Here is a 57671-nt window from a genome sequence, read left to right on the forward strand (position 1 = left end):
CTGCTCGGCTTACGCCGAGGCGAACCCGGACGGGGCCGGTTCTGTCGAGGGCATGGGCCAGGATCCGGTGGCCACTGCCGCCTCGAACAACCCGATGCTCACGACCCTGACCAAGGCTGTCTCGGGCAAGCTCAACCCCGATGTCGACCTCGTCGACACCCTCAACGGCGACGAGTTCACGGTCATCGCCCCGGTCGACGACGCCTTCGCCGATGTGCCCAAGGACGACCTCGACGCCCTGGCCAAGGACTCGGACCAGCTGACGAAGGTGCTGACCTACCACGTGATCCCCGGACAGCTCTCCCCCGATGAGATCGCCGGTGAACACGAGACCGTCGAAGGTTCGAAGGTGAAGATCTCCGGTGAGGGCGAGGACATGAAGTTCGACGATGCCGGACTGGTCTGCGGCGGAGTCAAGACCGCCAACGCCACGGTCTACATGGTCGACGCCGTGATGATGCCCAAGAAGTGACCGGAGAGTCCACAGCGAGAGAACACCACGATGCAGTGGCCGGGAACCGATCAGCAGCAACAGGATCGGCTCCCGGCCGCTTTCGGTTCCTCGCCGGTTCGTGCGGCTTCAGGCGAACGTCGACTGACCGTCTCTGCTGTACACGCTCCCACCACTGCGCCCACCCCGCTCGACTCGCTCACCTGGGAAAGGTGTGATCGGTTTCTGCATGCATGGCATGATTGGGCAATGAGTTCTGATCACCAGCCGGCGGATTCCGCCGATCCCGGCGGTGCCCTGCTGATCCGCATCGCCGAGGGTGACCGGTCCGCATTCGAAGAACTGTTCACCACTCACTCCCGCATCCTCATGGCCGTCATCCTGCGAATCGTCAAGAGCCGAACACTGGCCGAGGAAGTCCTCCAGGACTGCTTCACCGAGGTGTGGACCCGGTGTTCGGGCTTCGACCCGGGGCGCGGCAGCGGACGGGCATGGCTGATCACCCTGTGCCGCAGGCGAGCCATCGACTGTGTGCGCAGCGTCCAGGCTCAACAGGACAGAGACTATGCGGACGGGCTCCGCACCACCGCCGAAGCAGGCGACCAGGTGGAGCAGACCGTCATCGCCCGTGCAGAGTCGGACCGGACCGTCTCGGCTCTGCGGATCCTCCCGGATGAGCAGGCCGAACCGATCGTCATGGCCTTCTACCAAGGCATGACCCACACCCAGATCTCTGAGAATCTCCAGGTGCCCCTGGGTACCATCAAGTCACGGATCAGGGACGGAATGAAGAAGCTGCGAGAAGAGTTGGAGGCAAGCCGATGAGCGCAGATCGTGACTATCTGGCTGCCGGGCTGGCCCTCGGCGGGCTCAGCGACTCAGAACTCACCGAGGCTCAGGCGCTGGCCGATGCCGACGCCGACTTCCGCGCCGAAGTCGCCGCCTATGCCGACGTGATGGCCGACGCGGCCGAATCCGATGAACCGGTCGAGGTCAGCTCGGCGACTCAAGAGGCAATTCTGTCGATCCCCGAGAACTACCCCCAGGAGTCGGCACCGGAGACCTCACCCGCTGTCGAGCCTGAGACTTCGTCGGTCGCTGCGGAGGCCTCCGCCGATGAGCCGGCCGCTCCGGCATCGCTCGCCGACCATCGGGAGGCACGCCGGTCCGATGCCCGCGCAGAGGGCGCCGGCGAGTCACAGCCTCGCCGCAGTTCCTGGCTGCCCTGGGCGGCAGCTGCGGCGGCGATCGTCGTCGCCGCAGTACTCGGCGCCACCGTCTGGCAGCAGAATCAGCGACAGAATTCCTTGGAAGAGGACTTGGCGGCGACTCAGCAGCAGCTCGATGACTCCGCTCGTCTCATGGAGGCCAGTGACCTGAAGACGAGCACCGCAGACATGCCGGAGGGCGGAAGCGTGACTGTGCTCTCCTCCGAGAGCGAGCAGCTCATCCGCCTCAGTCCGAAAGACATCGGGCGGCCACCGGCCGGAAAGTCGATGCAGATGTGGGTCATTGGTGCTGACGGTCCGGAAAGCGCCGGTCTGATGTCGGACGATCCGGTGACCATCGCCGGCGAGACGTTCGCCTCGGGCAGCGTCTTCGGCATCACCGTCGAGCCCGAGGGAGGCTCGAAGCAGCCGACCACGGATCCGGTTGTCGCCATCGACCTCTGAAGCTGCAGGGAGTAGGCTTCCTGGCATCGGCGGCGAAGGAGCTGTTATGTCCGATTTCGAGTGGGATCCGGAGACCTATCTGGCGCTGATGGCCGAGGAGATCCCCGACTACCCGCGTCTGCAGACGGAAGTGGCGGCTGCGGCAGCGTCAGGAGCGCCGACGTCGATCCTCGATCTGGGCATCGGCAGCGGGCTGACCGCACAGCGCGTTCTCGAAGCCCTGCCAGAGGCGAAACTGCTGGGCGTCGACGCGAGTTCCGAGATGCTCGCCGCCGCCGAGGCGACCCTCGACCCCGAACGCACCCGACTGCAGTCGGGTCGCCTGGAAGAACCGCTGCCGGACGGGCCCTTCGATCTGGTCATGTCCATGCTCGCCATCCACCACCTCGACGGCCCCGGCAAGGCCGACCTCTTCGCCCGCATCGCATCGGTGCTCGAGACAGGCGGGAGGTTCGTCCTCGGTGATCTCGTCGTACCCGCCGACCCAGCGGACGTCGTCACGCCGATCGACTGGATCGACGACACCCCCAGTTCGCTCGATGAGCAGCTGACCTGGCTCGCCGAGGCAGGACTGACCACCCATGTGCACTGGCAGCACCGGGATCTGGCCGTCGTCGTCGCTCAGAAGGACTGATCAGTCTTCGCCAGAGCCGGAGCCTGATTCGTCTGATTCAGCGATCGCCCTCAGGCACATCGGCGAATCCCGCGATGAGGACGTCGAGTGCGAATTCGAATCGAGCGGTTGAGGGTCGACGTGAAGCCGCACTGACCGCCTCCGCGAGACGCGGGAAGTCCGCCTCGGAGATTCCCTCGAGATGAGCCGCTTGGCGCAGCTCGCCGCTCATGCCTCCGCCCCGTTCGCCACCCTCGGCTCGCACCGCGCCTCTGCGGGCGGCCTTTCCAACCTCGGCATTGAGCGCGGCATGCATGAGAACGAACTCATGGATGGTGTAGATCATGTCGAGCCCGCGGCGAGCTGAGAACCCGGCGGCGCAGAGGAAGTCGACGAGTGCCTCCAACAGAGCAAGGTTTCCGGTGGTCACCGCCGGGCGGGTCATGACGAGATCGACGAGGTTCGGATGCTCGGACAGAGTGTTCAGCTGCGACCGGGCGTACCCCCGCAGAACGTCGTCCCACGGTGATCCGGCGATTTCGACTGGCGGCACGGAAGTCGATATCTGCTCGACGACGGCGTCAAGCAGCGCACCCTTGTTCGGGAAATGGTGGTAGAGCGCCATCGCCTCGACCTTGAGTTCGGCGCCGATCCTGCGCATCGACACAGAGGCCAGACCTTCTTCGTCGGCGATGGCAATCGCGGTCCTCACGATCGATTCCGGCTTCAGACCAGCATGCTGGCCCCGCGTACGCGCCGCGCCGGACTCGCTCCGCCTGCCGCTCGAAGTCGCACCTGCTGCGCGATCACTTCGCTTCACCATGGCCGCCTCCCTCACGAACTCTCGGGTTTTCCTCCATTGACCTGCTCTACAGCGTAAAACTAGCATGAGAACCACGATTTACGCTGTATAACACAAGAGAAAGGGCACCATCATGAATAGGCAGTATTCTCGTTCGACCTACGTCGCCCTCTGGGTCGGACTCGGACTCACCGTACTGGCCATCGTCAGCGCACAGCTGGGCAGGCCGCTCATCGGCGAACACATCCGCAGCGGCTACCCATCGATGCCCCAGGATGAGATCACGTCAGGCGTGAACTTCTACGCCGCGTCCTTGACGATCGTCGGTGTGCTCGGCGTCCTCGGCTGGGTCGCAACGATCTGGCGAGCACATCGGGGCAGCCGAAGGATTCGGTGGGCAGCCGTGGTGCTCGCTCTCACCGGCACCTCGGTCGCGGCATTCGCCCTTCTCGTCCGGGACACTTCGGGAGACACCGGACTGCCGCCGCTCATCGGCACGATCGGGCTCCTCCCCTGTGCGGCAGGGCTTATCGCGGTCGTCCTCATGTTCACCCGAGCAGCCACCTCGGCGAACAACGATCCACGACCCCTGCACCGCTCACCACGCGCACGAACAGCATGAAAGGAAGAACCGTGACACACCCCATCAGCTCCCAGACTCACACCCGACACGACTTGGCCGAGGCGGTACTCGAGGCCCACCGGGCAGGCCTGCCCGGCATCATCGCCGAGGTGGTCGACCACGGAGAGATCGTGTGTGAATGCGCAGGGTTCGCCGAGGTCGCAGCGAAGACGCCGATGACGCCCGAGCTCCACCACCGGGTCGGCAGCATCGCAAAGACCTTCACGACGGTGACATTGCTGCGGCTCGTCGAGAAGGGGATCATCGACCTGGACGCCCCGATCGGCGGCTACCTCCCCGAGCTCGTGCCCGGAACTCGCGGGGAGGCGATCACCGTGCGGATGCTCGCGAATCACACGAGCGGACTCAACGAATACCTACCCGTCATCTATGACTCGCTGCGGGCGTTTCCGAACCTGGCGCAGACGAGTCCACGCAGCCTCATCGAGCAGCAGTTCACCCGCTTCGACCGACGAGAGCTCATCAACATCGGCGTCGGAGCTCCTCCCGCAGGCGAACCCGGCGGCCTGCCCGGCAGATACTCGAACACGAACTATCTGCTCCTTGCCGAACTCATCGAGTCCGTCACCGGCACTTCTGCCGAAGAGCACATCCGCTCCGAGGTCATCGAGCCTGCCGATCTCCCCGACACCTACTTTCCGGTCGGGTCCGTGCTGGCGGCTGCGCATACTCATCTGTACGAGTCGTGGTTCGGCATGGCCGGTCCGCCGGTCGACCTCACCGACTGCGACATGTCGTGGGTGGGTCCCGCCGCCTCATTGGTGTCGACGACGGCCGATCTCAATCGGTTCTTCGGTCTCCTCATCGACGGTCAGCTGCTTCGACCGGAATCGCTCGAACAGATGCAGAGCACAGTTCCGGTGATCTCGTTCGAGGGCACGACGATCGAATACGGGCTCGGCCTGCACCGACGCGAATCCGACGACGGAACCGTCTGGTGGGGACATGACGGTTCGGTGTGGGGCGGAGGAGCGCTCACATTCACCCGGGCGGACACAGGCAAGCAGGTGACGGTGTTCACCAATCGTCAGCGCTGGAACACTCTCGATGAATCCGGGCGCCCGCAGCCGCATCCGATCGACGCGGCGTTGGCTCGTGTCGTCACAGGGAGCATGGGCTGATCCGGTTACCGGCAGCCGCCCGGTCCCGCACGCTCAATCCCTCCACCGACTGCCGGAGCCGCGGCATCTGATTTCCCCACTGCGGCGGATACCGGCCGGGCACGTCACTGTCTAAGCTGGAAGGATGACGGAGGACAGGACGAGAGAACCACGGACCTCGGCACGCCTGTCGGCCGCGGCTCGCAAGCCGAACCGGTCCGACCTCTGGCTCGTTGCCGCCCTCACCGTCGGCTCGCTCATCTTCGCCGTCCTCTATGAGGGCAGCGGGTTCTGGGAGTTCAAAGCACCGCTGTGGGTTGTCTGCGTGCTCTCAATCGCAGTCACCGTTCCCCTGCTGTGGCGTCGTCGTTTCCCGAATTTCGTCGCATGGTTAATCACCACGCTCTACGTCACCGCGCAGATCCTGCAGATGATGGAACCCGGTGTCTCTCAGATCGTTCTCTTCACATCGGTCTACGCGATCGGCGCGTTTCGCTACAGTCAACGCGCAGCTTTCATCTCACGCTGTCTGCTGTGTCTGGCAATTCTCATCTATGTCATCGTCTCGGCGGCCCTGCAGTTCCAGGATCTCGGCGACCTGACTTTCGTCCAGTTCGCCGCGGCTACCGGGGTGACTTTCCTGATCAACACGGTCTTCTTCGGCGGCGCGTGGCTCTTCGGCAACCGCGCGTGGAAGCAGCGTCGACTGCTCGAGGAACTCCGCGCGGCCAACGAAGAAGTCCGCGAGCAGGAACAGCAGCTGACTCGGCAAGCCCTCGACCTCGAACGCGTGCGCATCGCGCGGGAACTCCACGATGGAGTCGCCCACCATATCGCCGGAGTCGGCATCCACGCCGCCGCTGCGCGTCGCAGCCTCGAGAAGAACCCCGACAAGGCCAAGGAATCGCTCCAGGTCATCGAATCCTCGACCCGCGAAACCGTCGACGAGCTCCGCGCCCTCGTCTACACGCTGCGCGACACGGACCCGTCGACCGACGGCACCGCCGCCACAGACGACACCGCCGCGTCCGGCGACCATGCGGCGGAAGAACCGGCCGACGCTGCGACGGCAGCTTCGACGAAAGGCAACCCCAGCCTCGGCGACCTTCCGGAGCTCATCGAATCGGCCCGACGATTCGACCAAACTGTCGAGTACGCGACGATCGGGGAACCTCGCCCGCTCACTCCGATCACCGAGATGTCGATCTATCGCGTGATTCAGGAATCCCTGACCAACTGTTCCCGCTATGCGGGCGCCGGCGCCGAGGTGGATGTGCGGCTGCGCTATGGCAGCACCGATCTCGAGGTGGAGGTCAGCGATGCCCGCTCTGCCGGAAGGCCGACATCAGCAGGGCACAGCAGCGTCCGGGCAGACTCTGGGACGCGTTCCATGAACGAAGGTCTGGGCCTCGGAATCGTCGGCATGAGGGAACGCATGAATGCTCTCGGCGGCAGCCTTGAGGCAGGGCCGAAATCCCGCGGCGGCTGGATCGTGCGGGCTCGGATCCCCTACCCTCGCAGCACCCCAGATCACTCGTCCCCCGGCACTCCAGCGAAGGCATCCACATGATCCGAGTCCTCCTCGTCGACGACCAGTCGATGGTTCGCACCGGTTTCCGCACGATCCTCGAAAGCGAGGACGGCATCACGGTCGTCGGTGAGGCCGAGAACGGGCAGATCGCCATCGATAAGGCGCTCGAATTGTCCCCGGATGTCATCTGCATGGATGTGCAGATGCCGGTCATGGACGGGCTCGAAGCGACAGAGGAGATCGTCAGCCGCGGCGCTGCCGGAGCCGTCCTCATGCTTACGACCTTCGACCGCGACGACTTCCTGTTCCGCGCACTCGACGCCGGTGCCAGCGGGTTTCTGCTCAAGACCGCCGAGGCAGAGCAGCTCATCGACGCGGTGACCGCCCTGGCCGCCGGAGACGGTCTGCTCTCCCCCGAGGTCACGCGCCGAGTCATCGAACGGTCCGTGTCGAGCCCGGAACCGGCGGCACCCAGTGCCCCGGAACTCGAGCACCTCACCGACCGTGAGCTCGAGGTGCTGCGGCTGGTAGCTACGGGGGCCAGCAATTCCGAGATCGCCGGAAATCTCTTCGTCGGTGAGGCGACCGTGAAGACCCACGTGTCGAACCTGCTGTCGAAGCTCGGCATCCGCGATCGCATCCATGCCGTGATCTGGGCGTATGAGAACGGGGTCGCGAAGGTCGGGGGCTAGACACAACGTTTCTGCGAATCAGCCGTCGAGTGGCCCAAAGCCAAAAACCTGAGAGGTGAGCCTCTGATACCGGTGTCACGCCGGCTCCGACGACCGAGACACGGACCGATGACTCGCAAGAAGCAGTCAGTCGCCGACGCTGCGATCGATCATCTCGCGCACGATGTCCGCATGTCCCGCGTGCCGGCCAGTCTCCAGGATCAGGTGCAGGTACACCCACCGCAACGTCAGCTCACTGCCCTGCGGTGAGTAGTCGAGACTGTGCCGGGCAGCGATCTCTCGGGAGCGGTCGCACTCCGTTTGGTAGGCACCGATGACATCGTCCAGCTTCTCGTCCGGCTCCAGCCGCAAGTCGGCCTCCGGGTCTGCTTCGGTCCACGGCGGTGTGGGCAGCTCCGCGGCGGGGATCTGCCCGATCTGCTCTGCGAACGCTCCCAGTTCCACCCAGCGCAGATGTTTGACCAGACCGCCGAGGTTGGTGCCGGTCGGCACCGGGCTGCGCCGAGCTTCTACCTCCGACACGCCGCGAACTTTGCGCACGACGGCGTCGCGCAGATAGTCCAGGAACGTCTCAAGCTGCTCGCGCTCGCTGGCGGCGACTACGCTGCCGAGGATCTCACTCGGTCTCGTCATGGGCTGAATCATACTCGCGTGCCGACCCACGCAACAGGGGATATTCGGACTCTTCGCAGGCGCCAACCGGCTCCGATTGCACCTTCGATTGCGAGGAGCCGCGATCCCCCCTCACGCAGGGCACCGAATTCACCCTTAAGACTGATCCGCTCAAGCCGGTCTCCGCATAGCGTTGAAGCATGATCACCTTGGAGAACATCAACCGCAGCTTCGGCGACAAACAGGTGCTGCACGATCTCAGCTTCGACATCGGCGACGGCCGGATGACCGGCTTCGTCGGCTCGAACGGCTCCGGCAAGACCACAACCATGCGGATCCTCCTCGGCGTCCTTGCCGCCGATTCCGGGCGCATCCTCGTCGACGGCACCCCCATCACCGCCGGCCACCGCAGCGCGATCGGCTACATGCCCGAGGAACGCGGCCTCTACCCCAAGATGCCGATCATCGACCAGCTCGTCTACCTCGCCCGCTTCCACGGTCTCACCCGCCAAGCGGCGAAGAAGCGCGGACTCGACCTCCTCGAACAGCTCGAGCTCAAGGGCGAACCCACCGACACCCTCGAATCGGTCAGCCTCGGCAATCAGCAGAAGGTCCAGATCGCCGCGGCTCTCATTCACGACCCGCAGGCGCTCGTCCTCGACGAACCGTTCTCCGGTCTCGACCCCGCAGCCGTCGAACGCACCCTCGGCGTCCTCACCGACTTTGCCTCCTCCGGCGCCCCGGTCCTCTTCTCCAGCCATCAGCTCGACCTCGTCGAGCGCCTCGTCGACGACCTCGTCATCATCAATGACGGCCGCCTCGTCGCAGCCGGCACCACTACGGAACTGCGCCGCCAGCGCAGCCTGCCCGAGTGGACGCTGCAGACCGATGCGGACCTCGGCTGGGTGCGCGGTCTGCCCGATATCTCCGTCGTCGAACTCGACGGCAATTGGGCCCGGTTCACAGCCCCGAATGCCGACACCGCCGAGGCGGTCCTACGCAAAGCGCTCACCGTCTCAACGGTGTCATCCTTCGCTCCACACGAAGTCGCCCTCAACCGTCTCTTCCAGGAGGTCACGCAATCATGAGCACCACCGACACGACCACCGCAGCCGACAACACCCGCCAGGCCCGAGTCGGCTTGAACCGAGCCGGATTCACCACCGCGATCGGGCTCGTCATCGAACGCGAGATCATGGTGCGAATCAAGTCGAAGGCGTTCATGGTCTCGACGATATTGAGCATCGTCCTCTTCGGCGTCCTCGTCGGAGTCTCCGGAGCGCTGCCCTCGCTGTTCTCCTCCACGGACAAGGTGGCGGTCACCTCGGCGGGGGCGAAAGCCGTCGAGGGGATCGACGATATCGAGACCGTCGAAGTCGCTGACGTCGACGAGGCAAAAGCTCTGATCACCTCCGAGGAGGTCGAATCCGCCGTCGTCGAATCCCAGGATTCGCCGACCGGGGTCGCGGTGCTGTCCCTTCGTTCGGCACCGGAATCACTCATCGGGGCACTCAGCCTCACCCCCGAGGTCGAACTCCTCGATCCCGACGCACCGGACCCAGCACTCACCTACTTCATCGGGCTCGGCCTCGGCCTTGTCTTCTTCATGGCCGCGATGACGTTCGGGAACACGATCGCCTCGTCCGTGGTGGAGGAGAAGCAGTCGCGGATCGTGGAGATCCTGCTCGCGTCCACCTCGGCGCGGGTGCTCATGTTCGGCAAGGTCATCGCCTGTACGATCCTCGCTTTCGCACAGATCGGACTCACCGCAGTCGCGGTCCTCGCGGGCGCCGCCATCAGCGGAAACGACCTGGTGCTGGGCAAGGTCGCCGAACCGATCGCCTGGTTCGTCCCGCTCTTCATCGTCGGCTTCGTCATGGTCGCCGCCCTCTACGCGGCCGCAGCATCGATGGTCTCGCGCACCGAGGACCTGCCGTCGACGAGCACGCCGATCATGATGCTCATATTCCTCCCCTACATGGGCGTCATCATCTTCTCGTCGAACGAAACGGTCATGGCGGTGCTGTCCTACATTCCGTTCTCCGCGGCGGTGGCAGTGCCGATGCGAGTCTTCCTCGGCACCATCGAATGGTGGGAGCCGCTGGTGTCCCTGTTCATCCTCATCGTCACCACGCTGCTCGCGCTGCTGCTGGCCACGAGGATCTTCGAACGCTCGATCCTGAAGTCGGGACCGAAGCTGACGTGGGGGCAGGCGCTGCGGCGGTGACAGCCTGACTGGCTGAGCACTGCAGCCTCCTGTGACCTACAGCCAGCCGTTCTCTGCGGCGATCCGCGCGGCATCGGCACGGTTGCGGGCGTTCGTCTTCCCGATCGCCGAGGACAGACGATTCCGCACGGTGCCGGCAGACAGATACAACTGAGCTGCCACCTCGTCGACGCTCGCCCCGTCGGCGGCCGCGCGCAGAACATCGGTCTCCCGCACGGTCAGCGGTGACGCCCCGTGCATCGTCGACTCAACGACGAGTTCGGGGTCGATGACCGACATCCCGGCCATGACCCGGCGGATCCCCTCGGCGAGGTGGTCGACCGGAGCGTCCTTGACCATGAACCCGCTGACCCCGGCGTCCAGGGCGCGTTTGACCCAACCGGGCCGCCCGTAGGTCGTGACGATGATGACCTTGACCTCGGGAAACTTGTCCTTGAGCGTGGCAGCGACTGAAAGCCCATCGGGTTCGGGCATGTCCACATCGAGCAGCGCCACATCCGGTCGAGTCGCGGTGATCGCCGGCACGACCTCGGAGCCGCGGGCACACTGGGCGACGACCTCGAAGTCGGATTCCATGCCGAGCAGGGCGGCGAGCGCCTCACGGACCATGGTCTGATCGTCAGCGATGAGCAGCGTCGTCACCGGCCCCACCCCTCTCTGCGCCTAGTCCATCGCCCGCGTCGAGTTCGCCGCCACCTGCGTCCCCGCGGGGACGCGCGAGGTCCGCATCCGCTCCTTCGACGATGAGTTCGAAACTTTCGTCGGTCTGCTGCGTTCGCAGACTCCCACCGAGTGCGCGTGCCCGACTCCGCAGTCCCTGCAGTCCCGATCCGGCACCCACCTCGCCGAGGTTGAGCTCCGTGACCGGGTGCGCAGGGTCATCGCGGCGACCGTTGTCGTTGCTGATGGTCAATCGATTCCTCTCGAGAACGATGGTGGCCCGTCCGGCTCGGGCATGCCGGAGGATGTTCGTACTGCCTTCACGCAGACTCCAGGCGAAGAGTTCTCGCAGCCGTGGGTCGACGACATCGACCGAGGTAGGAGCCTCGACCGTGATGTCGGCGGCGCGCAGCGCACGAGTCGCCTCGACGAGCTCCTCGGCCAGGGAGATCGTCCGTGTCCCCTGCACTGTGGTCCGGACATCGGCCAGCGCACCACGGGCGAGTTCTTCGATCTCGGCGATATGCCGAGCCGCATCAGGCGAGCCGGCCGCTTCGAGCTTCGCCGCCAGCTGCGCCTTGAGCGCGATGACGGTGAGCGAATGTCCGAGCACATCATGAACGACTTGGGACACGCGCAAGCGTTCGGCCTCCCGCTCGAGTCGCCGGTTCTCCTCTTCTGCCGCCCGTGCCGCGCGGGCTCGGTCGCCGGCCATGAGCGCCATGACCATGGCGAACCCGGAGATCGAGATCCCGAAGGTGGACGACCAATCGTGAGTCCACCCGGGGACGAGACGTTGGGCCGCCTCGGCGACGATGAGCGTCGATGCCGCAATGATGAGGCCAGGTATCACCCGCCGAATCGAGACGACGGAGAGGACGGAGATATAGGCGAGGAATGCCAGCGCCTGCTCACCGACGATGGGAACGGCCACCGCAGTGATGACGATCATTGCGATGATCGAAGCATTGACGATGATGAGCGCCCGGCGGGTACGGCGGGCGTGGGGATCGCGCATCGTGCGGGCGAAGGTGCCGAGACCGACCCCGCCGGCGATCATTCCGCCGTAGAAGATGACGGCGAATGCGGCGGTGAGGCTCACGCCCCAGATCCGCTGTGCTCCGCCGAGCTGGAACGATGCGCTCAGGGGGTAGACGAGGAAGACGAGCCAGAAGAACGGAAAGAACCAACTCATGAAGTTGAGCGAACGCAGCCCGACGGGCGAGGACTCTGCCCTCGCCTCACCGATGCTGTCGTGCGTGGTCACTGTGGTCCTTCCTCCGTCACTGTGCCCTGGCCGTCATGCTGGTCGTCGTGTTCGCGTCGTTCACGTATGCGGTGTCGTGGCCCGTTCGCGACCATTGGCCTCACACTCGTGCGGTGTCTCGGCGCAGGGCCCAGGCCGAACCTGCCACGAAGATCCCCAGCCACACGATCACGCTGACGATCGCCCAATGATCGTAACCCCCGCCAAGCGGTGCGCGGGCGATTTCGCCGACTCCGTACGCCGGGGTGAAGCGGGCGATCGTCTGCAGGGTGTCGGGCCAGATCTCGAGTGGAACGAAGAGTCCGCCGATGAGCGAGAGGATGCCGAGGACCATGCTGGCGACCTGGATCGCGTTCTCGGCCGGCAGCAGGTATCCGAGCATGACGCCGAAAGCGGCGAAGACACCGGAGGTGAGGATGACGAGGAGACCGGAGGCGATGAGTGTGCCCAGTGGTGCGTGGACACCGGTGACGGCGGCAAGGACGAAGACGACGATGACGGACACCGCGCCGAGAGCCATGGATACGATCACTTTGATGAGGATGTAGGCCGCCGGGTGCAACGGCGTCAGTGCGAGCTGCCGGCTCCACCCGAGCGCGCGTTCGATGGCGACCTGCGCACCACCCGTGGTCGTAGCGATCATCGCCCCATACGTGGCCAAGGAGACCGAGATGTAGAGTGCTGCGTCTGTGCTTCCGAGCATCTCGCCCTTGTTCGTCAGGCCGAAGATGAGGTAGAAGACCGCGGGCATGATCATCGTGAAGATCAATGTGCGCCGGTTGCGCAGCTTCCGCAGCAGTTCGAGGCGCAGCAGGGTGGCTGAGAATCCGCCGAGGCGGGACACCCGTCGGTTCTCCAGCGAGGTGAGGAACGTCGCCGAGGCGGCGGTGCGGGTTTCGGTGTCAGTGAGCGAGTCAGTGTGGGCTGCGGATTCGGGGTGGGCAGCGGTGTCGGGGCGAACGGACATTTCAGGCTCCTTTCGAGGTAAGGCTGATGAAGGCGTCTTCAAGGGAATGGGAGGTGATCTCGAGGTCGGTGCACGCGTTCTCGAAGAGCATCTTCGCGGCTGCATCCGAGTCTGTGGTGCGCATCTTCAGACGTTTGGCAGCGACATCGATGGATTCGACACCGGCCAGTCCGCCGAGGCGATCGAGCAGGTCATCGACGCCCGATTCGGTGGTGTCGTCGGTCATCGGCAGGGTTGCGCTCACGGTCTTCGCTGCTGTCATGCCGCGGATCTCGTGGGCGGGTCCGTCGGCGACGACCCGGCCGTCTGCGACGAGGACGACGCGGTCGGCGAATTCATCGGCCTCTTCGAGGTAGTGGGTGGCGAAGAGGATTGTCTTGCCGGTCAGTGCGTCGGCGCGCATCTGGTGCCAGAAGTCGCGGCGGCCGGTGACGTCCATTCCGGTGGTCGGTTCGTCGAGGACGATGAGGGCGGGGTCCGGCAGCAGGGCCATGGCGAAGCGCAGGCGCTGCTTCTGCCCGCCGGAGCATTTCTTCACCACCGAATCGGCGATGTCGGTGATCCCGGCGCGTTCGAGGACGAGGTCCGTGTCGAGGGAGGAGGCGAAGATCGCCGAGGTGTAGTCGACGGTTTCGCGGACGGTGAGGTCATCGAGCAGTCCACCGGTCTGCATCACCGAACTGACGAGCCCGAGGGCGACCGCTCGCCGAGGCGGCATCCCGAAGATCTCGACAGAGCCGTCATCTGGTCGGCTGAGTCCGAGGAGCATGTCGATGGTCGTTGTCTTACCAGCCCCGTTGGGTCCGAGGAAGGCGACGACTTCGCCGGGGCGAATGTCGAGGTTGAGGCCGTCGACGGCTGTCAGTTCGCCGAAGCTCTTGGTCAGGCGGTTCAGGCTGACAGCTGCAGGGGTCGCGGCGGATGTCCGGGTCGGAGGGGCTGTGTGAGTCGCTGTCTGTGAAGTCATGTCCACAGACTAGAAATCGGAGCCGGTGTGTACAGATGCCATTTGTCACAGAGGCGGGGGTGCCATTTGTCATCGGTTCGCAGAACTAGTGCGGAGACGCAGAGACCGAACTGCGAGTTAACTCAGGCTTCACGTTCCCTCCACTCGCCTTGTGTGAATGCTGAGTAGGCTGGAGGCCGTCTGCTCGCACACGACGCTCACGCACTCGGCCGAGCCCTGCCTCCGGCACCGCTCGAATCGTAACGACGCCTCCTCTTAGGTGAGCGCCTGTGCACCTCAACGAAAGGACTGCACATGGCCAGGACAACCCTGCGTCTCGCCGCGGCAACCGGCGCTCTCAGCCTCGCACTCTTCGGATACGCGGCCCCCGCCTCGGCGGCAGGAATCGACGAACCCGGCGGCGCCCGCCAACTCGACGGCGACAACACCGACGCCATCCGCGACGCGGTCGAGGACTCCGGCGCGAAGAACGTCATCCTCCTCATCGGCGACGGCATGGGCGATTCGGAGATCACCGCCGCCCGCAACTATGCGAAGGGCGCCCATGGTCGCTTCGACGGTCTCGACGAACTGCCGCTGACCGGGCAGTACACGACCTACGCGGTGGACAGGGACTCCGGCAAGCCGGACTATGTCACTGACTCCGCGGCCAGCGCCACCGGCTGGTCCTCGGGCACAAAGACCTACAACGGTGCGCTCGGCGTCGACCGGACAGGCAAACCGCACAAGACTCTCATCGAGATGGCCCGCGCCAAGGGCATGAAGACCGGCGACGTCTCGACCGCGGAGATCCAGGACGCGACTCCGGCCGCGCAGCTCGCCCACATCAGCCAGCGCGGCTGCTACGGCCCCGAGGAGACGGCCAAGGACTGCGCGGACGAGACCCTGGAGAACGGCGGCCTCGGCTCGATCAGCGAGCAGATCCTCAATGCTCGCGCCGATGTCACCCTCGGCGGCGGTTCGGCATCCTTCGAACAGAAGGCAACCGCCGGCGATTGGAAGGACAAGACGCTGCGTGAGCAGGCGGAGGAACGCGGCTACCAGCTCGTCGACGACTCCGATTCACTCGACTCCATCACCGAGGCGAACCAAGATGCACCGGTGCTCGGTCTCTTCACAGAGGGCAATTTCCCCGTTCGCTGGGAGGGACCGAAGGCCACGCACGGAGGTGGCACCGAACCGGCCGTGAAGTGCAAGAACAACCCGGAGCGCACCTCGGACGTGCCGAAGCTCGACCAGCTGACGAACAAGGCTGTCGATCTGCTCGACAATGACAAGGGCTTCTTCCTCCAGGTCGAGGGGGCGAGCATCGACAAGCAGGATCACGCTGCCAACCCGTGCGGTCAGATCGGTGAGACCGTCGACCTCGACGAGGCGGTCAAGGCCGCCCTCGACTTTGCGAAGGAAGACGGCGAAACTCTCGTCATCACCACCGCCGACCACGCTCACACCAGCCAGATCGTCAGCGCCGGTTCGGACACTCCGGGTCTCACCCGAACCCTGACCACTGCCGACGGCAGTGAGATGACGATGAACTACGCGACCGCTGACGAAGAGGAGTCGCAGGGCCACACCGGAACGCAGCTGCGCATCGCCGCCTACGGTCCGGGCGCCGCCAATGTCGTCGGGCTGACCGACCAGACCGACATGCACTATACGATCGCCGACGGTCTGGGACTCGACCCCGACGCCGAAGTGCCCGGCGGCCCGGGCGACGACGCGAACGGCAATGACGACTCGGCCGGTTCCGACGACTCGGCCGGTTCCGACGATGCCGCGGGATCGTCCGATGCCGGTGGCACTGACGGTGCGGCAGGTACCGAAGACTCGAACGCATCCGAGGACGCCAACGGCTCCTCCGATTCCGCTGGCGGCGGCGCCGGTGCCAATGGCGGCTCCGAAGGCGGCGAAGGCAATGCCTCGACCGGCGGAGGAGACCAAGGTCCCGGTCTGGCCGGCGGTGGAGGCGGAACCCTGCCGCGCACCGGAGTCGAGATCGGTGCCGCGATCTTCTTCGGCGTGGCCGCGATCATCGGCGGATCGGCCCTGATCCGCATGGCCAAGCGCCGCGGAATCCTCCCCGCCTGACACCAGCCCGACCACGAACGGTGCCGGATTCTTCCCAGCGAAGCGTCCGGCATCGTTCGTCGTCTCCACAGGTCGACCTGGCAGAGTAGGCCCATGGAACCCATCGAACTTCCGCTGACCACCGACCGACTGCGGTTGCGCACCTATGTCGAATCCGACGTCGACGAGCAGCTGCGGATATTCTCCCGCGAGGACGTCTCCCGGTTCCTCCTCGAAGATCCCTGGACCGCCGAGGTGGCCCGGACCAAGGTCTCAGAACGCATGCAGCGCACGGGGCTCGAGACCGAATCCCGTGCCCTGGCCCTAGTCATCGAGACGGCCGACGGTCTCGATTCTCTTGACGGTTCGCACGTCATCGGCGACATCGCTATCTGGCTCGACAACGACAGTGAGCAGAAGGCCGAGATCGGCTGGATCCTCGATCCGGCCGCCAGTGGCCACGGGTTCGCCACCGAGGCGGCCATCGCGGTCCTCAACGTCGCCTTCGACCACTACGGCCTCCACCGGGTGTTCGCGCAGATGGATTCCCGGAACACCGCCTCGGCGAATCTGGCTCGCAGGATAGGGATGCGGGAGGAAGCGCACCTGCGCAAGGACTGGTGGTCGAAAGGCGAATGGACCGACACCCTCATCTTCGGGATGCTCTCCAGCGATCGGCAGACAGCCTGACTGCTCCGTTCCAGACGCCGGTCCGGCCCGATTTTCTGAGATCTCGGACTCTTTGTGCCAGCTTCCGTATTCGCCCGCCGCCCCGGTGTGAGAATCTGAGGTGGCTGTGGAGCCGGGTCCGTCGAACGCATCGGGGCCGAGGCGGCCACGGTCAGTCGAGAGAAGAGGACAGCAGACACCGATGGCTCCAGCCGACAAGGACCGCAACGAGGCGCTCCCCAGCGACGCAAACGCTGACGGACATGAAGAGAACGCCGGCCTGAAAAGAGGCCTGACCGCCCGACACATTCGCTTCATGGCCCTCGGTTCCGCCATCGGCACCGGCCTCTTCATGGGATCTTCGGAGTCGATCCAAGCCGCAGGACCGGCAGTGCTGCTCGCTTATATCATCGGCGGTGCCGCCGTCTTCATGGTCATGCGCGCCCTTGGCGAACTCGTCGTCCGCCACCCCGTCTCCGGCTCCTTCGGCCAGTATGCCTCCCGCTACATCCACCCCTTCGCAGGCTTCCTCGTCGGCTGGACCTTCGCCTTCGAGATGGTTCTCGTCGCCGTCTTCGACGCCACCGCAATCGGCGTGTACATGGGCTTCTGGTTCCCGGGCGTCCCCCGCTGGATCTGGGTGCTCGCCGTCGTCTTCTTCATCGCCGCGATCAACATGATCGGCGTCAAGGTCTTCGGTGAACTCGAATTCTGGTTCGCACTCATCAAGATCGTTGCGATCATCGCCCTCATCGCCGCCGGAGTAGCCATCATCATCTTCGGCTTCGGCATCGCCGACCACGACCAGATGGGCCCGCAGGCTCTGTTCGACCACGGCGGCTTCTTCCCCAACGGATTCTGGGGTCTGCTCTCATCGTTCACCATCGTGATGTTCGCCTTCGGCGGCATCGAGATCATCGGCGTCACAGCCGGAGAGGCGCAGAATCCGAAGCAGGTGCTGCCGGCCGCCATCAACTCGGTGCCGGTGCGCATCCTCCTCTTCTACGTCCTCACCCTCGGCGTGATCATGTGCATCCTGCCGTGGAACCAGATCACCTCCGAGATCAGCCCCTTCGTCGCGATCTTCGACTCCGTCGGCTTCAGTGCAGCGGCCGCCATCCTCCAGGTCGTCCTCATCACGGCGGCCCTGTCGGCCATCAACGCCGACATCTTCGGCGCCGGCAGGATGCTCCACGGCCTCGCCGAACAGGGGCAGGCTCCGCGGTCCTTCGCCCGCACCTCACCGGGCGGCGTGCCCGTGATGACCGTGGTCACGATGATCGTCGCGCTACTCGCAGGCGTCGTCCTCAACTACCTCTACCCTGATCAGGCCCTGTTCCTCCTCGGAGCGCTGGCCACCTTCGCCACGGTGCTCGTGTGGCTGATCATCCTCGCTTCCCATATCCGGATGAAGAAGGCGATCGCCGAGGAGGCTCGCCTTCCCAGCGAATTCCCCATGCCGCTGTGGCCGGTGGGATCGTGGATCACCGTCGCGTTCATCGTCTTCGTCGTCGTCATGGTCGGCATAGTCCCCGACTCACGACCGGCTCTGTGGGTCGGTCTGCTGTGGGTCGTCGCGCTGTGGCTGTGCTATTTCGCCTTCGTCCGCGGTCGGGGCCGTCGGCCTTACGCGCTCACCGATCGCACCGAACCCATGAGGTCCGGAAAGAACTGACGACCCTGCTCGCAACTGTCCGCAACGTCGTCACTTCTCACGGCGTCCGGCGGCGCAGGGTGAGCGACCCGACGATGATGGCTCCGACGATCCAACAGGCGATGAAGAACACCCGCTGCCAGATATAGGAGTCATCCTCGTTGCCGGTCGACACGGCAACCAGCGCATCGATCGCGTGCGAGAGCGGCAGCCAGTCGCCGATCACCTCGAGCACATCCGGCAGCTGATCACGCGGGAGGAAGATCCCGCCGAGCAGGATCTGCGGGAACACGAACACCGGCATGAACTGCACGACCTGGAATTCCGTGCGCGCGAAGGCGCTGGCCAAGAGGCCCAACGCCGTGCCGAGCAGGGCGTCGGCAATCGCGACGACGAAGAGCAGTCCGACGGATCCCTCGATCTCCAGACCGCACACCAGAGTCGCATAGCCGACGGCCACAGCCGTCTGAATGACGGCGAGCAGCCCGAATGCCAGGGTGTATCCAAGGATGAAGTCGCCGCGACCCAACGGCATCGACAGCAGCCGCTCGAGCGTTCCGCTGCGGCGTTCGCGCAGGGTCGCGATGCTCGTGACGAGGAACATGACGATGAACGGGAAGAGCGCGAGCATCGCCGGCCCGATGTCGGCGAACACCTCGGTCTCGTCGAAGATCCAGGCGACAAGTCCGATGAGCAGGCTGGGCACGATGAGCAGCAGGGCGATCGTGCGCGGGTCATTGCGGATCTGTGTGAGCACACGCCCCGTCGTGGCCAGGGTGCGCATCGGGTTCATCGCCGGGCCCCCTTCGTCACTGTGCGGCCCCGCCGAGCGTGGCTTGGCCGACCGACGTCGTTCACGTCCCGGGAGAGCAGATGGGTCCCCGACCGGCGTCGGTTCCCGACAGGTCCTTCACCGGCCGTGTCCTTCTCGATGATGTCGAGGAACGCCTCCTCCGCCGAGGCGGCCCCTGTGCCGGCGAGCAGATCGTGCGGTGTCGTGTCCGCGATGATCGCGCCCTCCCGCATGAGCAGCAGCCGGTCACAGCGCGTGGCCTCATCCATGACGTGGCTCGAGACGAGCAGCGTGGTCCCCTCCTCGGCGAGCCCACGGAAGAGATCCCACAGATCATTGCGCAGCACTGGGTCGAGTCCCACCGTCGGCTCATCGAGGACGAGCAGGTCCGGGGAACCGAGCATCGCCGCGGCCAGGGACACCCGATTGGCCTGACCGCCCGAGAGCGTCCGGGCCAGCTGATCGGCCTGCCCGATGAGGTCCGTGCGTTCGAGCACCCGGTCGACATCGGCCTTCGGAGCTCCCTGCACCCGTGCGAAGTAGCGCAGATTCGCCCGTACACTGAGGTCCTCGTAGATGCTCGCCGACTGGGTCATATAGCCGACCCGATGCCGCAGATCCGCCGATCCGGCAGGCCGGCCGAGCACCTGCACACGTCCGCCGGCGACGATCTGCACTCCGACGACGGCCCGCATCAGCGTCGTCTTCCCGCTGCCGCTGGGACCCAGCAGACCGACGATCGCGCCCCTGGGCACATCCAGATCCAGTGAGTCGATGACGGTGGCACGTCCCCGCCGAATTGTCAGCCCTCGTGCTTCCACCGACTTATTCATCATGTGCTGAATATGACATCCGAGAGTGCTCCGGTCAAGGGTTCTCACGGAGAGATTTCATGACCGCCGCCCTGCCGCCGACGAGCGGTACGTGCACGACCGCCATTCGGGCTCACATCGAGTCGCCGACTCCATCGAGATGCCCCTGCACCGCCGGCGCCAGGCGCGCGGTGAGGTCGTCGACCGGCATCGATGCCAGCGGTTCGAGTTCGAGGACATGGCGAAACATGAGCGCACCCGCCATCTGCGTGAGGACGAGCGTGGCCCGCAGATCTGCTTCGGCGCGGTCGACGCCTCCGTCCGCGATCCTTCCCGCCACTGCTCCTTTGAGCTCGCGCAGGAGAAATTGTCTGATCAGTCGGCCGGCTGCCGAATCGCTCACTGCAGAACGCAGAACGGTCACCCCGATCGACTTCACGCTTGTCTGCTCCCAGGCGCTGAGCACCGTGTGCACGAGAGACTCGCCGAGGCAGTCGACCGAGACGTCCAAGGCCGAGCGGATGATGCGGTCCGGCCGCACGGGAAGCTTGACGACTTCCGCGAAAAGGCCGGCCTTGGACTCGAAATAGTGGTGGACGAGTGCGGAGTCGACCTGGGCGCGACGGGCGATTCCACGGATCGACGCCTTGTCGTAGCCCTTCTCGGCGAACTCGGCCGAGGCGGCATCGGTGATCGCTGTCCGCGCCTCACTGCCGTTTTCCTTACGGGGGCGCCCCCTTCGACGAGGCCCCGGCTTCACATCCGCCATACTCCCCAGAGTATCGTGAGGCCCAGTTGCAAAAGGTCTGCACAACGGTCCTCCGAACCGAGCAAAGGTCTGGGAAACGGGCCTCTGTTTGGTCAGAACCACCTCGGCGGGGGTCCTAGCGTGGATGTAGCAGCAGTCGTATGAAAGGTTTTTCGGTTCACATGTTCAGGCAGTCGTCGAAGTTGGCCAATGTCCTCTATGACATTCGGGGACCCGTCCTCGAAGAGGCCCAGGCGATGGAAGCCGCCGGGCACACGATCCTCAAGCTCAACATCGGCAACCCTGCCCCCTTCGGATTCGAAGCCCCCGAGGCGATCGTCCAGGACATCGCCGCGAACCTGCCGGTGACACAGGGCTACTCCGACTCGCGGGGAATCCTCTCCGCCCGCCGTGCCGTCGTCCAGTACTACGAGACCCGCGGCATCCACAATCTCGGCACCGACGAGGTCTTCCTCGGCAACGGAGTCAGCGAACTCATTACGCTCAGTCTGCAGGCCCTGTGCAACCCCGGTGACGAGATCCTCGTGCCTGGGCCCGACTATCCGCTGTGGACCGCCTCGGTGGCGCTGTCCGGCGGCACCCCCGTCCACTACCGCTGCGCGGAAGAGGACGCCTGGCAGCCGGACCTGGACGACCTCGAATCCCGGATCACCGAACGCACCCGCGGAATCGTCGTCATCAACCCGAACAACCCGACGGGCGCGGTGTACTCGAAGGAGACGCTGCAGAAGATCGCCGACATCGCCCGCCGTCACGGCCTCATCGTCTTCTCCGACGAGATCTACGAGAAGATCACCTACAACGGCGTCGAACTCGTCAACATGGCCACTCTCACCGGCGACGACGTTCTGTGCCTGACCTTCTCCGGACTGTCGAAGGCCTACCGGGTCGCCGGCTACCGTTCCGGCTGGCTGGCGATCACCGGACCGCTGGACGAGGCGCACAGCTACCTCGAGGGCATCAAGCTGCTCGCGAATATGCGCATGTGCTCGAACGTTCCGGCCCAGCACGCCATCCAAGCGGCCCTGGGCGGAAAGCAGTCGATCGACGACCTCGTTCTGCCGACCGGCCGCCTCGGCGCGCAGATGCAGGTCGCCTACGAGGGGCTCAACTCGATCGACGGCGTCTCGGCCCACCGGGCCGACGGTGCGCTGTACATGTTCGCAAAGCTCGATGTCGAGAAGTTCGGCATCACCGATGACGAGCAGTTCGCCCTCGACCTGCTGCGCGAACAGAAGATCCTCGTCTCCCACGGCACGGCTTTCAACTGGCCCAAGCCCGACCACTTCCGACTCGTCACCCTGCCGTCCGTCGAGGTGCTCACCGAGGCGATCGAACGCCTCGACACGTTCCTCTCCGGCTACCGGCAGGTCGCTCCGACGACGTGCGAGCTGCCCGTGGTGCGCGAGACCGAGCACGCGGGAGCACCTGCGGCCGGCTGACGGCCACGACCGCTCAGGCGAAGCACCCATCCGATGCCGGGTGCGGCGGAGGCACCGAGCCCCTGCGACACTGGTCTCATGACAGAGATCGATGATGAGTCGGGGACCGTGTCCGCCACCGCCGTGGCCGAGATCGTCAGAGCTCTCTCCCGCGGGATAGATCTCGACCGGGCGGCCCTATCCCGTGGTTTCGGGGACCACCACGACCTCATCGAATCCTTCTCCGATCTGTCGGCGACCATGACCCGGTGGAAGCAGAAAGATCGCGAGCGTTCGGCTCTTTTGGAGAGCGCTTCAGAGCTCATCCGTGTGCGAGACACCGAGAAGCTGCTGCAGAAGCTCGTCGACCGTGCCCGAACACTCATCGGATGCGATATCGCCTACCTCTCCCAGTACTATCCGGAGACCGACGACCTGCGTGTTCAGGCAAGTCGCGGAGCGATCTCGGCGAATCTCAAAGAACTGCGTGTGCCTCCCGGCGTCGGACTGGCAGGACAGGTCGTGCGCGATCGCGCCGCACAGTGGACGTCGAACTACGATCTGACCCGACTGCCGCACGAAAGGCGCGTCGACTCCGCGGTGAAGGCCGAGCGCATGGAATCACTCCTCGGAGTGCCGATGGTCGTCGACGGCGAAGTCCTCGGCGCCCTCTTCGCGGCCAACCGCTACCCACATGACTTCACCACCGACGAGATCACCCTGCTGTCGGCTCTCGCGGACCACGCTTCCGTGGTGCTGAAGACGGCGCAGCTGATGGGAGACCTCGCAGAGGCGGCCCAAGCCTCCGCGGAAGCCGAGGAGACGGCAGCCGCGCAGGCCAGCACCCTCCAACGGCTCGTCGAGGTCGAGGAGCAGCTGACGCAGCTCGTCTTGCAGGGACAAGGAGTCCCCGCAGTTCTCGACGCTATCTCCGAATTACTCGAGGCCGACGTGATCGTCGTCGACAGCGGGCGTCTGGGCTCTCCGAGATTCCCCGCCGATGAGGCGTTCTTCGACGGCATCACGGTGGACGATGCTGACGTCCGAACGGCACTGAGTCACAGCCGGGCGACTGGCCGAAGCGCACAGGTCGCTGGTGCACAGCACATGTACGTCGCCTCGGTGGCGTCTCACCGCCGACAGCACAGCGCACTGTTCGCGCGTTTCAACGACGAACCGGCGGACGGCGACGCGAACATCGTCGCCCAGGCGGCGCAGACGCTAGCGCTCATCCGAATGAACGAACAAGCCCGGGCTGATGCCGAGAACCGAGTCCGTGGAGAACTCGCAGTCGACATCATTGCCGGCACTCGTGATCTCAGTGAGCTCGAGGCCCGTTCCCGAACCGGCAGCTTCAGCCTCTCCGGACCCTGGAGACTCATGACGATTCAGGGCGACATCGAAAACGATGACCGCATCGCCGCTCGCCTGGTCCGCGTCGAGCCGCGCATTCTCATGACGCAGCGATCCCCCGGGATCACGGTGCTCCTCCCCAGTGCCGTGATCCGCGACAGGCCCACCCTGGACACCCTGTTCGAAGAGTCGGGCGCCCTCGACAGTTCGCTGGTGATCATCTCCGACACCGATTACGACAGGAATCAGCTGCGCACTGCCGAGGACGAAATGTGGTCGTGCATCCGCATCCTCAATTCCCTCGGCATCAGCGAAGGAATCTTTCCCACGGAAGATTTCGCGCCTTACACCGCAATGTTCGGCACCGCGCCGGAGCAGACGGAGAGATTCATGCAACGGATGCTCGAGCCGCTGCGCCGATGGGACCGAATCCATTCAGCCGAGCTGATCTCGACGCTGCGGGAATATTTCGAGTCCGGGATGAACATCCGCAGAACCGCGACTCAGATGTCAGTGCATGTCAACACCGTCAAGCAACGGCTTGAGAGAGCCGATCTCGTGCTCGGTCAGGAGTGGAGGTCACCGGAGCGGGCGTTCCGCCTCCAGGTCGCGCTCCGCCTGGACAAGCTGAAGTCATCTTTCTAAGCTTCCATGTCTGGAACAGCCATAGCTGAGCGATATTCACATCCGAAAAAGACATGGCAGATTCCCGCGTGCATTGTTTGACTGATCTCTGCGGAGGAACTCCGACCGACAGGCGATGTCGGCCAATGACGACCTGACTGGAGATACACGATGGCAGTGAACAGCCGAATTGCCGACTTCCGAAATATGTCGGTCGATGATCGCAGGAAGGCCGTCGCAGCCTCGATTGGGCTCGACGCCGAACTGTTCAGCCAGCTCGATGCGGACGCTTTCGGTCCCGAAGACGCCGCCAACCTCAGCGAGAACATCTTCGGCGTGTTCTCGCTTCCGCTCGGCGCAGCCACCAACTTCACGATCAACGGCACCGACGTGCTCGTACCCATGGCAACCGAAGAGGCCTCGGTCATCGCCGCCGCCAGCAACGCGGCTCGAATGGCACGTCCGCACGGCGGTTTCTTCACAAGCTCGACCGAGCCCGTCATGCAGGCACAGATCCAACTCATCAACGTGGCGGACCCGCAGGCCGCGCGCACACGTGTTCTCGAACGCCAAGCAGAGATCATCGACCTGGCCAATGCGCAGGATCCCAAGCTCGTCGAGGTCGGCGGCGGGGTCAAGGGCATCGAGGTCCGCCTCGTCGAGGCACGGACGATGACGTATGTTCTCGTCCACCTCCTCGTCGATGTTCGAGACGCAATGGGGGCGAATGCGGTCAACACGATGGCTGAGGCGGTCTCCGGAACCGTGGCAGCCATCGCCGGAGGTGACGCGCTCCTGCGCATCCTCACCAACAAGGCGGACCGTCGACTGTCTCGGGCACGGGCAGTCTTCGACAGGGGTCTGCTCGGCGGAGACGAGGTCATCGACAACATCCTCCACGCATACGAACTCGCCGCAGCCGATCCCTATCGAGCGGCCACTCACAACAAGGGCATCATGAACGGCATCTCCGCGGTCGTCCTCGCCACCGGGAACGACACCCGCGCGGTCGAGGCCGGAGCGCACTCCCATGCGCTCGTCGACGGCCGCTACTCTTCCCTCTCGACGTTTGAGAGGAATGCCGACGGCGACCTAGTCGGCACCCTCGAGGTGCCCATGCCGGTCGGCCTTGTCGGGGGTGCCACCAAGGTCCATCCCGCCGCGCGCACAGCACTGCAGATCGCCGAAGTGGCGAGCGCACAGGATCTCGCCGAGATGATCGTCGCCGCCGGCTTGGCGCAGAACCTCGCGGCACTGCGAGTTCTCGCCACCGAGGGCGTGCAGCGCGGACACATGTCACTTCATGCGAAGAACCTCGCGGCCTCTGCCGGAGCGAACGCCGAGGAGACAGCGATCATCGTGGACCGCCTGATCAAGGAGAGGGCCTTCCGGTTCGACAGGGTCCAGTCAATCCTCGACGAACTCCGCTCCGGTGTGTCGCGATGACGGCACAGCTTCCACAGCAGTTCGCGTCGTCGAACCTGCCGACCGAAGTCAGTATCTGCGAAGTCAGCGCTCGAGATGGTCTGCAGTCGCAAGCACGTACACTGCCTGTCTCAACACGGCTCGAACTGATTCGGCGGCTCTCCGGAGCCGGCCTGAAGACCATCGAAGCCGGAAGCTTCGTCTCTCCGCGAGCCGTTCCCCAGATGGCCGACACCCGATCGGTGCTCGCCGGGCTCGACCTGGACTCCGAAGTCGCGTTCCCCGTCCTCATCCCAAACCAGCGCGGTCTCGATGATGCCGTTGCGGCGGGAACGAAGGATGCCTCGGTCTTCATCAGCGTCACCGAATCGTTCGCGCAGGCCAACCTCGGCGGTTCCCTTCAGCACACCACCGATCGCAGCCTCGAGGTGGCACGCGCAGCGACTGTGGCGGGCCTGCGAGTGCGCGGCTATCTGTCGATGGTCTTCGGGGACCCCTGGGAAGGCGCGGTCGATCCTGATCGCGTCGCTACGGCTGCGCGTCGCCTCGTCGATGCCGGCTGCCTGACGATCTCGCTCGGCGATACCATCGGCACCGCGACTCCCGGTCATGTGACCGCTGTTCTTGATAGCCTGGTCGGCGCCGGGATTCCGATCGATCGGATCGCCCTGCACACCCACAACACCTATGGCCAGGCGCTTGCGAATGTCTATTCCGCGCTTCAAGCAGGTGTCAGTCAGTTCGACGCATCGGCAGGAGGGATCGGTGGCTGCCCCTTCGCCCGCACAGCTTCCGGAAACCTGGCCACTGAGGATCTTCTCTGGATGCTTCAGGGGCTGGGCATCTCCACCGGCGTCGACAACGAGGCCGTGGCTTCGATCAGCCAGTGGCTGGGCGAGCAGCTCGGCATTCCGCTTCCATCCGCAACATCCTCGGCCATCCTCGGCCGGTAGTTCCATCGTTCACGTTCCCGACAGCCGTCGGCCGACAGAAGGCAGGCAATGATGCCGCAATTGCTCGAGGTGTGGAATGACACCGTCGACCCCAGACATCTCATCGGCGGTATCGCCATAGCCGTCGGGACAGCAGTCCCGGCCTACCTCATCGCCGATCATCTCTTCGCTGCCGGAGACGATGAAGCGCTGGGTCACTCCTATGCGCTCCTCGTCGGCATCGTCGGCTGCATCGTCGGCGCCGTGATCTCCGGATTTCTGTTCAAACCCAAGAGAGTGATCACCACCTCGGCGGCCGACACCCGCAACCGGCAGGAGATCATCGACGAGGTCGTCGAGGAATACGGGGATCTCGGCGACCCCCGCGACCTCGGTCCGGCGGTTCAGGCAGAAGTCCGAGCCCTCGGTCTCTTCGACGCCCTCGTCGACAACCATGAGGCGCGCATCCGCGAGAAGGGTGGGCACCAGTGACCGCGGAACTCATCGAACCAGTACTGTGGGCCGTCGGGATGGCGCTTCTCTCCGGGGTGCTCTTCACCGGAATCGGACTGATCTCGGGCACGGACGAGACGGCGATCGTGGCACCGCTGGCGCTGCTTGTCATCCTCATCGGGGTGCCTCCTGCCGGGGTGCTCGCGTTCTTCCTCGCCGCGATCATTGCCAAACACATCTCCCACGCCGTGCCGACAACTCTCCTCGGAATTCCCGGTGACACCACGGCAGTGCCGATGCTGCGTGAGGCGCAGCTGCTGAGGTCTCTCGGAATCCCGCATATCGCACTTCAGAAGGCGATCTCCGGAGGAGTCGTCTCAGTTGCCATTGCCATTCCGCTGTCGATCGTGTTCGCCCTCGTACTCACCCCTTTCGCCGAGGCGATCGGCGCTGCCGCTCCCTGGATCTTCATCGCCGCGGCCGTCCTCGTCGCCTATACCTCGAAGGGCAAGCTCGCTGCAGTTGCGGGGCTCGTCCCGTTCGTCCTGCTCATCGTCGGCTTGCAGGCCTTCATCATGGAGCAGAAGGAAGCGACCTTCACCACTTCGTTCTTCCTCGGCATCGCCACCGGGCCGCTCATCTTCGACCTGTTCGCTGCGCTCTCCCCCGCCGGACGCCGCTCGATGCAGCAGTCGGGCAAACGGGAATTCAATCTTGCTCCCGACGTCCGGCCCGCAGGGGGATCGAGGATGCCGAACCCCTTCAGGGTGCTGACCGGAAAGCAACTGGCATACACCAGCGGTTCAGCGGCGATCACCAGCGCGACCTTCGTCTTCTCCCCCGTGGCCATGGCTGTGCTCATGGGCGAGATCGTCGGAAGCCGGGTCAAGAACGGGTACGAACGACTCACCACCGTCATCACTGTCCGCAACGGAACCACAGAGTCGACCTATATCGCCGAGACTCTCATCCCGCTCATCGCGATCGGCCTGCCCCTGTCACCGATGGCAGCCGGTCCCGCAGGACCGCTGTTCAACGCTCCTCCTGTTTATACACTCGATACCGAGGCAGGGACGACGAACAACCTCCACGACCTGCTCACGACCGGACAGTTCGCGCTCTTCTCCGTGATCGCGGCGGTCATCGCGGTCGCCATCGCCTACCCATTCGTGATGACGAACGCTCACCGAGCGGCGACCTGGGTGATGCGATCGGTCTCCCACGAGGCAATCATCGCTGGGTTCGCCGCTCTCATCTGCGTCATCTGCCTCTACGAAGGCGGTCTGCTGGCGCTCGGAGTGACGATCACCGTCGGCCTCGTCGGGGGACTCTTCAACCGGTTCATCGGCATGCACGCCGGCGTCCAGTTCATGGGCTACTACGTCGCGGTGCTCACCGTGCCCGCGATCCTCGCGCTGTGAGGCACGTTCTGACCGCCGCTCTGAAACCGCAGCATCACCGCCACTGCCGGGTGACGGTACGGACGTCGGCGACCACCTCGGCGATGGCGGAATTGTGCGCATCGACGATCGGATCGTGACGGGCGCGCCCCTGCGGTCGCGAGGACCGGGAGACGAGCAGAACGTCACGGCGGCAGTCGCTGAGCGGCATCGGGATGACGGTGATGTCCGGGTCGGTCGACAGCGATGATTCGGGGATCATCGCCACCGCCAAACCGGCCGAGATCATCCGGTTGATGGCCGCATAGTCGTCCATCCGCATCCCCACCCGCGGCTCGAAGCCCGCGGACAGACAGAAGGAGCGGACCACCTCGTCGATGGCGTCACCGGGGTCGATGCTGAACGCCCAGGTCTGCGACACGAGCGCGGCGAGGTCGGGCATGCCGTGGGAATCGCGCTCGATCGGCCCGATCGAGCGCGGCACGCACAGGAACAGCCGCTCCGAATACAGGTGGGCGGCAGTCAGCGTCGCCGGGATCCACGTGCGGTCGAGATCGGTCGACACGAGCAGTGCGAGGTCGAGGTCCCCGGACTCGAGCCGGGAGACGAGCTTCGCGTGCTCGTCCATCGTCACGTCCAGGGCCGCGGTGAGTACGTCGGTCCGGTCGCCGGCGACCGCCTCGTCACGGGTCTGCCACCTCGGGCGAGCCTGCAGCTGATCGTGGAGGCGCGGGATGACGCGAGCACCGACGGTGGGCACGGCCCCGATGCGCACCGGCACGGCCTGAGATTCCCGCCAGAGAGCCACCTCGGCGCCGAGGCGCTGGCACAGTCCGAGGATCTCCACGGCTCGGGTCACCACGAGGCTGCCCACGGTCGTCGGCTGTGATCCGCGCGGTGTGCGATCGAGCAGAGTCGCGCCGACGGCACGCTCGAGATTGCGCAGATGATGATTGACCGTCGGCTGGCTCCACTGCAGCGCGGCAGCGGCCGCGGCGACGGATCCGGTGTCGGCCACGGCGCGCAGAGCGGTGAGGCCGCGGGTATCGAGTGGTTCCATTGATCTCCCCCATTGAGTTCAATACTGACTATAGAGCAACAGAGGAAAGTTGCTATTCTCTCGTACCTGCTCGCCTCCTTAATCTGGACGCATGACCGTGCACCAGGACTCCCCCATGCCCCCGGCCCCGCACTCCTCCTCGGGGTCGCCGATGCATCCTGCCCTCACGCAGTCACGCGCGCCCTATGCCGAAGCTCTGGCGCACGCGGCCGACCGCAATTCGCTGTTCCTGTCCACCCCCGGGCACGGAGGCACGACCGAGGGCATCTCTGCAGGTCAAGCCGAATTCTTCGGCGAGCACACCCTCTCCCTGGACATCCCCCCGCTCTTCGACGGAATCGACCTCGGCGTCGACACCCCGAAGGACGAAGCCCTGCAATTGGCCGCCGAGGCCTGGGGCGCCCGCCGCACCTGGTTCCTCACCAACGGCTCCTCGCAGGGCAACCGCATGGCCGCCCTGGCCATCGGCACCCTCGGGTCCGGCGTCGTCGCCCAGCGCAGCGCGCATTCGAGCTTCATCGACGGCATCGTGCTGGCCGGGCTCAACCCCGGCTTCGTCTACCCCAACGTCGACGAAGTCAACGGCATCGCCCACGGCGTCACCCCCGACGCCCTGCGCCTGGCCATCCGCAATCACCCCGAGCCGGTGACCGCCGTCTACCTCGTGACCCCGAGCTACTTCGGCGCTGTGGCCGACGTCGAAGCCCTCGCCGAGGCGGCCCACGAAGCAGGCGCGGCACTGATCGTCGACGCCGCCTGGGGTGCCCACTTCGGCTTCCATCCTGACCTGCCGGCATCCCCCGTTGCCCAGGGTGCCGACATCGTCATCATGAGCACGCACAAACTCGCAGGCTCGCTCACCCAGTCCGCGCTCCTCCACCTCGGCGACACCGAATTCGCCGATCGCCTCGAACCGGCGCTGGCCCGGGCCTTTATGATGACCGCTTCGACGAGCGAGAACGCCCATCTCATGGCTTCGATCGACCTCGCCCGCCGCGCACTCATGACCTCGACCGAGGCGATCACGGATTCGCTGGAGAACATCCGCCACATCCGTGCGCAGATCGAAGCCACCGACCGCTACCACCTGTTGTCCGGCGAGTTCCTCGGTCATGCCGACGTCGTCGACATCGACCCGTTCCGCCTGCCCATCGACATCACCGCGACCGGACTCGACGGTCACACGGTGCGCAAACGCCTGGCCGAGGAATTCGACATCTTCCCCGAGATGTCGACGGCGACCACCCTCGTCGCCCTCATCGGCATCGGCAAGTCCCCGGACATCGGCCGCCTCATCGACGCCCTGGAGATCATGCGACTCGAAACCGCGGACTCCGCCACGGCGACGAGCCCGGCAGCCGCCCTCCCGCCGCTGCCGACGGCCGGCCGGTTGGCGATGACACCGCGTGAGGCGTACTTCGCCGATTCCGAACTCGTCACCGCCGCCGAGGCGGTCGGACGGGTGAGCGTGAGCTCGCTGGCCGCGTACCCGCCCGGGATCCCCAATGTCCTGCCCGGCGAGGAGATCACGGCCGACACCGTCGACTTCCTCCAGGCCGTGGCGGCGAGTCCGTCCGGCCACGTCCGCGGCGCCGTCGATCCCGGCCTCGAGGCCTATCGCGTCGTCAGGAATTGATCTCCGCGCAGTCACCGTCCACCCCGTGTCCGCCGGTCGCTGCCGACAACGCCGCTGGACAAGGAGCACTGCTAATTAGGCAACATCTTTCTTGCGTATTTTCTGGACCACTGGACGAATTTCAACGAAGGTAACTACCCTCGGGCGCATTCGCCGTGACCTGTGTCACAATTTTTATTGACACTCCCTGAGTACCAAGCAAGGATGTTCTGCATTGTCGAAATCCGACAGCAACTGCCGCGCAGAGTTCGCACCATTCCGGCGACTCGGCCCTGCAACTTGCCTAGCAGCAGCTGAAACGAGGAACCACTGATGTCAGAAGGCCACGACAGACCCGCGCAGAAAGACAAGAAGCCGACCCGCAAGGAACGGCGTGCAATAAAGAAACAGAAGCGGTTCGAGGCCGATGACTGCATCGTCGTCGAAACCAAATCGATCCGCACCGCCATCGGCGGCACCACAGTCGGCAACTTCATGGAATGGTTCGACTTCGGCGTCTACGGCTACCTGGCCGTGACGATGACCTCCGTCTTCACCGAAGGCATGGACCGACAGATGGGTCTGCTCGTGACCCTCCTCGGCTTCGCCGTGTCCTTCCTCGTCCGCCCGCTCGGCGGCATGGTGCTCGGACCGCTGGGTGACAAGATCGGCCGCCAGAAGGTCCTGTTCTTCACGATGGCCACGATGGCCACCGCCACCGCCCTCATCGGCGTCCTGCCCACCGCGGCCCAGGTCGGCCTGTGGGTGATCGTCCCCCTCTACCTGCTCAAGATGATCCAGGGCTTCTCCACCGGCGGCGAGTACGCCGGTGCCACCACCTATGTCTCGGAGTTCGCTCCGGACAAGTCCCGCGGCTACTGGGCTTCCTGGCTCGATGTCGGCTCTTACCTGGGCTTCGCCGCCGGTGCCGGAACCGTGGCTCTCACGACCGTGATCACCACGTCCATCAACGGCGAGAACGCCATGCTCGACGGCGGCTGGAGGATCCCGTTCCTCATCGCCATCCCGCTCGGCGCCGTCGCCATCTGGTTCCGTCTGAAGATCCCGGAGACCCCGAGCTTCGAATCGAGCGAGGAAGCCGGCCGCGACGTCAAGGTCAAGGACGACAAGTACGCCCGCCACGGCCTCATCGGCGTCATCCGTCACTTCTGGAAAGAGATCCTCATCGGCATCGCCGTCGTCGCAGGCTCCCAGACGGTCGGCTATGCACTGACGAGCTTCATGCCCACCTACCTGGAGGAGACCGTCAAGGTCTCGAATGTCCAGGCGGCCGTGGCCACGATCCCGGTCCTCGTCGTCATGTCGCTGTGCCTGCCGCTCATCGGCAAACTCTCCGACAAGATGGGCCGCAAGTTCGTCTTCCTGGCAGCAGCCATCATGACGATCGTCCTCATCGTTCCCGCGTTCGCCGTCATGCAGATCGGTGAGATGTGGGCAGTGATGGTGGCTCTGTTCATGGTCGCCCTGCCCGCCGGGTTCTACATCGCCTGCCTGGCCTCGACCCTGCCGGCGCTGTTCCCGACCGCGTCGCGCTACGGTGCGATGGGCCTGACGTTCAACTTCGGCGTCTCTCTGTTCGGCGGCACCACGCCGCTGTTCGCCCAGGCGCTCATCGATGTCACCGGCAACTCGTACATGCCCGCGTTCTACATCATGTTCTTCTCGGTCGTCGCACTCGTCGCCGTGCTGCTCATGAAGGAATCGGCGCACAAGCCGCTGCCGGGCTCATTCCCGACGGTGAACACCCACGAAGAGGCCGAAGAGCTGGCCAGGACCCAGACGAACAACCCGGACCTGGACATCGAGTCGATGCCGATCGTCGACATCGACCCCGACAAGGCACCCGCCTGATCGAGGTGAGAACCTGATCGGCTGCAATGCCTGATCGAGTGCAGAAGACGCTGGGCCGTCCCGATTCGGGGCGGCCCAGCGCCGTTTCGTCGTTTCGCGGCTCGCACTACAGCCGATTGAGACAACCAGCCCACTCTGAGCTGAGCAGCCCATGTTCGAAACTGGGCTACTCAGCCGAAACTGGGCCGTTCTGACAGTGACGAATCAGCCTTCGCCGTCGGCTGTGGCCGGGACGCGTTTGAAGAAGTAGAGGTTCGACGTGACGAGGTCGGCCGCCTCGGCGGCGTCCCCGGACTCGATGAGGTCGACGATCCTCGGCAGCTCGCGAGCGGAATCGACCGCGATGGCCCCGATCTGATCCTGGTGCCGGTAGAGGCGTGACTGATCGCGCAGGCGCAGACTGATCGCGGCGGCACGCCCGCCGAGGCCGTGCTCGAGCAGAGCCTCATGGAACCTGCGGTCCTGCGTATAGAACTCGGCGAATTCGCCGGCCTCGGCCGCGTCCACGGTCGCCTCGGCGAATTCGCGCAGTCGGACGATCGCCTCGCATTTGGTCGCTGCCTCGCCGGTCTCGGTCACAGACCCGTCAGTCACCGCCTGCACGCCGTCAGCTCTCAGGCCGCGACCGACGATGTCATCGCTGCCGGCCTCTGCCAGACTGCGGGCGGCGGGGACAGCGAGAAGAACGCGGATGGCGATGATCTCCTCGAGGTCCGCCTCGGTGATGGTGACCAGACGGAAGCCGCGATTGGGCACGGCCTCGACGGTCCCTTCGGTGACGAGCGCCATCATCGCCTCGCGCACCGGGCTGAGTGAGATGCCGAGCTGCTTGGCCAGGCCCGCTGCCGAATAGATGCGATCCTCGGCGAGCTCACCTGAGGTGATGGCATCGCGGATGATGCCCAGTGCCTGCTCGCGCAGCGATTCGGCCTGCGGTCCCACTCGCTCCATCGCACACTCCCCTTCGAATCGTGGTCGGCGACTATTGACAGCATAACCGCGAGATCGCACCATTGAACTAAGTAGTCGGTAACCGATTACCCACCCGGACTCCCCACGGAGTCGAACCCACAGTGACGTTCCTGCAATGAAGGAGGAACCCATGACCGCCGACCCCGCAACCGGCACACCCGCACCGACCACGTCTGCGACCGACGTGTCCGCCGATCCGCTGCTCCAGCCCTTCGAACTCGGCAGACTCACGCTGCGCAACCGCATCGTCTCGACCTCGCACGAGCCCGCGTACACCGAACTCGGCATGCCGAAGGACCGCTACCGCCTCTATCACCGGGAGAAGGCCCGCGGCGGTGTCGGCCTGACGATGATCGGCGGTTCGGCCATCGTGTCGAAGGACTCCCCTGCCGCGTTCGGCAATATCGACCTGTCCACCGACGAGGTGGTTCCGTGGCTGTCCGCGATCGCTGACGACTGCCACGACGAGGGCGCGGCGATCATGATCCAGGCGACCCATCTGGGCCACCGATCCTCGAACTTCGCCGGCGACTGGCTGCCGCTGGTCTCGGCCTCTCGGACCCGGGAGGCTGCGCACCGGTCGTTTACCAAGGCGCTCGAGGACTTCGATATGGATCGCATCGTCGCGGACTTCGCGTCCGCCGCCGAACGCGTCGCCGCCGCCGGATTCGACGGACTCGAGGTCATGCACGCCGGTCACCTGCTCGATTCCTTCCTCGCCCCGTGGCTCAACGACCGCGACGACGAGTACTCCGGCGAACTGGAGAATCTCATCAAGTTCCCGATGCGCATCATCGACGCCGTGCGTGCATCAGTTCCCAACGACTTCGTCCTCGGCATCCGCATGGCCGTCGACGAGCGCCGCGAAGACGGCATGGACGAAGCGAGGGCCACCGAGATCCTCCGGACCTACACCGATCACGGCATCGATTTCCTCAACCTCAACGTCGGGATGATCAACTCGGACCGTCAGCTCGCCGAGGCGATCCCCGGCATGGGCACCCCCTCGGCCCCCTGGCTCGAGACCTGCCGTCGCATCCGCGAGGCCATCGACATCCCCGTCCTCCACGCCGCACGCATCTCCGACGCCGCGACCGCCCGGTTCGCGATCGCCGATGGCTGCCTCGACCTCGTCGGGATGACCCGGGCGCAGCTGGCCGACCCTCACCTGGCGCGCAAGGTGGCCGAAGGACGTGAGGACGATATCCGTCCCTGCGTCGGCGCCAACATGTGCCTCGACTCCATCTACACCTCCGGTTCGGCCACCTGCATCCACAATCCCGCTACCGGCCGGGAGGCCGATCTGCCGCAGGAGGTTCCCCACGACGTCACGACCGGACCCAAGCATGTCGTCATCATCGGCGCCGGTCCGGCCGGGCTCGAAGCCGCCCGTGTCGCGGCCGTGCGCGGTCACCGGGTGACCCTGCTCGAGGCCGAGGACGCCCCCGGCGGGCAGGTCCGCATCGCCGCTCGCTCGCAGCGCCGCCGCGATCTCATCGGCATCATCGACTGGCGTGTCCAGCAATGCCGGAAGCACGGTGTCGACCTGCGACTGAACACCTTCGCCGAGGCGGACGACATCCTCGCACTCGACCCCGACGTCGTCATCGTCGCCACCGGAGGGGTTCCCGATGCCGGGTATCCCTTCCGTGAGCAGGGCCCGAGCTTCGACGTCTGGGACGTCATGGACGACCGGCTCAGGTCGAAGCAGCGGGTGCTCGTCTTCGACGACCACGGGTTCTACCCGGCGCTCGACGCCGTCGAACGCTTGGCCCGAGCCGGCCAGCAGGTCACCTATGTCAGCCCCGAACGCACCATCGGCATCGACGTGGGGTCGATGAACTCTCCCGCCTACCTTCAGGTGTTCTCCGAATTCGGAGTCGAGGTCCGCCTCGGCGAGCGCCTGAGCCGGAAGCCGCGGATCGAGGGGAAGGAGATCGTGGCGGTGCTGCGCAACGACTATTCGGATCGGGAGGCAGAGGTCGTCACCGATGCCGTGGTCGTCGATTTCGGGACGACGCCCAATGATGAGGTCTATTTCGAGCTCAAGTCGCGATCGACGAACCACGGGGCGACGGACCTCGAGGCGTGGGTCCACGGACGTCCGCAGCCGGGATACGTCGGTGCGACGGGCACTCACCCAGGTGCGACGGCAGTCGCGGAACCGACGACCACCTCCGCCACCACCTCCGCTGAGGCGGGGCACCCATTCACGCTGTACCGTATCGGTGATGCCGTCGCCTCCCGCAATGTGCATGCGGCGGTGTTGGAAGGGCTGAGAGTGGGAATGGGGCTGTGAGCACGATCTGCACGAGTGTGGACTTCCATACTGCCGGCGAACCGTTCCGAATCGTCGCCGAACCCCCGGTCGAGATCCCCGGCGCGAGCGTGGCAGAACGGCGGGAACTGGCCGTGCCGGGCTCGGAAGTCGATGATCTGCGCAGGCTGCTGTGCTTCGAGCCGCGCGGTCATGCGGACATGTACGGCGGATTCATCACCGAACCCGATGACGACGGGGCTGACTTCGGGGTCCTGTTCTGGCACAAGGACGGCTTCTCCACGGCCTGCGGCCACGGGACGATGGCGCTCGGCGCATGGGCGGTGTCCTCCGGGATCGTCGCCGTCGATCCGTCCGGGACCACGGAGGTCACGATCGACGTGCCCTCGGGTCGAGTGCGCGCGCAGGTGCACACGGACGCCGAGGGGCGGGCCACCTCGGTGGACTTCGTCAACGTGCCCAGCCGACTCATCGCCTCTGGCATCACGGTGGACACGAGCCTGGGCCAGGTGACGGTCGACCTCGCGTGGGGCGGGGCGATCTATGCGCTCGTCGACGTCGCTCAGTTGGGTGCTGCCGCCGGTTCCTCTCAGGCCGACGAGGTGGGCCGCCTCGGTGAGGTGAGTTGCGAAGTCGTGCCCGAGAACCTCACCGCGCTCATCGCCGTGGGCCGGGAGATAAAGGCGGGTCTCGCCGATCATCCGGACACCGTCCACCCCGAGGATGACCGGCTCTCCGGGGTGTACGGCACGATCTTCGTCGACCGGTTCGGCACTCTGCCCGGCGGCGAACTGCATCAGCGCAATGTCACGGTCTTCGCCGACGGTCAGGTCGACCGCTCGCCGTGCGGATCGGGAACGGCAGCTCGAGTCGCCGCTCTCCACGCCGCCGGTGAGCTTCGCCCGGGGCAGACGCTCGTCCATGAGTCGATCGTCGGCACGACGTTCCGGGCGCGAGTGCTCGAAGAGACCGATGACAGCGTCGTCCCGGTCGTCACCGGCAGCGCCTACCGGGTGGCCACCTCGACGTTCGAGGTCGACCCGCTCGATGATCTCGTGCCCGGGTTCGTGCTGCGCTGAGTCTCTGCTCCTCCTCGATCAGTGTTCGAGGATGATCTTTCCGGTCGTCGCCCGGGATTCGAGTGCTGTGAAGGCGGCGGCCACCTCGGTGAGGGGAAACCGGTCGCCGATGTGAACGGTGAGGTCTCCGCTGCGGATCCATTCGAAGATCTCGTCGGTGCGCGAGCGCAGCTCCTCGGGCGTCCTGGCGTGGTCAACGACGGTCGGTCGGGTGAGGAAGAGGGAGCCTGAGGCGCTGAGGGTGTTGACGTCGACGGCGGGAACGGGGCCGCTGGCATTGCCGACGACAACGAGGGTCCCGCGCGTGCGCAGGGCCTTGAGGTCGCCTTCGAAGGTCGTCGCGCCGACGCCGTCGAAGATCACCGAGGCTCCTTCTCCATCTGAGACCTCCCGGACCTTCTCAGCGAAGTCGTCGTAGCCGAAGACGTGGGCGGCGCCATTGGCTCGGGCGATCTCGGCCTTCTCTTCGGTCGAGGTCGTGCCGATCACCGTGGCACCTTTGAGCACCGCAATCTGGGTGAGCAGCTGACCGAGTCCGCCAGCGGCCGCGTGGATGAGGACGACTTCGCCGGATGCGACCGGGTAGGTGTCAGTGATCAGGTAGTGGGCGGTGATGCCCTGCATGAGTGCCGCAACAGCGGTCTCATCATCGATGTCATCCGGCAGCGGCACGGCCTTGTCCGACCTGACGAGAGCTGTGGATGAGAAGCTGCCCTGTCCGCCGGTCATCCAGCCGACGCGGTCGCCGACGGAGAAGCCGTCGACTCCGGCACCCACGGCGGTGACCGTGCCGACACCTTCGACTCCGGGGCGGAAGGGAGTGGGCAGGGCGGCGCGGCGCTGGACGACGTCGAGGAAGTTCACCCCGGCCAGACTCAGGCTGACCTGCAGCTGTCCGTCGGCCGGCGCAGCGGCACCCTCTGGTGAGTCGTCGGTGACCTCGTACTTCTCAGGTCCCCCGTGTTCATTGACGATGATCGATGTCATTGCTGCCTCCTCGAAGTCGAATCCGATCCGGACTATAGTCCGTATATGAACGACATTAACGGACTGCAGTCCGCTTATGGAAGAGGAAACGAGAAATTCCTCCCTTTGGTCCCCTCGCAGGCTCCGCTGCGCGCCGATGCGCAGCGCAATCGGCGCAAAATCCTCGATGCCGCGACCGACCTCGTGGCCGACAAGGGAGTGGACGGGCTGACGATGGATGAGCTGGCCCGGCGGGCGGGGGTCGGCAAAGGCACTCTCTACCGCAACTTCACCGACAAGCCTGGGATTGCCTCGGCTCTGCTCGACGACCGGGTCCGGGACATGCACGCTCGCATGCTCCAGGGCCCTCCGCCCCTGGGCCCGGGTGCTCCAGGGGGCGAGCGCCTCACCGCTTTCGTCGATGCGTACCTGCGCCACATCGCCGGCAACCTCGACCTCGTCCTGCTCACCGAGAGCAGCTCGCCGAAAGGCCGGTTCGACCGGCAGAGCTACCCCTTCTGGCGTCGCCACGTGGAGATCCTCATCGCCGAGATGTGGACGCCCACGGCCCCCGAGCCGACAGATGCGAACCCGTCCGATCCGGTTCGGACCCGCGCCGAGGCGGTCATGGCAGTTCTGTCCGCCGCGCAGCTCGATCAGTGGCTGAACAGGCAGGGCCGCACCCTCGAGGAACTCATTCCGCAGATCCAGGCGATCGTCTCCGCCATCGCCGCTGCGTAGAAGTCGACACGCCGCGTCCCGGACCACCGCGACAAGCAATATTGCGAATAGAATGACAGGTGTAATCCAGGTCACACTGCGAAGGGGTGGGTGTGGGCAAGTACATCCTCCGGCGTGTGCTGCTGATGATTCCGATCGTCCTCGGTGTCGCCACGCTGTCCTTCATCCTCATGAAGCTGGCTCCCGGCGATCCCGCAGCCGCATACCTCGGCGATAAAGCCACTCCGGAGAACGTCGCTCAGCTTCGTCAGGCTTGGGGCCTGAACGAACCGATGATCATCCAGTACTTCCAGTTCCTCGCGGGCCTCCTCGTCGGTGACTTCGGACAGTCATTCATCTTCCAGACCTCCGTCCTCGAGCTGCTGAAGCTGCGGATGCCGGCCACCCTGCTGCTCATGCTCGTGTCTCTGGTGTTCGCTGTCGTCATCTCCGTCCCGCTGTCACTGTGGGTGGCGGCGAAACGATCTGCCGCCTCGGCGATCGTGTCCAGGGTCTTCGCCGCCACCGTCCAGGGCATGCCGGCTTTCTTCGTCGGCACCCTGCTCATCCTCGTCCTCGGGGTGAACCTGGGCATCTTCCCGGTCGGCGGCTACGGCAGCAACTTCGGAGAGCACCTCTACTCCCTCGTCCTGCCCGGTCTCGCTGTCGCGCTGACGATCTGCCCCGTGCTCATCCGCAGCCTCACGGCGGCACTGAACGATTCGATGTCCGCCGAGTACACGAACTTCGCCCTGTCGAAGGGACTGAGCAGGAAGCGGACGGTGATCGACTATGCCTTCCGCAACGCCGGAATCACAGGTGTTTCGATCCTCGGCATCCAGGTCGGTCACCTCGTCGGCGGTGCCCTCGTCGTCGAGAACGTCTTCGCGATCCCCGGTGTCGGCTCACTCCTCATGGAAGCCGTCCTCGCTCGCGACTACGACGTCGTGCAGGCGCTGACTGTGATCTTCGGTGTCCTCGTCGTCCTCGTCTACCTGCTCACCGATGTCGTCTACAGCATCGTCGATCCACGCGTGCGGCTGGGGGCATGATGAGCGAACCGATGACCTCCCCCACGGCGACCGGTGCCGGTGGCCTCAACGGGAAACCGCCGCGGACTCGCGGCGGCACTGCGTCCCGAGCGACGCCGACCGCGCGGTTCACGCTTCCCCTGCCGGCATTCCTGCGACGGCACAATCTGCAGCTGTGGATCGGTGCGTTCATTCTCGGTGCGATGGTGCTGCTGCTCGCCGTCGGACCGCTCTTCGTCACCGACGACCCCAATCGGCAGGACCTGCTCAACACCTTCGCCCCGTCTTCGGTCGCGCACCCGTTGGGCACCGATCAGCTCGGGCGAGACGTCCTCTCCCGCTTCCTTCACGGCGGTCGCGTCGACCTCATCGTCGCTGTCGTCGCCGTCATCGTGCCCTTCATCCTCGGTACGGCCCTCGGTTCGCTGGCCGGGTACTTCGGTCGCTGGGTCGACATCGTCATCATGCGCCTGGCCGATATCGTCTCGGCCTTCCCGTTCTACGTCCTGGTCATCGTGCTCGTCTTCGTCATGGGCAACGGAATGGGCAGCATCTTCGTCGCCATCAGCGCCGTGTCCTGGGTGGCCTACGCCCGCATCGTCCGCGGCGAGGTGCTCGTCCTGAGAGAGCAGGAATTCATCTCCGCCTGTCGTGCCTCGGGTCTGAGCACTCCCCGGATCCTCACCCGCCACATCATTCCGAACACCGTCAGCCAGGGCGTCATCTATGCGATGAGTGACATCGTGCTCAACATCGGCGTCGTCGTCACCCTCAGCTACTTCGGCATGGGCATCGTCCCACCGACCGCCGACTGGGGTCAGATGATGAATGACGGTCAGCAGTACATGGGCACCGGCAACTACGGCCTCATCCTGTGGCCGGGGTTCGCCGTCGTCATCGTGTCCTTCGCGCTGGCGCTCATCGGCGACGGACTGACGAACACGCTGAAGCCGAAGAGGTGACCATGCCCATCCTCGAAGTGGACTCCCTCACCGTCGACATCGACGGAGAGGCCGGACGGCGTCGGATCCTCGACGACGTGTCGATCAGCCTCGAGGCCGGTGAGCCGATGGGTCTCGTCGGCGAATCGGGATCGGGCAAGTCGATGACGCTGCGCAGCATTCTCGGAATGCTCCCGCCCGGCGCCTCCGTCGTCGACGGAGAGATCCGGTTCGACGGTCGCAATATCCTCAGCTCCGGGCCGGGCGGACGATTCGACCAGCGCATCCGCGGCACCGGCATCTCGATGGTGTTCCAGGAACCGGCCATCGCGCTCAACCCGGTGATGAAGGTCGGCCGCCAGATCACCGATGCCATCGCCGAGCGCAGAGGACTGTCGAAGAAGCAGGCTCACGACCTCGCCGTCGAGCTCATGGACCGTGTCGGCATCACCGATCCCGACCGCAGAGCCAGGCACTACCCGTTCCAGCTCTCGGGTGGAATGCGTCAGCGCGTGATGATCGCGGCGGCGTTGGCGCAGGAGCCACAGGTTCTGCTCTGCGACGAACCGACGACGGCGCTCGACGTGACGATCCAGGCGCAGGTGCTCGATCTCTTCCGCACCATGCAGCAGGACGAGGGCCTCGGTCTGCTCTATGTCACCCATGACCTCGCGGTCGTCGCTCAGCTGTGCTCGTCGATCAGTGTGATGAAGGACGGGCAGATCGTCGAACACGGTGTGCTGCAGGAGGTCTTCGACGATCCCCAGGAGGAGTACACGCGTCGACTGCTGACAGCGACTCCGCGCATCGATGAGGACGTTGACGATGCGGGCCTTGCCGAGGAGACACGATGACCGAGACTCAGCCTTCGTCAGCGTCGGTGCGCGGTCTGCGCGCCGAGAACGTCACCGTCACCTTCGGACGTGGTGACCGCGCCTTCACCGCGGTCGATTCCGCCGACCTGCAGGTCCGCCCGGGCGAGATCGTCGGACTCGTCGGCGAATCGGGTTCGGGAAAATCGACGCTGTCCCGAGTCATCTGCGGACTCCAGCGCGAATACGACGGCACGGTGAGCGTCGACGGTCGGGAATTCGCACAGAAGCGCACAAGCGCTCAGTGGCGGATCGTGCAGATGGTCTTCCAGGACCCCTTCGCCTCCCTCGACCCCCGTTATACAGTGCGGGCCACGCTCGCCGAGGTGATCCGCCATCATCGTCTCGCTTCCGGTGCCGCTCTGCGGGCCAGGTGTGCGGAGCTCATGGAGATGGTGCGGCTTCCCGAGGAGTTCCTCGACCGCACCCCGACCGCTATGTCTGGAGGGCAGAGACAGAGAGTGGCGATCGCCCGAGCGCTTGCCGTCGAGCCCAGCATCATCGTCGCCGATGAGGCCGTCTCCGCCCTCGACGTCAGTGTTCAAGCTGAGATCGTCGCACTCTTCGCCCGACTGCGCGAGGAACTCGACCTGTCGATCCTCTTCATCTCCCATGACCTGGCGGTCGTCAAGAAGCTGTGCGAGCGGATCTACGTCATCCACAACGGACGTCTCGTCGAAGAGAACACCACCGAGGAGATCTTCACGTCCCCGCGCGACGACTACACGAAGACACTGCTGAAGGCGATACCCACCTTCGACAGCGCTTACCTCGATCGGATCCGAAGAGGGGAAGGGTGATGGCCACGAGATTCGCAGCGGTGACTGCCGCGCTCTGCGCCTGCCTCCTGGTCCTCGCAGGGTGCAGTTCATCAGGAGAGAAGACTGCCCGGCCCGGGGGCGACCTCGTCTTCGCTCGCGCCGCCGATGCTACAACTCTGCTGCCACCGACGACGACCCAGAATGAAGACATCTGGACGCTGCAGCAGGTCTACGAGACTCTCACGCTCAACAAACCCGACGGGTCCGGGGTCGAACCGGGGCTGGCAACCGATTGGGAGGAATCGAAGGACAAGATGTCCTGGACCTTCCACCTGCGCGAGGGAGTGAAATTCCACAGCGGCAAGACCCTCGACGCCGACGATGTCGTCTTCTCCCTGAACTATGCGCGGGATCAGGAGGATGAGAACAATCTCTGGGCAGCAGAGTTCGACCCGATCAAAGACGTGAAGAAGGTCGATGACCACACGGTGCGCATTGATCTGAAGCAGCCGTGGGGTCCCCTGCCGAGCTATATGGCGCTGTTCGCCGCATCGATCTACCCTAACGACTTCGGCGGACACGACGCCGAGTACATGGCAGCGCACGCAGACGGCACTGGGCCGTTCGAGGTCGGCAATTGGAATAAGGGACAGAGCCTGGAACTGGTGAAGAATCCGGACTACTGGGAGGACGGGGTGCCCTCTCTGGATTCCGTGACCTTCAACGTCGTTGCCGATGACAATACTCGTCGCCTGCAGCTGCAGGGCGGTCAGGCCGATATCAATCAGGAGCCTGCTCCATTGAGCATGAGTCAGCTCTCGCGCTCTCAGGACATCAATGCCCAGGCGTTCACCTCGACGAAGATCCTCTATTTCAACATCAACAACAAGGAGAAGGGCCTCGACGATCCCAAGCTGCGACGTGCCATGTCGTATGCGGTCGATCGCAAGTCCATCGTCGAGGTGGTCTACGCCGGGTATGCCGAGCCCGCGTCTTCGTTCATCTCACCGGGTCTCGCCGGTCATGCGGACAAGGTCGACAGCAGCCAGTTCGACATGGAGAAGGCCGAACAGCTGGTCAAGGAGTCGGATCATCCAGACGGTATCGACATCAACATTCAGATTCCCTCGGGTGTCGCCGATCGTGAGCTGCTGGCGCAGATCGCCCAGCAGGCGTGGCAGGACATCGGTCTGACCGTTCACGTCCAAAAGCTCGACGATGCGACTCTGACGACGAACCGCACGAACGGCGACTTCCAAGTTCAGGTCAGCTATGCGACGTCCGACGTTTCTGACACTTCGCAGATGATCAACTTCCTCGCCGTCACCGACGACTCGGGAATCCGTTCCGGCTACGCGAATCCCAAGGTGGAGAAATGGGCGGAGGAGGCCGTGGCCGAAGAGGATCCGGAGAAGCAGAACGAGCTGTACGCCCAGATCCAGCAGCAGGTCGCCGACGAGGCCCCGATCGTACCGATCGCCTACCAGCGAGCACTGTACGGAATGAGCCGGGATGTCGTCGGCTTCGAACCCTATGTGCTGGGCACCTACGGGCTGAAGGAGACGAAGCTCAAGCACTGAGCAGGCAGCTCACCTGTCGACGACGATGTCGGTCAGCGGAGTCGAGCAGCAGGGCAGGAACTTTCCTGCGGCGATCTCCTTCGGACGGATTCCGCCCGCATGCTTCATCTCGACTTCGCCGCTGATGAGCACAGACTTGCAGGTTCCGCACGCGCCTTCCGAGCAGGATGAGGGCACGGACAATCCGGCGTCCAGAGCAGAGTCGAGGACGGTCGTGGACTCATCGCAGTCGACCACGCGCCCGGAGACCGCGAACTCGACGACGTGGCTCACTCCAGTACCGCCGACGACGCCGACTCCGGCAGCTTTGGCTCTCGCACCGGCCTTGGCCAAACGATCGGCAGGTGAAGTGGCGAAGACGAACGACTCCTCATGCATCCGCGCCGATGCCACCCCCGCCTCGGCGAGCAGGGGCCGCACCGCGTCCATGTACGGACCCGGCCCGCACACGAAGGCTTCGCGGTCGGCCGCGTCGGGGACCACCTCGGCGAGGGTGGACGCATCGATCCGACCCCGCCGACCGGCCCACGTCTCCACCTCGGAATCCCTGGAGCACAGGATGGTGACGCTGACTCCGGCGACCTCGGCGAGCTGTTCGAGCTCGGCGCGGAAGATGATGTCGAGCGGAGTCGAGGCGCTGTGGACGAAGACGATGTCGGTGCCGAACCCTCCCTGTCGGGCCAGCAGGCTGCGCACCATCGACATGATCGGGGTGATTCCGGAGCCGGCGGAGAGGAAGAGGTGACGTTCGGCCTGATGGAAGCTCGTGCTGAACAGCCCGTAGGGTCCGTCCACGTGCAGCCGATCGCCGACCCGCACGTTGTCATGCAGATGGGTCGATACCGCTCCCCCGGCCACGCGCTTGACCGTGATGGTGAAGATGTTCGTGCCGAAGGGCGCCGAGGAGATCGAGTAGCAGCGCTCGAGGCCGAGCTCGGGGATGCGCATCGTCACGTACTGACCCGGGGCGAAATCGACCGCGGTCATCCATCCCGCCCGCAGCTCGAAGGTCTTGACATCGTGGGTCACCTGGGTGATGCCGGTGACCTCGACGGGGCCGGTGAGCAGTTCGGGATCGAGCTGAAGTTCGGCGAGCACGGGGCCAGCTGATTCTGCCGGCACCCGGTCGACCGACGCGGCGAGCGCGGGCTCGACTGCCGTATCGAAGACCGGCGGGGCAGCGGCCGCGGTTGCGGGTCGACTGCCCCGAGTGGGCACTCGGAACGTCGCCTTGCCCACGGGCGCAGATGCAGCCTGGGCGAATGTCGAATGGCGGTACCTCATCGTCGCTCAGCTCCTTCCAACTGCACGGTTCGCTGTTCTCTATGGGCCTTGAGCCGTTCGATGTACCAGGTGACGAAGTCGTCGACCTGCGATTCGGTGGGTGCGTAGGGGCCCGGCACGTACGCCGGCGACGAGATTCCCAGGTGCCCGCGTTCGCAGAAGGTCGCGTCCTGTTCGTTCGTCTTGAGCCACACCGTCGTGAGGTTGTCGAGGTCGTAGTCGACGCCCTCCTCCGCATCGGCGTGGACGAGCCAGGTCGTGCGCACCAGCGTCTTGTCCTCGGCCAACGGCAGCAGGCTGAACGTCACCACGTGGTCGCCCATCGCGTGGAACCACATATTCGGCTGCACGTGCAGCGAGGCCCGGCCCAGAACGAAGGTGTCGAGGTCGCCCAATAATTTCGCCGAGGCGGCCGATCCGTCCATCGTGTACGACTCGCCCTTTCCGTCGAGAGCTGCCCGTTCGATCCGGAATCCGGTGGGCCGTCCGCTCAGCTCCTCGACGAGGGCATACGGCAGGCCGTTGCGGTCGCAGTCGGCATGAAGCTGATCCTCGGCGTCGAGGTACCGCTGGTACGCCGGCTGCAATCGCTTCGGAATCTCGTCTGGTTCGTAGCCGTAGGTGGGGAAGAACGTGCACGTCAGCTCCGGGTGGCCAGCTTCGCAGTGGTAGCACTCGCGGTTGTTCTCCATGACGAGCTTCCAGTTCGAGTCCTCTATGAGGTCACTCTGCGCAGCTACCTTCGTCCCGGCGATGTCATGCCCGGTCAGGTAGGGCTCGATGACCTCGGCCACCTCGTCGATGTCATCGGGCGGGGTGGGGCTGAGGCAGATGAAGATGAGCCCGCCGATGACGCGGAGGTTCACCGAGCGCAGAGAGAAGCAGCTCCGGTCGAAGCCGGGAGCTTGAACGCCTGCAGAGATGAGCTCTCCGGCAGGGGTGTAGGTCCATTGGTGGTAACCGCACACGATGTTGCCGACCGATCCGGACAGGTCACCCAGCAGCCGAGTCCCCCGGTGACGGCACACATTGTGGTGGGCACGGATCTCACCGTCGTCATCGCGGATGACGATGACGGAGTAGGCGCCGATGTCGACCGTGAGATAGTCACCGGACTCGGGCACTTCGGCAGCAGAGGCAACGAAGATCCAGGTCGAGGCGAAGATCGCCTCGATATCGCGGGAGAAGAACTCCGGGCTGATGTAGAACGGCGCCGCCAGCGAATAGCCGGGCACACGTTCGTCGATGAGTCGGTCGATATCGGTCCTGCCGTGCCCGCCCGATCCGACAGCCGCACCCGACCCAGCGGGTCCGCTCGTGCTGGAATCGGTCCGCTTCTGCTCTGGCGCCAGAGTCAATTCGTCCACCACCTCGTCGTGTCTCGGCCGCGCCTGCTGTCGGCCCCTTCGCCGACCGCGACCGTGGAGTTCGTGCTCCTGCCCCCAGTGTCCGCCAGAGGTTTGCTGAAGAAAAGCGAATCTTCTTCATCCGAAACGTGCAATACTATTGCATGATCGATCCGCGTCTCCACGTCCTTCGGGTCCTTGCCGAAGTCGGCACTCTCACCGAGGCGGCACACCGCCTCGGATACACCCCTTCAGCCGTATCGCACCAGCTCAGAGGCCTGTCGAAAGATCTCGGCGTGCGCATCGTCGAACCGCGCGGTCGCGGACTCGTCCTCACTCGAGCCGGTCAGCTGCTCCTCGAACGCTCTCAGGAGCTCTTCACCAGGTGGGAGGAGATCCGAGGCGAGCTCGACGGCCTCGGCACCAGCCGAGATACGCGCACCAGACGGCTGCGCCTGTGCGGCTTCTCCACTGCCGCGGCCGCCCTGCTTCCACCGACAGCCCTGACGGTGATGGAGCGATTCCCGGGCGCCGAGGTCACGATCATCGAAGCCGACCCCGAGGAGTGCTTCGACCTTCTCATCTCCGACCATGCCGACGTCGCCGTGGTCGTGGCCACCGACCCGCTGCCGCCGCGCAGCGATCCCCGCTTCGAGCAGTCGGCACTGTTCAGCGATCGCCTCGATCTGCTGGTTCCCGTCGGACACCGCCTGGCAGAGAAGTCAGCTGTGGCGTTGAGCGAGGCCGCCGAGGAGTCCTGGATCCTCGACCGGGCGGGTTCGCCGTATCACCGTCTGGTGCGCACGGCGTGTGCGGCTGCCGGTTTCCAACCGGAACAGGCCCATCAGTCTCGGGAGTGGGAGACGGGTGCGTCGTTGGTCTCGGCGGGACTCGGGGTCGCGCTCATTCCTCGCCTGGCACGCCTGCCGGACGGCTTCGATGTGGTGCGCGTGCCGCTGCGCGGTGATCCGGTGCCGTCCCGGAAGATCCTCTCGGGCATCCGCCGCGGTTCGGGCGCTCAGCCGATCATCGCCTCGGCGTTGGAGGTCCTCCGGGAGTCTGCTGAAACGGCGGCCCACCAGGAGGCCTGACCATCCGGACCTGCGGTCGCATTCGACGCCGCTTCCGCGCGACGACGGTGGTGAGGACGATCCCGGCGATCAGCACCAGAACGGAAACCACGGCCACAACGAAACCGGTGATGAAGAAGCCGGAGGCGAAATCGTCGAAGGCGTCGACGTTGCCGCCGCCTCCGAGGAGGAACAGGAACATCGGGATGACGAGGATGCACAGTCCCACCCCGAGACCGAGGACTCCGGCGATGATGAGGAGGATTCCCGGCACCACGGACGGTTTCTTCGCAGGCACACCTCCCGGCGGGAACCCACCGGGCTGGATCATCTGCGGGTGATGCGTCATCCGGGCCTCCTTCCTCTCCCCCGATCCTATCGGGGACTCGAAACCGCGCCATGACCTGCGCGTAGAGTTGAAGCACATACTCCGAAAGACGGGCACCATGATGGACGATATGACCGCCGATGATCGGTCCAACCAGGTCGACAACGAAACTCGGACTTCCGCACCCGAGGACACGGCCGCCTCGGTGAGAGGTGGGACGCTCAAACGGACGATCGGCCTGAGCGAGCTCGTCTTCTTCGGACTCGTCTTCATCGGTCCCGCGGCCGCAGTCGGCGTATTCGGCACCCTCGATGCCCGCTCGGGCGGGGCCGTGGCACTCGTCTACATCGTCGCGACGATCGTCATGGCCTTCACCGCGGTCAGCTATATGCGCATGTCACGGGAGGTTCCCCGCGCGGGCACGGTGTTCGCCTACGCCTCGGCGGGAATCGGAAAACCGGCCGGTTTCGTCGCCGGCTGGATGATCCTCCTCGACTATCTCTTCATCCCCTCGGTCGCCTATCTGTTCACCGGGATCGCTCTGAACTCGATCTTCCCCGCGCTGCCCGTCTGGGTGTTCGTGGCCGTGGCCGTCATCCTCACCACCGGGCTCAATCTCGCCGGGGTCAAGGTCGCCTCCCGCGTGATCACCGGGGTCGTCCTCGCCGAGGTGGCCGTCCTCGCCCTGGTCCTCGTCCTCGGCATCGCCTACCTCGTCCAGCATGGGCCGACGCGGGGATGGTTGACCCCGCTGACCGGGGTCGATGCGTTCTCCGTGACAGCGGTGCTCGCTGCCGTGTCCGTGGCTGTCCTGTCGTATCTCGGCTTCGATTCGCTCGCGACATTCTCCGAGGAGGCCAAGGGCGGGCCGCGGATCGTCGGCCGTGCCACGCTGATCTGCCTCGTGCTCGCAGGTGTCTTCTTCGTCGCGCAGACCTGGGTGGGCAGTCTGCTCTCACCGTTGACTCCGGCGGACCTGCAGGCCGATCCCGCGCTCGAGGGAGCCGCCTACTACGACGCCGTCGACTCGACTCTCGGCCCGTGGCTGCACTGGCTGCTCGCCTTGGCCAAGGCCGTGGGCGCGGCGTTCTCCGCGATGATCGGTCAGGCCGCAGGCTCCCGCATCCTCATGGACATGGGACGATCCCGTCAGGTGCCGAAATTCCTCGCCGAGGTGGCCCCGAAGACCGGTGTTCCGTGGAAGGGAATCCTCGTGGCCGCCGGCGGCAATGTGATCGTGGCCGGGTGGGCGGCGACCCGTGCCGATGGTCTCGACCAGCTGACCTCGATCGTCAACGTCGGGGCGCTGACGGCGTTCATCTTCCTTCAAGCCTCGATGGTCGGATACTTCCTCGTGAAGAAGCAGGGCAGCGAGACTCCCAACTGGTTCAACCACGGCGTCATTCCGGTCATCGGCGCCGGCCTGCTCATCGCAGTGCTCGTCAGCGCAAACCCGCTGGCCCTGGTCATCGGGGCGGTCTGGCTCGTCATCGGCATTGCCGTGTTCGCGGTGAACAACCGGCGGCGCGCCCACGTCTGAGCCGGTCCGGCGGCCCATCATTCAGCCGCCGGTTGCGGGTGTGACCGGACGGACCGGCTCGGGAGTCTCAGTCCTGCAGGCGGGTCGTTCCTTCGTGGCCGCCGGAGGTGTTGAGCTGTTTGGCGTAGCAGCTGTCGGGGCCGAGTCCGTGCGATGAGCACCACGACAGGGCGTCCTCGGGGTCGTCGTAGCCGATGCCGACGACGGTGACCCAGAAATTGTCTTCCTTGAAGCTGCCGAAGTCGCCCGACCAGATGAGCTTCACGCGGGGGAACTCTTCGCGCAGCCCTTCGAATTCTTCGAGGATCGCTTCTTCGTCCCAGGTCTTCCCCTCGGCTTCGAGGCCGACCTTCTTCGAACTCAGCTGCGGCACCCATTTGCCGTTGAGTTCGCTCTTCGCTGTCTGTCCGTCGGAGTCGGCGAGCTGTTTGAGTGCCTTCTTCGGGTCGTCGGGAAGCGCCGATTCGGTCTCGGTGGGCTCGGGTGAATTGCTGGCCGCAGCCGAACCGTCATCGCTGGCGGCGTTCGTCGGCTCATCGGTGGAGGCGACATTGGCGGGGTCCTCGGAGTCCTTCGAGAAGAACGTCGCTGCGCCCCATCCGATGCCCCCTGCGAGGACGATGCCGACGACGACGAGGAGCGCGATCATCCCGCCGCGCTTCTTCTGCGCCGGCGGTCCGGCCTGCTGATACGGTCCCGGACCGTAGCCGTAGGGCTGCTGGTGTGCGGGCTGTCCGGGCTGTGGAGGCATTCCGTTGGCGGCCGCGTAGCCGCCGGCCTGGAAGGCTTGGGCGCCTTGACCCTGGGTGGATCCGCTCTGCTGGCGAGGAGGCTGACCGTTGCGATGAGGCGGGCCGCTCTGCGAGTGCGGGGTCTGGATATAGGGACGCTGCGGCTGAGGTGACTGAGAAGGCGGCGGAGGTGTGCCCCATCCATTGCCCGGCGGAGGTCCCGGCTGCGAGGACCATTGGCTTCCCGACCGGTCGTTGACGTCCCATTCGTTCTCATCCCCGCGCCCGGGAGGGTTCGTACTCATCCGTCACTCCAGATCGATCACGCCGTATTTCAGAAAAAGTCCCAATATAGAACTTCTCTTGCATTAACAGCCTAATATAAGTTGTGAACTACACATGCTTGATCTGCTCAGTTGATTGTTTCGATTTGAATGACATTGCGGAGCTGTCGGGCAACGGCACTTGAGGACTGGGTATGCACGACGAAACCGACGAGACGAAACCGACCGCTGCCGAGGATCCGAAGGATCAGACCGCCGAGGACCAGGAGAGTCCCGAAGACGAGGTTCCGGACGCCGCCGAGACCTCGGATGATCCTGCAGCTCAGGATTCTGAGGCCACCGAGGTGATGGACCCCGTCTCCTCGGATGCCAAGAGTTCCGAAACGACTGGTTCAGCAGAATCTGCAGGCGCCGATGAACCCGATTCAGGCGAAGATGATTCCACCGAGGAGACCGCTCGCTGGGCGCCGCCGGAAGACGGCACGCCCACCACCGAGCAGACAGTCGACCCCTACCAACAAGCCCCCTACCAGCAGGTGCCTTATCAGCAACGCCCTCACCAGCAGGGCCCCTACCAGTCCGGTCCTGTGCCCTACCCCGCACCACCGGGCTACCCGGCGAATGCCCCGAAGTCGAAATTCGCCTCGGCGCTGGCTAAGGGAGCGACGTGGAAAACGGCCCTGATCCCGCCGGGGATCGCCCTCCTCGGCGGCATCATCGTCTCCATCATCCTCACCGTCATCCTCACGTCGATGTCGGAATTCGACTCGCTGACCGAGGAGACCGGCCTCAACCTCGACAGCCTCAACTACGCCCTGCCGTTCATCCTCATGGCTCTGTCGCTGTTCGGTTCGGCGGCGTTGCGCTTGGACATCAACGCACCTGACACCTTCAACGCCCAACTGGGCATCTTCACCACCGGCGCACCCCTGGTGGTCACCATCGTCACCGTGGGTCTGCTGTGGTGGATGACGAAATTGAGCGAACGCCGCTCCCCCGCACCCAACCGAGTGTCCACGTGGATCCGCATCGGGGTCGCGACCCTGGCGATGACGCTCGTGCTCTTCCTCCTCCAGGTCATCTTCGCCGCCCGCGCCTCCGCCTTCGAAGAGGAAGGATCGTTCACCTTCACCTTCTCGGCGGTCACCGTCCGATCGTTCTTCCTGCCGATGCTCGTCATCCTCATCACGAGCATCGCCGGTCGTGTCGCCGGACATTTCAAGGGCACCGAGGCGATCGGTGCACCGTTCCTGCGCTGGGCTGTTCCGCCTCTGCTGGTGACCTGGATCCACCTCGCCCTCACCGTGGCCGTGTTCTCGATCGTCGCGCTCTTCGTCCTGCCGCTGTCAGTCGAGATGCCGGGTCAGCTGGTGCCGCTGACGTTCGTCAACATGGGCCTCATCCTCACGTCGCTGACCCACCTCGGCGGAATCAGCGCCACCGCCCAAGGCGACTTGGGCTTGTACTCGGACACCTTCTCCGAGAGCCTCACCATGTTCAGCCGCGAGGCTCCCGGGCTGCTGTGGCTGGGCCTGCTCGTCGTCGTGGCCGCCGTGCTGATCGCAACGATCGTCGCCACCGTCACCCGGCGTCCGGCCTGGACCGTGATCGAGCAGGACAAGCAGCAGTGGTCGAGCGCGTGGAAGCTGCCTGTGGCGTTCTGCCTCGTCTGGGGTCTGCTGTCGCTGTTGGCCATCCCCGCGAACCTGTCGATGTCCGGATCCGCCGAGGCGGCCATGTTCTTCGGCGGTTCCGGTGCGGCCCGTGCGGGGATCGGCCCCCTTGCCTGGACGTTCCTCATCTTCGCCCTCTGGGGCGGGATCATCGAGGTGCTTTCGCGCACCCTCGGCCCGCGACTCGCCCTCACCTTCCCGGCCGTGGCGCGGATCGCCGCCGGACGGACCGTGCACCCGCACTGGGGACCATACCTGGGCATGAGCGAACCGCAGTTCGCGTTCATCCATCCCGATCTGGCTCGAGCCGCCGCCCCGACGCCACCGCCGGTTGCTCCCGGCCCCGGCGAAGTCGGACCGCACGACCCTGGCGGGTTCGGACCGCAGGGACCTGTCGGCCATCAGGGCCCGCCCGCATCGCCGAATGCGTTCGACTCGCAGGGCCAGCCGCCCCATCTCCAGCAGGGTCCGCAGCAGTTCTCTGGTCCGGTCGGTCCGCAGCAGCATCCGACCCCGTCCGACCAGCAGCCTTATGCCTACCCGCAGGGTGTCGCCGACCAGCCGGCCTATTCGACGCCGCAGGGCTCAGCCGGGCAGCAGTCAAACTCGGCTCCGCAGGGAATGTATGCGCCGCAGCCGTACGCGGGCCCGGCCAAGCCCTTCGACAAGAAGAAGACGACGCTCGTATCGGTCGTCGCCGGTGGTGCCGTCCTCCTCCTTGTGGCCGCACTCATCGTCGTCACCCAGCTCAACGGGCACATGTTCGGTCCCGAGGCGACGGTGGAGAAGTACTTCTCGGAGCTCTCCGACGGTGACGCCGAGGGTGCCCTCGAGGTCGCCGACGTCGACGTTCCGCAGGAGTCACGGACCCTTTTGACCAACGATGTCCTCGGCGGCTCCAAGGCACTGCCCGACGATGTCACCGTCGAGGATGCCGAGATCTCCGGAGACACGGCGACGGTCGCGGTCACCTACGACGTCGGCGGCTCCAAGGGCGACAGCACGCTGACCCTGCACAAAGCCGGAAAGAAGGCGCTGTTCTTCGACGACTGGGCGCTCAAGAGTCCCGACCTGCTCACTCTCACCGTCGACACTCCCGGCCTCAAAAAGGTCAAGGTCAATGGGATCGACGTCGACAGCGACGGGTCGACACTGTCCCTGCCGGCCTTCCCCGGTCTCTACACGATCGACCTGGCCGAGAAGTCCGATCTCATCACCGCAGACGCGGTCAAGGTGCGGGCGTTCCTCGGCGATGACCCGAACATGGAGGGTGAGGACACGCCGCTGCTCGCCGCCCATCCCTCGGACGCGTTCCGCAGCGAGGTCGACAAACAGGTCAAGACCCTCATCGACAGCTGCGCGAAGAAGACGGTCGCCCAGCCCGACGGGTGCCCGTTCGGATCCTCGCTGGCCGACAGCTATGACGCCACCGGCCTCACCTGGTCGATCTCGTCGTATCCGACGGTGACCGTCGCCGATGACTCCATGGGTGCCGACCAGTATTCGAACCCCGAGGACGCGACCGGTCCGAACGGCGGTCCGGCGTGGCTGATCTCCTCCGACACCTCCGGTGAGGCGCTCGTGACCGGCAGCTACGACATGTTCGACGAGTCCGAACCCTTCGATGACACCGTGACCTTCGACCTCAACGGCACGGCCGAGATCGTCGACGGCAAGATCGTCATCACCGTCAACGACGACCCATGGGACTGGTGACCGAGGCAGCGTGACCCGGCCCGGGGCACGCCGTTCAGTCGACGAAGATCGCCGAGGCGGGGCTGCTGATCCGTTTGACGAGTCCCAGTCCTTCGTCAACGTAGGCGGCGCGTTCGTCGCCGGGGACCATCGCCCCACCGGTGAGCCACACGAGGTGGACGCCGGTCGCGGACCGAGCCGCCGCGTCGCCCATCCGCCACGGAATGGTCAGCCCGGCGGTAGCGGAGGGTTCGACATCGATGCCTTCGGTCTCATGGAGCACCCCGACTCCCGCGCGGATGACCTCGTCGGGAACCGCGGCGAAGCCGGAGATGAGCGGCCCGATCATCGGTCCGATGAAGCGTGAGGGGCGGGCGACCGCCAGCCCGTCGGCCGGTGTGGCTCCGGACAGCCCGATGTCCTGAACGGAGATGCCGCTGTGCCGACCGGTGCGCACTCCGAGGAACATCGCCGGCGCCTGGCTCGGTTCGACGAAGATGCAGCGCACCGCAGTGCCGAAGACCCGTTTGAGCCCGAAGGTCACTCCCCCGGGTCCGCCACCGATTCCGCACGGCAGATAGACGGTGAGCGGATTCTGCTCGTCGATGGTCACTCCGGCGGCCGCGAACTGGCGCTCCAGCCGCAGAGCAGCCACCGAATATCCAGCAAAGAGACTCACGGAGTCCTCGTCGTCGACGAAGTGCGTGTTCTCGGCGGCCAGTGCCGAGGCACGGCCGGCTTCGACGGCTTCGACGAAGTCGCCGGCATGTTCGATGACGTCGACCCCGTGGTCGCGCAGCATCGTCTTCTTCCATTCCCGGGCGTCGGCTGACATATGCACCGAGGCGGCGAAGCCGAGGCGAGCGCTCAGGATCCCGATCGACAGCCCGAGGTTGCCGGTCGAGCCCACGACGATGCGGTGGTTCGCGGCGATCTCTTGAAACTCACGAGTCGAATAGGTGGCGGGATCAAGAGCGTCGAGTCCGTGCTCGGCGGCGACCGCCTCGGCGAATTCGAGCACCTCGTGGAAGCCGCCGCGGGCCTTGATCGACCCGCTCACCGGCAGGGAGTCGTCGCGTTTGAGCCACAGCCGTCCGCCCAGCTCGGATCCGAACAGACCGTCGAGGCGGTGCTGCGCCGCAGGCGCCGGAACCAGAGCCGATTCGATCGTTCCGCCGCTGACGTCTGGAAACGCCGATGCGAGCTCGGCCGGAACGGTCGCCGTCTCCGGGAAGGTCTCTGCGAACCAGGGGGCGAAGCGGTCGAACCGGGCCGCCGCGGAATCCATCACGTCGCCGAGGTCGGGCAGGGCCGCCTCGTTGGGGGTGGAGCGGAGCCATGTGGTCGGGGCATCCGATGCGAGGGATCGGATGATCTCGTCGGTGCTGAGTTCGTCAGGCAGGTCGGTCATGCACCGATCGTAGCCCGGCGGGGTGCGGGCCTCAGCTCTTGACGATCTTCTTAGCGGATTCGAGGACGTCGCCGAGTTCGTTCAGCCATTTCGCGTAGCCGTCATAGGTGTAGGCGCGTTTGTCGTCCCAGGTGCCGAGCTGGTCCTCCTTGACTGCGGGCAGGCTCTTGTACACCGGGTTGTCTTCGTAGTCGGTCGAGGCGTCGTGGACGAGGACGACGTCGGCCGGGTAGTCCGACATCTTCTCCCAGGAGACTTCTGCCCAACTGCTCTCGCCTGTGGCGTCGGGGCCGACGAGGGTGAGCCCGTCCTCGTTGAGCATCTCGGCGATGCCCAAGGAGTTCGAGGTGTAGTTGATCTCCGCGGTGAAGTTCGCCAGCAGCACAGTCAGCTGGTCCTGCTTCTTCGCCACGCTGCGGATGCGTGCCCGAGCGTCGTCGAAGGCCTTCCGCTTGTCCGCGATGGCGCCGGTGTCTGTGTCCTTGCCCAGCGCCTCGGCGATGGCCGCGTACTGAGCGAACATCGCGTCGGGACCCTGCCCGCCGAGTTTGACCGGGACGAACGGCACGAGCTCGCTGACCTGACCTTTCACCTTCTCGTCCCACCAGGTCCACCCGTCGCCGGCCTCATTGCCGTAGGCGACGAGGATGTCCGGCTCGGCAACCGCGAGGGCCTCGATATCGAGTTCCATATCGGTGCCGACGACCTCGACTCCTTCCGAGTCGAAGGACTTGCCCGGGGACTCGTTCTGTCCGAACCCGAAGACCGCGACCGGCGTGATTCCGTACTGCGCGAGTCCGGCTGCCGAATAGAAGTCCGCGGCGATGCGCTTCGCCGGGCGGTCGAGTTCGATCGTCAGCCCGTCATAGCCTTCGGGCGAATACGTGAAGTTCGGGACGCTGCCCGCAGCGCCGGAAGCGCCGTCACCCGCATCGCCATCGGCTTCGCCGCGGCAGCCGACGAGGGCGAACGGGGCGAGAACGGACAGGGCAAGGAGCTGACGACGACGCATCGAGAGCCTTTCGGTGGGCGTCCCCGCAGGGACGGAACTGGTGCGCCTGTAGTGACGCCGGGACCACCGTAGCACTATTTGGAAAGGCTAGCCTTACTAAATTAGAGTAGAGTAGCGTTGCGGATGTTGACATATCCACGACAGCTGCACACACGAACACAACGCGTCCCCGCGGGGACGCCCTCACGGCCACATGGTCCTGGGGATGCGAAGGAGAATCAGTGTCACGAGCCCCCATCGGTGCCTTCGAAGCAGAGGTCCTCGCCGTCGAAGACCTCAGCCCGTCCTTCCGTCGGGTGACTTTCGGGGGTGCGGGACTCGAGGAATTCGGCCCGAACACCCACCCTCGTGATCTGCGGATCAAACTCGTCATCCCTCCTCAGCGTGCCGCCTCGCCGCAGTTCGATCTGCCGGCATTCCTCACCGAGCAGGAAGCCGCTGGAGTGTCCTGGTACCAGGCCTGGCTGCAGGTCAGCCCCGAGGAGCGCGGCGCGATGCGCACCTACACCGTGCGCGAATGGGACGATGCCGAGCGCAGACTCGTCATCGACATGGTCCTCCACACCGATGAGCACGGCCACTCGGGCCCGGCGGCCGAGTGGGCCGAAGCCGCCGAGGTGGGCCACCGCCTCCATATCATCGGCCCCTCCCGTGCCTCGGAGACTCCGTGCGCCGGGATCGAGTTCGCCCCGGGAGATGCCCACCAGATCCTGCTCGCCGGCGACGAGACGGCTGTGCCCGCCATCGCCTCGATCCTCGATTCACTCAAGGACAGCCAGGCGCAGGGCAAGGCCGTTCTCGAAGTCCCGAGCGCCGAGGACATCATCGACATCACCGCTCCCACCGGCTTCGAGATCGAATGGCTGCCACGCGGGGAGGCCGACTTCGGTCAGCTCCTCGAACCTGCCGTCCGCGAGGCGGTGCGGTCGGAGACCCGGATCCCCGTCGGGGCCGGAGCGGCAGGGTCGGCCGG

At 65.3% G+C, this 57671-nt stretch carries 51 protein-coding genes (2 of these 51 running past the window's edge); 33 read left to right on the top strand and 18 right to left on the bottom strand.

Going from position 1 to position 57671, the window contains the following annotated elements; translation table 11 throughout:
• The 4 genes from ACVZTU_RS17415 to ACVZTU_RS17430 form a co-directional block, all read left to right on the top strand.
• Positions 1 to 472: the 3' portion of a fasciclin domain-containing protein gene (locus ACVZTU_RS17415; RefSeq protein WP_139467495.1), read on the top strand. The gene continues 221 nt to the left of window position 1, outside the view; 472 of the gene's 693 nt are visible here — the last part of the coding sequence; its start codon lies beyond the left edge, outside the window; the stop codon is at positions 470 to 472.
• 228 nt (positions 473 to 700) lie between these two features.
• Positions 701 to 1276, top strand: coding sequence for a sigma-70 family RNA polymerase sigma factor (locus ACVZTU_RS17420; RefSeq protein WP_139467496.1), 576 nt, complete (start codon positions 701 to 703; stop codon positions 1274 to 1276).
• A complete protein-coding gene (locus ACVZTU_RS17425; protein ID WP_482400974.1) occupies positions 1273 to 2124 on the top strand; it encodes an anti-sigma factor in 852 nt (283 codons plus the stop codon). The genes ACVZTU_RS17420 and ACVZTU_RS17425 overlap by 4 nt, the downstream gene beginning before the upstream one ends.
• 46 nt (positions 2125 to 2170) lie before the next feature.
• The gene (locus ACVZTU_RS17430; protein WP_139467498.1) at positions 2171 to 2758 is read left to right on the top strand and encodes a class I SAM-dependent methyltransferase; all 588 of its coding nucleotides are present in this window, start codon (positions 2171 to 2173) and stop codon (positions 2756 to 2758) included.
• A gap of 37 nt (positions 2759 to 2795) precedes the next feature.
• On the opposite strand, the gene ACVZTU_RS17435 is transcribed toward ACVZTU_RS17430, so the two are convergent.
• Complete coding sequence (locus ACVZTU_RS17435; RefSeq protein ID WP_482400975.1) at positions 2796 to 3449, bottom strand: TetR/AcrR family transcriptional regulator C-terminal domain-containing protein; 654 nt, start codon at positions 3447 to 3449, stop codon at positions 2796 to 2798.
• 223 nt (positions 3450 to 3672) lie between these two features.
• Here ACVZTU_RS17435 and ACVZTU_RS17440 point away from each other — a divergent pair, with 223 nt between their 5' ends.
• From ACVZTU_RS17440 to ACVZTU_RS17455, 4 genes are all read left to right on the top strand, one after another.
• Complete coding sequence (locus ACVZTU_RS17440; RefSeq protein ID WP_139467500.1) at positions 3673 to 4161, top strand: hypothetical protein; 489 nt, start codon at positions 3673 to 3675, stop codon at positions 4159 to 4161.
• Positions 4162 to 4172: 11 nt separating this feature from the next.
• Positions 4173 to 5303 (top strand): serine hydrolase domain-containing protein, encoded by a 1131-nt coding sequence (locus ACVZTU_RS17445; RefSeq protein WP_218973608.1) that lies wholly within the window; start codon positions 4173 to 4175, stop codon positions 5301 to 5303.
• A 124-nt stretch (positions 5304 to 5427) separates the two neighbouring features.
• Complete coding sequence (locus tag ACVZTU_RS17450) at positions 5428 to 6852, top strand: sensor histidine kinase (protein ID WP_482400976.1); 1425 nt, start codon at positions 5428 to 5430, stop codon at positions 6850 to 6852.
• Complete coding sequence (locus ACVZTU_RS17455; RefSeq protein ID WP_482400977.1) at positions 6849 to 7505, top strand: response regulator; 657 nt, start codon at positions 6849 to 6851, stop codon at positions 7503 to 7505. The genes ACVZTU_RS17450 and ACVZTU_RS17455 overlap by 4 nt, the downstream gene beginning before the upstream one ends.
• A gap of 126 nt (positions 7506 to 7631) precedes the next feature.
• Here the strand turns inward: ACVZTU_RS17455 and ACVZTU_RS17460 are convergent, their stop codons facing one another.
• On the bottom strand, positions 7632 to 8138 hold the full coding sequence (locus tag ACVZTU_RS17460; RefSeq protein ID WP_139467504.1) for a DinB family protein: 507 nt from the start codon (positions 8136 to 8138) through the stop codon (positions 7632 to 7634).
• A gap of 179 nt (positions 8139 to 8317) precedes the next feature.
• Between ACVZTU_RS17460 and ACVZTU_RS17465 the strand changes: the two genes are divergently transcribed.
• Positions 8318 to 9205 carry an ABC transporter ATP-binding protein gene (locus ACVZTU_RS17465; RefSeq protein WP_482400978.1) on the top strand — a complete coding sequence of 296 codons (888 nt, stop codon included), beginning with the start codon at positions 8318 to 8320 and terminating at the stop codon, positions 9203 to 9205.
• Positions 9202 to 10344: an ABC transporter permease gene (locus ACVZTU_RS17470; RefSeq protein ID WP_482400979.1), complete on the top strand. Its 1143-nt coding sequence runs from the start codon at positions 9202 to 9204 to the stop codon at positions 10342 to 10344. The genes ACVZTU_RS17465 and ACVZTU_RS17470 overlap by 4 nt, the downstream gene beginning before the upstream one ends.
• 36 nt (positions 10345 to 10380) lie before the next feature.
• Here the strand turns inward: ACVZTU_RS17470 and ACVZTU_RS17475 are convergent, their stop codons facing one another.
• From ACVZTU_RS17475 to ACVZTU_RS17490, 4 genes are all read right to left on the bottom strand, one after another.
• Positions 10381 to 10986: a response regulator transcription factor gene (locus ACVZTU_RS17475; RefSeq protein ID WP_482400980.1), complete on the bottom strand. Its 606-nt coding sequence runs from the start codon at positions 10984 to 10986 to the stop codon at positions 10381 to 10383.
• Positions 10964 to 12271, bottom strand: coding sequence for a sensor histidine kinase (locus tag ACVZTU_RS17480; RefSeq protein WP_482400981.1), 1308 nt, complete (start codon positions 12269 to 12271; stop codon positions 10964 to 10966). The genes ACVZTU_RS17475 and ACVZTU_RS17480 overlap by 23 nt, the downstream gene beginning before the upstream one ends.
• Before the next feature lie 100 nt (positions 12272 to 12371).
• Entirely contained in the window at positions 12372 to 13238 is an 867-nt protein-coding gene (locus ACVZTU_RS17485; protein ID WP_482400982.1) for an ABC transporter permease, read from the bottom strand.
• A 1-nt stretch (position 13239) separates the two neighbouring features.
• Positions 13240 to 14205 (bottom strand): ABC transporter ATP-binding protein, encoded by a 966-nt coding sequence (locus ACVZTU_RS17490; protein WP_482400983.1) that lies wholly within the window; start codon positions 14203 to 14205, stop codon positions 13240 to 13242.
• A gap of 294 nt (positions 14206 to 14499) precedes the next feature.
• On the opposite strand from ACVZTU_RS17490, the gene phoA reads away from it, so the two are divergent.
• From phoA to ACVZTU_RS17505, 3 genes are all read left to right on the top strand, one after another.
• On the top strand, positions 14500 to 16293 hold the full coding sequence (gene phoA, locus ACVZTU_RS17495; protein ID WP_482400984.1) for an alkaline phosphatase: 1794 nt from the start codon (positions 14500 to 14502) through the stop codon (positions 16291 to 16293).
• 93 nt (positions 16294 to 16386) lie between these two features.
• Positions 16387 to 16962, top strand: a complete 576-nt coding sequence (locus tag ACVZTU_RS17500) for a GNAT family N-acetyltransferase (RefSeq protein ID WP_139467512.1) — start codon at positions 16387 to 16389, stop codon at positions 16960 to 16962.
• Between the two features lie 181 nt (positions 16963 to 17143).
• Positions 17144 to 18616, top strand: a complete 1473-nt coding sequence (locus ACVZTU_RS17505) for an amino acid permease (protein WP_139467513.1) — start codon at positions 17144 to 17146, stop codon at positions 18614 to 18616.
• Between the two features lie 37 nt (positions 18617 to 18653).
• Here the strand turns inward: ACVZTU_RS17505 and ACVZTU_RS17510 are convergent, their stop codons facing one another.
• From ACVZTU_RS17510 to ACVZTU_RS17520, 3 genes are all read right to left on the bottom strand, one after another.
• Entirely contained in the window at positions 18654 to 19388 is a 735-nt protein-coding gene (locus ACVZTU_RS17510) for an ABC transporter permease (protein ID WP_139467514.1), read from the bottom strand.
• Entirely contained in the window at positions 19385 to 20224 is an 840-nt protein-coding gene (locus ACVZTU_RS17515) for an ABC transporter ATP-binding protein (protein ID WP_139467515.1), read from the bottom strand. The genes ACVZTU_RS17510 and ACVZTU_RS17515 overlap by 4 nt, the downstream gene beginning before the upstream one ends.
• A 109-nt stretch (positions 20225 to 20333) precedes the next feature.
• Complete coding sequence (locus ACVZTU_RS17520; RefSeq protein ID WP_139467516.1) at positions 20334 to 20969, bottom strand: TetR/AcrR family transcriptional regulator; 636 nt, start codon at positions 20967 to 20969, stop codon at positions 20334 to 20336.
• 161 nt (positions 20970 to 21130) lie between these two features.
• On the opposite strand from ACVZTU_RS17520, the gene ACVZTU_RS17525 reads away from it, so the two are divergent.
• From ACVZTU_RS17525 to ACVZTU_RS17550, 6 genes are all read left to right on the top strand, one after another.
• Complete coding sequence (locus tag ACVZTU_RS17525) at positions 21131 to 22411, top strand: pyridoxal phosphate-dependent aminotransferase (RefSeq protein ID WP_139909395.1); 1281 nt, start codon at positions 21131 to 21133, stop codon at positions 22409 to 22411.
• A 78-nt stretch (positions 22412 to 22489) separates the two neighbouring features.
• Entirely contained in the window at positions 22490 to 24388 is a 1899-nt protein-coding gene (locus ACVZTU_RS17530; protein ID WP_482400985.1) for a helix-turn-helix domain-containing protein, read from the top strand.
• Positions 24389 to 24544: 156 nt separating this feature from the next.
• Complete coding sequence (locus ACVZTU_RS17535; RefSeq protein ID WP_482400986.1) at positions 24545 to 25813, top strand: hydroxymethylglutaryl-CoA reductase, degradative; 1269 nt, start codon at positions 24545 to 24547, stop codon at positions 25811 to 25813.
• Positions 25810 to 26745 carry a hydroxymethylglutaryl-CoA lyase gene (locus ACVZTU_RS17540; protein WP_172173396.1) on the top strand — a complete coding sequence of 312 codons (936 nt, stop codon included), beginning with the start codon at positions 25810 to 25812 and terminating at the stop codon, positions 26743 to 26745. The genes ACVZTU_RS17535 and ACVZTU_RS17540 overlap by 4 nt, the downstream gene beginning before the upstream one ends.
• Before the next feature lie 48 nt (positions 26746 to 26793).
• On the top strand, positions 26794 to 27216 hold the full coding sequence (locus tag ACVZTU_RS17545) for a hypothetical protein (RefSeq protein WP_172173393.1): 423 nt from the start codon (positions 26794 to 26796) through the stop codon (positions 27214 to 27216).
• Positions 27213 to 28598, top strand: a complete 1386-nt coding sequence (locus tag ACVZTU_RS17550; protein WP_172173390.1) for a tripartite tricarboxylate transporter permease — start codon at positions 27213 to 27215, stop codon at positions 28596 to 28598. Before ACVZTU_RS17545 ends, ACVZTU_RS17550 begins: the two co-directional genes overlap by 4 nt.
• A gap of 34 nt (positions 28599 to 28632) precedes the next feature.
• Here ACVZTU_RS17550 and ACVZTU_RS17555 read toward each other — a convergent pair whose 3' ends face one another.
• Positions 28633 to 29637: a LysR family transcriptional regulator gene (locus tag ACVZTU_RS17555; protein WP_482400987.1), complete on the bottom strand. Its 1005-nt coding sequence runs from the start codon at positions 29635 to 29637 to the stop codon at positions 28633 to 28635.
• A gap of 91 nt (positions 29638 to 29728) precedes the next feature.
• On the opposite strand from ACVZTU_RS17555, the gene ACVZTU_RS17560 reads away from it, so the two are divergent.
• Together ACVZTU_RS17560 and ACVZTU_RS17565 are read left to right on the top strand one after the other, a co-directional pair.
• Positions 29729 to 31273: an aminotransferase class I/II-fold pyridoxal phosphate-dependent enzyme gene (locus ACVZTU_RS17560; RefSeq protein WP_345788934.1), complete on the top strand. Its 1545-nt coding sequence runs from the start codon at positions 29729 to 29731 to the stop codon at positions 31271 to 31273.
• 312 nt (positions 31274 to 31585) lie between these two features.
• Positions 31586 to 33124 carry an MFS transporter gene (locus ACVZTU_RS17565; protein ID WP_139467521.1) on the top strand — a complete coding sequence of 513 codons (1539 nt, stop codon included), beginning with the start codon at positions 31586 to 31588 and terminating at the stop codon, positions 33122 to 33124.
• A 204-nt stretch (positions 33125 to 33328) separates the two neighbouring features.
• On the opposite strand, the gene ACVZTU_RS17570 is transcribed toward ACVZTU_RS17565, so the two are convergent.
• Complete coding sequence (locus ACVZTU_RS17570) at positions 33329 to 34075, bottom strand: GntR family transcriptional regulator (RefSeq protein WP_139467522.1); 747 nt, start codon at positions 34073 to 34075, stop codon at positions 33329 to 33331.
• 151 nt (positions 34076 to 34226) lie between these two features.
• On the opposite strand from ACVZTU_RS17570, the gene ACVZTU_RS17575 reads away from it, so the two are divergent.
• Together ACVZTU_RS17575 and ACVZTU_RS17580 are read left to right on the top strand one after the other, a co-directional pair.
• Positions 34227 to 36395: an oxidoreductase gene (locus ACVZTU_RS17575; protein WP_216657156.1), complete on the top strand. Its 2169-nt coding sequence runs from the start codon at positions 34227 to 34229 to the stop codon at positions 36393 to 36395.
• Positions 36392 to 37453 (top strand): proline racemase family protein, encoded by a 1062-nt coding sequence (locus ACVZTU_RS17580; protein ID WP_482400988.1) that lies wholly within the window; start codon positions 36392 to 36394, stop codon positions 37451 to 37453. Before ACVZTU_RS17575 ends, ACVZTU_RS17580 begins: the two co-directional genes overlap by 4 nt.
• A gap of 18 nt (positions 37454 to 37471) precedes the next feature.
• Here ACVZTU_RS17580 and ACVZTU_RS17585 read toward each other — a convergent pair whose 3' ends face one another.
• Complete coding sequence (locus ACVZTU_RS17585; RefSeq protein ID WP_139467523.1) at positions 37472 to 38440, bottom strand: quinone oxidoreductase family protein; 969 nt, start codon at positions 38438 to 38440, stop codon at positions 37472 to 37474.
• 45 nt (positions 38441 to 38485) lie between these two features.
• Here ACVZTU_RS17585 and ACVZTU_RS17590 point away from each other — a divergent pair, with 45 nt between their 5' ends.
• From ACVZTU_RS17590 to ACVZTU_RS17615, 6 genes are all read left to right on the top strand, one after another.
• The gene (locus ACVZTU_RS17590) at positions 38486 to 39160 is read left to right on the top strand and encodes a TetR/AcrR family transcriptional regulator (RefSeq protein WP_139467524.1); all 675 of its coding nucleotides are present in this window, start codon (positions 38486 to 38488) and stop codon (positions 39158 to 39160) included.
• A gap of 92 nt (positions 39161 to 39252) precedes the next feature.
• The gene (locus ACVZTU_RS17595) at positions 39253 to 40191 is read left to right on the top strand and encodes an ABC transporter permease (protein ID WP_139467525.1); all 939 of its coding nucleotides are present in this window, start codon (positions 39253 to 39255) and stop codon (positions 40189 to 40191) included.
• 11 nt (positions 40192 to 40202) lie between these two features.
• Positions 40203 to 41132 carry an ABC transporter permease gene (locus tag ACVZTU_RS17600; RefSeq protein ID WP_482400989.1) on the top strand — a complete coding sequence of 310 codons (930 nt, stop codon included), beginning with the start codon at positions 40203 to 40205 and terminating at the stop codon, positions 41130 to 41132.
• Between the two features lie 2 nt (positions 41133 to 41134).
• On the top strand, positions 41135 to 41965 hold the full coding sequence (locus ACVZTU_RS17605; protein WP_139467527.1) for an ABC transporter ATP-binding protein: 831 nt from the start codon (positions 41135 to 41137) through the stop codon (positions 41963 to 41965).
• On the top strand, positions 41962 to 42783 hold the full coding sequence (locus tag ACVZTU_RS17610) for an ABC transporter ATP-binding protein (RefSeq protein WP_420095373.1): 822 nt from the start codon (positions 41962 to 41964) through the stop codon (positions 42781 to 42783). The genes ACVZTU_RS17605 and ACVZTU_RS17610 overlap by 4 nt, the downstream gene beginning before the upstream one ends.
• Complete coding sequence (locus tag ACVZTU_RS17615) at positions 42783 to 44324, top strand: ABC transporter substrate-binding protein (RefSeq protein ID WP_482400990.1); 1542 nt, start codon at positions 42783 to 42785, stop codon at positions 44322 to 44324. The genes ACVZTU_RS17610 and ACVZTU_RS17615 overlap by 1 nt, the downstream gene beginning before the upstream one ends.
• Positions 44325 to 44333: 9 nt before the next feature.
• Here the strand turns inward: ACVZTU_RS17615 and ACVZTU_RS17620 are convergent, their stop codons facing one another.
• Complete coding sequence (locus ACVZTU_RS17620) at positions 44334 to 45608, bottom strand: FAD-binding oxidoreductase (protein ID WP_181271870.1); 1275 nt, start codon at positions 45606 to 45608, stop codon at positions 44334 to 44336.
• Entirely contained in the window at positions 45605 to 46975 is a 1371-nt protein-coding gene (locus tag ACVZTU_RS17625; RefSeq protein WP_434592433.1) for an aromatic ring-hydroxylating oxygenase subunit alpha, read from the bottom strand. Before ACVZTU_RS17625 ends, ACVZTU_RS17620 begins: the two co-directional genes overlap by 4 nt.
• A gap of 143 nt (positions 46976 to 47118) precedes the next feature.
• Here ACVZTU_RS17625 and ACVZTU_RS17630 point away from each other — a divergent pair, with 143 nt between their 5' ends.
• Positions 47119 to 48045: a LysR family transcriptional regulator gene (locus ACVZTU_RS17630; protein WP_139909412.1), complete on the top strand. Its 927-nt coding sequence runs from the start codon at positions 47119 to 47121 to the stop codon at positions 48043 to 48045.
• On the opposite strand, the gene ACVZTU_RS17635 is transcribed toward ACVZTU_RS17630, so the two are convergent.
• Complete coding sequence (locus tag ACVZTU_RS17635; RefSeq protein WP_139467532.1) at positions 47981 to 48373, bottom strand: hypothetical protein; 393 nt, start codon at positions 48371 to 48373, stop codon at positions 47981 to 47983. The genes ACVZTU_RS17630 and ACVZTU_RS17635 overlap by 65 nt on opposite strands.
• Before the next feature lie 109 nt (positions 48374 to 48482).
• Here ACVZTU_RS17635 and ACVZTU_RS17640 point away from each other — a divergent pair, with 109 nt between their 5' ends.
• Positions 48483 to 49892, top strand: a complete 1410-nt coding sequence (locus tag ACVZTU_RS17640) for an APC family permease (RefSeq protein ID WP_482400991.1) — start codon at positions 48483 to 48485, stop codon at positions 49890 to 49892.
• A gap of 67 nt (positions 49893 to 49959) precedes the next feature.
• On the opposite strand, the gene ACVZTU_RS17645 is transcribed toward ACVZTU_RS17640, so the two are convergent.
• Positions 49960 to 50928 carry a hypothetical protein gene (locus ACVZTU_RS17645; protein ID WP_482400992.1) on the bottom strand — a complete coding sequence of 323 codons (969 nt, stop codon included), beginning with the start codon at positions 50926 to 50928 and terminating at the stop codon, positions 49960 to 49962.
• Positions 50929 to 51101: 173 nt separating this feature from the next.
• Here ACVZTU_RS17645 and ACVZTU_RS17650 point away from each other — a divergent pair, with 173 nt between their 5' ends.
• Complete coding sequence (locus tag ACVZTU_RS17650; protein WP_482400993.1) at positions 51102 to 54296, top strand: zinc ribbon domain-containing protein; 3195 nt, start codon at positions 51102 to 51104, stop codon at positions 54294 to 54296.
• A 34-nt stretch (positions 54297 to 54330) separates the two neighbouring features.
• On the opposite strand, the gene ACVZTU_RS17655 is transcribed toward ACVZTU_RS17650, so the two are convergent.
• Positions 54331 to 55686: a D-serine ammonia-lyase gene (locus tag ACVZTU_RS17655; RefSeq protein WP_482400994.1), complete on the bottom strand. Its 1356-nt coding sequence runs from the start codon at positions 55684 to 55686 to the stop codon at positions 54331 to 54333.
• A gap of 31 nt (positions 55687 to 55717) precedes the next feature.
• Positions 55718 to 56698 (bottom strand): ABC transporter substrate-binding protein, encoded by a 981-nt coding sequence (locus tag ACVZTU_RS17660; protein WP_434592444.1) that lies wholly within the window; start codon positions 56696 to 56698, stop codon positions 55718 to 55720.
• Positions 56699 to 56919: 221 nt separating this feature from the next.
• Between ACVZTU_RS17660 and ACVZTU_RS17665 the strand changes: the two genes are divergently transcribed.
• On the top strand, positions 56920 to 57671 hold the 5' portion of the coding sequence (locus tag ACVZTU_RS17665; RefSeq protein WP_482400995.1) for a siderophore-interacting protein. Its footprint extends 262 nt past the window's final position; 752 of the gene's 1014 nt are visible here — the first part of the coding sequence; it begins with the start codon at positions 56920 to 56922; the stop codon falls past the right edge of the window.

It is taken from the genome of Brevibacterium sp. OS20 (genome assembly GCF_056837565.1).

Bases quoted from the DNA above. Each gene is read 5' to 3' on its own strand.
- ACVZTU_RS17525 (WP_139909395.1), top strand. From the start codon at position 21,131: ATGTTCAGGCAGTCGTCGAAGTTGGCCAATGTCCTCTATGACATTCGG.
- ACVZTU_RS17530 (WP_482400985.1), top strand. From the start codon at position 22,490: ATGACAGAGATCGATGATGAGTCGGGGACCGTGTCCGCCACCGCCGTG.
- ACVZTU_RS17545 (WP_172173393.1), top strand. From the start codon at position 26,794: ATGATGCCGCAATTGCTCGAGGTGTGGAATGACACCGTCGACCCCAGA.
- ACVZTU_RS17635 (WP_139467532.1), bottom strand. From the start codon at position 48,373: ATGACGCATCACCCGCAGATGATCCAGCCCGGTGGGTTCCCGCCGGGA.
- ACVZTU_RS17515 (WP_139467515.1), bottom strand. From the start codon at position 20,224: ATGATGAATAAGTCGGTGGAAGCACGAGGGCTGACAATTCGGCGGGGA.
- ACVZTU_RS17425 (WP_482400974.1), top strand. From the start codon at position 1,273: ATGAGCGCAGATCGTGACTATCTGGCTGCCGGGCTGGCCCTCGGCGGG.
- ACVZTU_RS17490 (WP_482400983.1), bottom strand. From the start codon at position 14,205: ATGACTTCACAGACAGCGACTCACACAGCCCCTCCGACCCGGACATCC.
- ACVZTU_RS17450 (WP_482400976.1), top strand. From the start codon at position 5,428: ATGACGGAGGACAGGACGAGAGAACCACGGACCTCGGCACGCCTGTCG.
- ACVZTU_RS17585 (WP_139467523.1), bottom strand. From the start codon at position 38,440: ATGACATCGATCATCGTCAATGAACACGGGGGACCTGAGAAGTACGAG.
- ACVZTU_RS17555 (WP_482400987.1), bottom strand. From the start codon at position 29,637: ATGGAACCACTCGATACCCGCGGCCTCACCGCTCTGCGCGCCGTGGCC.
- ACVZTU_RS17645 (WP_482400992.1), bottom strand. From the start codon at position 50,928: ATGAGTACGAACCCTCCCGGGCGCGGGGATGAGAACGAATGGGACGTC.
- ACVZTU_RS17465 (WP_482400978.1), top strand. From the start codon at position 8,318: ATGATCACCTTGGAGAACATCAACCGCAGCTTCGGCGACAAACAGGTG.
- ACVZTU_RS17560 (WP_345788934.1), top strand. From the start codon at position 29,729: ATGACCGTGCACCAGGACTCCCCCATGCCCCCGGCCCCGCACTCCTCC.
- ACVZTU_RS17420 (WP_139467496.1), top strand. From the start codon at position 701: ATGAGTTCTGATCACCAGCCGGCGGATTCCGCCGATCCCGGCGGTGCC.
- ACVZTU_RS17660 (WP_434592444.1), bottom strand. From the start codon at position 56,698: ATGCGTCGTCGTCAGCTCCTTGCCCTGTCCGTTCTCGCCCCGTTCGCC.
- ACVZTU_RS17460 (WP_139467504.1), bottom strand. From the start codon at position 8,138: ATGACGAGACCGAGTGAGATCCTCGGCAGCGTAGTCGCCGCCAGCGAG.
- ACVZTU_RS17510 (WP_139467514.1), bottom strand. From the start codon at position 19,388: ATGAACCCGATGCGCACCCTGGCCACGACGGGGCGTGTGCTCACACAG.
- ACVZTU_RS17655 (WP_482400994.1), bottom strand. From the start codon at position 55,686: ATGACCGACCTGCCTGACGAACTCAGCACCGACGAGATCATCCGATCC.
- ACVZTU_RS17605 (WP_139467527.1), top strand. From the start codon at position 41,135: ATGCCCATCCTCGAAGTGGACTCCCTCACCGTCGACATCGACGGAGAG.
- ACVZTU_RS17485 (WP_482400982.1), bottom strand. From the start codon at position 13,238: ATGTCCGTTCGCCCCGACACCGCTGCCCACCCCGAATCCGCAGCCCAC.
- ACVZTU_RS17455 (WP_482400977.1), top strand. From the start codon at position 6,849: ATGATCCGAGTCCTCCTCGTCGACGACCAGTCGATGGTTCGCACCGGT.
- ACVZTU_RS17540 (WP_172173396.1), top strand. From the start codon at position 25,810: ATGACGGCACAGCTTCCACAGCAGTTCGCGTCGTCGAACCTGCCGACC.
- ACVZTU_RS17520 (WP_139467516.1), bottom strand. From the start codon at position 20,969: ATGGCGGATGTGAAGCCGGGGCCTCGTCGAAGGGGGCGCCCCCGTAAG.
- ACVZTU_RS17615 (WP_482400990.1), top strand. From the start codon at position 42,783: ATGGCCACGAGATTCGCAGCGGTGACTGCCGCGCTCTGCGCCTGCCTC.
- ACVZTU_RS17640 (WP_482400991.1), top strand. From the start codon at position 48,483: ATGACCGCCGATGATCGGTCCAACCAGGTCGACAACGAAACTCGGACT.
- ACVZTU_RS17650 (WP_482400993.1), top strand. From the start codon at position 51,102: ATGCACGACGAAACCGACGAGACGAAACCGACCGCTGCCGAGGATCCG.
- ACVZTU_RS17620 (WP_181271870.1), bottom strand. From the start codon at position 45,608: ATGAGGTACCGCCATTCGACATTCGCCCAGGCTGCATCTGCGCCCGTG.
- ACVZTU_RS17575 (WP_216657156.1), top strand. From the start codon at position 34,227: ATGACCGCCGACCCCGCAACCGGCACACCCGCACCGACCACGTCTGCG.
- ACVZTU_RS17440 (WP_139467500.1), top strand. From the start codon at position 3,673: ATGAATAGGCAGTATTCTCGTTCGACCTACGTCGCCCTCTGGGTCGGA.
- ACVZTU_RS17470 (WP_482400979.1), top strand. From the start codon at position 9,202: ATGAGCACCACCGACACGACCACCGCAGCCGACAACACCCGCCAGGCC.
- ACVZTU_RS17590 (WP_139467524.1), top strand. From the start codon at position 38,486: ATGAACGACATTAACGGACTGCAGTCCGCTTATGGAAGAGGAAACGAG.
- ACVZTU_RS17505 (WP_139467513.1), top strand. From the start codon at position 17,144: ATGGCTCCAGCCGACAAGGACCGCAACGAGGCGCTCCCCAGCGACGCA.
- ACVZTU_RS17630 (WP_139909412.1), top strand. From the start codon at position 47,119: ATGATCGATCCGCGTCTCCACGTCCTTCGGGTCCTTGCCGAAGTCGGC.
- ACVZTU_RS17565 (WP_139467521.1), top strand. From the start codon at position 31,586: ATGTCAGAAGGCCACGACAGACCCGCGCAGAAAGACAAGAAGCCGACC.
- ACVZTU_RS17570 (WP_139467522.1), bottom strand. From the start codon at position 34,075: ATGGAGCGAGTGGGACCGCAGGCCGAATCGCTGCGCGAGCAGGCACTG.
- ACVZTU_RS17500 (WP_139467512.1), top strand. From the start codon at position 16,387: ATGGAACCCATCGAACTTCCGCTGACCACCGACCGACTGCGGTTGCGC.
- phoA (WP_482400984.1), top strand. From the start codon at position 14,500: ATGGCCAGGACAACCCTGCGTCTCGCCGCGGCAACCGGCGCTCTCAGC.
- ACVZTU_RS17610 (WP_420095373.1), top strand. From the start codon at position 41,962: ATGACCGAGACTCAGCCTTCGTCAGCGTCGGTGCGCGGTCTGCGCGCC.
- ACVZTU_RS17600 (WP_482400989.1), top strand. From the start codon at position 40,203: ATGACCTCCCCCACGGCGACCGGTGCCGGTGGCCTCAACGGGAAACCG.
- ACVZTU_RS17430 (WP_139467498.1), top strand. From the start codon at position 2,171: ATGTCCGATTTCGAGTGGGATCCGGAGACCTATCTGGCGCTGATGGCC.